Genomic DNA, 55,588 nt, shown 5'->3' with positions numbered 1-55,588 from the left:
CCGCTGCGCCGCCTCGACGACGCGCTGCCGGTAGGCCTCGTTGACCTTGCGCGCACTGCCGTTCAGGGACCTCGACGCCGTGGCGAGCGAGACGCCCGCCTCCCGTGCCACGTCATGCAGTGTCGCGGGACTTTTGCTCACCGGTGCCGACATCGCTTCAACTCCTGAAGATACGGGCGGTCAACCGCTGCGGTTACGCGTCCTGACGATCCTTGAAAGGGCCATTGTTGCATGGCCTCCAGTCCGCAGCCACGGGCCGGTAAACGCTTTCTCTGATACTGTTTCCGGGACCGCATTCCTGTCCAGCGTTGGAGGAACCGTGCCCCTGTCCAATCCGGCTGCCGGACCTCCTGCAGAACTGCGCGTGCCGCTGCGGGCGGCCATCCTGGGGACGGGCGGCGTCGCGCACCTCCATGCCGCCGCGTTGACGGACCTTCCCGGCGTCGAGCTCGTCGCGGCCGCGGATCCCTCGGAGCAGCACCTCACCGCCTTCGCCGGGACCTATCGAATCCCTTCCGGCTATTCCTCGCTCACGGAGATGCTCGCAGCGGAGCCCATCGACGTCCTGCACATCTGTACACCCCCGGGCGGCCACGCCGAGCAGACGGCGGCCGCCTTCGCCGCGGGTGCGCACGTCGTCGTCGAGAAGCCCGCGGCCCTCAGCCTCGCCCAGCTCGACACCATGATCGACGCCGGCCGCGCAGCGGACCGCGGCCTCGCCGTCGTGTTCCAGCAGCGTTCCGGCTCTGCCGCCGCGCGCATCAAAGCACTGCTCGATTCGGGAGCTCTGGGACGGCCCCTCGCGGCGCTGTGCCAGACACACTGGTACCGGACGGCCGAGTACTTCGCCGTCCCGTGGCGCGGCACCTGGGCAAGCGAGGGTGGCGGCACCACGCTCAGCCATGGGAGTCACCAGATCGACCTGCTGTCCTACCTGCTCGGCGAGTGGTCTTCGGTCCACGCCACCATGTGGCGGCTCGAGCACGACGTCGAGACGGAGGACCTCGCCCACGCATCCCTGGTCCTCGCCTCGGGCGCCGTCGCCTCGGTGGTGTCGACCGTCCTCGCGCCGCGGCAGTCGAGCCTCCTGCGCATCGACACGGAGAACGCCACGATCGAGTTGGAGCACCTGTACGGGCATGGGCATGAGCACTGGACCATCACGCCGGCACCGCACATCGATGCGGGGACATCGGAGTCCTGGGTGCTGCCGGACCAGGAGATCCCGAGCGGCCATGACGCCCTCTTCGCCGAGGTCTATGCCTCGCTCCTCGCCGATCGCGGCATGCCGGACCTGGTGGGGCACCCGGCCCGGGCACTGGAGATCGCGACGGGGATGTACGTCTCGGCGCGTGAGGGTCGCTGGATTTCCAGGGCGGACCTCGAGGACCCCGCGCTGCGCGGGCCGCTCACAGCGCCGATCATCGACGCGCGGCCGCGTGCCCGGTCCGGCGGATCCGCGGCGTGAGCGTAACGGCGGCCCTCATGACCATCGACGACCGGGTGGCGGGCCTCCTCCACGACGGCGGCGGTGAACCCTCCGAGCATTCGCCGCGGCCCTTCCTGCACCCGGTCTCCACGCCGGGTGGACGGACCGTGAGCGATCACCGGCCCGAGGACCACCCCTGGCACTGGGGGCTCGGCATCGCGGTCTCCACCATCGACGTCGTCGGCCAGTCCTATCCGGCGAACCTGTGGGGCGGGCCCACCTACCGTGAGGGAGCGGGCTACGTGCAGCTGCCGAATAACGGTTCGCAGGAGGTGCGCGCCGAGGAGGGCCGGGACGGCGCGAGGATTCAGCAACTCGACTGGCGTACTGCCGACGGCAGCACCTTCCTCCTCGAGACGCGGAGCTGGCACGCGGAGTCCGTGCGGGCAGGCGGCGTGGAATGGCTCGCCACCACCGTGCGGAGCAGATGGGCCAATGCCAGCGGTGGTCCGTTGGCATTCGGGAGCCCGACGACGTCGGGGCGTCCCCATGCCGGTTACGGTGGGTTCTTCCTCCGCCTAGCACCATCCTTCGACGGAGCCGACATCATCTCGGCGTCGACAGGACCTGCTTCGTCCGGTGAGCCGGGCACGTGCGTGAGCGAGGCCGACGCCATGGGCAGCACGCGGTCCTGGCTGGGATTGAGATCACCGGGCGCCTCGGTGCTCATGGTGCCGGCGGCGGACAACCCGGGCGGGAGCTCGCCCTGGTTCGTCCGGAGCACAGGCACACCGATGCTGTGCGCCGCCCCCTTCTTCCACCGCAAGCTGCACCTCGATATCGACGGCGTCCTCGACTGGACGTGGTCCCTGCTCACGGCGGACGGGCCCGTGCAGGAGGCCGGATTCATCGCGGCCGCGAACCGGGTGACGCGGTAGCGGAGGTAGACGCTCGCAGGCCGGACCGGGACGTGCCGGAACGACCAGGAGCCGGAGACCCCGGCCCTGTCGTGCTCCCTGGAAGTCCTTCGCGGCCAGGTGGGCCCGTGTCCTAGAGCCCGAGCGACTCCAGGACGGGCAGTTCGGCCCGCGCACGGGCCTTGGCCTCGGCTGCCGTCGGAGCAGCAACAGCGATCCCGGCGATGCGCTGCGCTTCCGCGAGGGTCACACTGTTGAGGACGGCGCCGACGCCCGCGAGGGCGCGGGGCGTCATCGACAGCGTCGAGACGCCGAGTCCCACCAGTACGACGGCGAGGGCGGGATCGGCCGCCGCCTCACCGCACACGCCCACGGGCTTGGCATGACCCTCGGCCGCCGATCCCTCGACGGTCAGCCTGACCATCCGGAGGACCGCCGGCTGCCAAGAGTTGTTCAGGGCTGCGAGGGAACCGAGCTGGCGGTCCGCCGCCATCGTGTATTGCGTGAGGTCGTTCGTGCCGAGGCTCGCGAAGGACACGGCACCGAGGATCGCTTCGGCCATCAGTGCCGCCGACGGCACCTCCACCATGACGCCGGGGGTCTGCAGGCCCGCGTTGCTGCAGAGTTTCGCGAAGTCCGCGGCCTCCTCGGCGGTCGAGATCATCGGCGCCATGACCCACACGTCCGCCGTGGCCTGCGAGGCGGCGTCCGCGATGGCCTCGAGCTGGCGTTCGAGGACGCCGGGGGAGGAAAGATCGGTGCGGTAGCCGCGCACTCCGAGGGCAGGGTTGGGCTCGGTCGTGTCGGTGAGGAAGGGCAGCGGCTTGTCGGCGCCGGCGTCGAGCGTGCGCACCACCACCTTCTTGCCGGGGAAGGCGTCGAAGACGCCCTTGTAGGCCTCGACCTGCTCCTCCGCCGTGGGCTCGGTGTCACGGCCCAGGAAGCAGAACTCCGTCCGGAGCAGGCCCACACCCTGTGCGCCGGCCGCGGCGGCCTTGACGGCGTCCTTCGCTCCGCCCACGTTGGCCAGCAGGGGGACCTCGTGCCCGTCCGAGGTCACACCGGCGCCGTCGAACACCGTGAGCGCCGCCGCGGCCGCGCGGTACGCCTCGGCCGCTGCCGCCTCGTCGTCCCCCGGATCGAGGGTGACGGTGCCGGCGGCGCCGTCGACGAAGACGAGCGCACCGCTGTCGATGGCCTCCACGCCCGTGGCGGCCACGACGGCGGGCAGGCCCAGGGAGCGGGCGATGATCGCGGTGTGGGACTGCGGGCCGCCGCCGGAGGTGACGAGGGCGAGCACCATCGCGGGGTCCAGGGTGGCGGTATCGGCGGGCGCGAGGTCCTCGGCCACCAGGATGAAGGGTGTGTCCGACGACGGGATGCCGGGCGCGGGGAGCCCGCGCAGTTCCGCCACGATGCGCGAGCGGACATCGAGTACGTCCGCCGTCCGCTCGGCCATGTAGCCGCCGAGGTTGTGCAGCATCTCGGCCACGGAGGCGCCGGCCTCCCAGACCGCACGCGCGGGGGAGGTGCCGTTGTTGATGAGCTTCGTCGCGGACTTCAGCAGCATGGGGTCGGCGGCCATGAGGGAGGTCGCCTGCAGGACGGCCTGTGCATCACCCCTGGCGATCCCGGCCCTCCGCTTGAGCTCCTCCTGGACGGCCTTCGATGCCGCCTTGAGCGCCGCGACGGCCTGCTCCGGCGCGTCGGGGGTCTCATGGCGCTCGCCGGCAGGCGGTTCGCCGACCGCTGCGGGCATGTGGTGCACCGGACCGATCACGCGGCCGGGGCTGACTCCGACTCCTGCGAAATTCACCATTGAACGTCCTCGTTTCCTTGCCGGTGGTCGTCTCCGTCTTCCTCCATTGTGACGCCTCCGGAAGAAAGAGCCTGTGACCCAGTTCATATAACAGCGCTATAGGTGCTACGGTAGCAGCCATGAAGAAAGTAGGCGAACCCACGCCTAAGACCAGGCTTCTCAGGGCCGCCGCGGCACTGCTCGCGGAATCCAACGGCGAGCCCGTCTCGACGCGGCAGATCACCCAGGCTGCGCACGTCACCGCACCCACCCTCTACCACCATTTCGGTGACAAGGAGGGCCTCTTCGACGCCGTCGTTGCGGAAGGCTTCTCGGAGTACCTCGACGCCGAGAGGAGCCTCCCGACGTCGGGACAACCGGTCGAGGACCTCCGGATGCACTGGGACAACCATGTGCAGTTCGGCCTCGATCACCCGCACCTCTACCTCGTGATGTTCGGCAACATCCGGCCCGAGCACAGGCCGTCCATGGTGGCCAGTGCGGAGGCCTTCCTCGAGGAGGTCCTCGCCAGGGCGGCCGCGGCAGCCCGCCTCGTGGTGTCCCCGCACGAAGCCGCGCGCAGCATGCTCGCCGCCAACATCGGCGTCACGCTCATGCTGATCGCGGAGCCCGCGGCGAAGCGCAACCTCGAACTCTCCGCGATGACGAGGGAAGCGGTCATCTCCGCCGTCGCCACGGATTCCGAGGGGGACCCCACCACGGACACGGAGGGGACACCCTCGGTGGTCGTGGCGGCGATCGCGCTGAACGCCGCGCTGCAGTCCTCCCATCCCGACCAGCTCTCCAGCTCCGAACTGAAGCTCTTCCTCGAATGGCTCCAGCGCATCTCCACCAGGTCGGGAAGCTGACGCTTCCTGCCTATCCATCCCTCTCCGCAGAGTTGCGGGGACAACGGTAAGGAAAGAATGTGGCAACACAACTAGAAGCGAGGTCCGGGACCAGTGCCCGGGTCCGCGTCCAGAAGTTCGGGTCGTTCCTCTCGGCGATGATCATGCCCAACATCGGTGCGTTCATCGCCTGGGGTCTGATCACGGCGCTGTTCATCCCGGCTGGATACTTCCCGAACGAGACGATCGGCGCCCTTGTCGGCCCGATGATCACGTTCCTCCTGCCCCTCCTGATCGGTTACACCGGCGGCAAGATGGTGTACGACGTCCGTGGCGGCGTCGTCGGCGCCACGGCGACCATGGGTGTGATCGTCGGAACGGACATCCCGATGTTCATCGGCGCCATGCTCATGGGCCCGCTGACCGCCTACCTGATGAAGAAGATCGACTCGATCTGGGACGGCAAGATCCGCCCCGGCTTCGAGATGCTCGTCAACAACTTCTCCGCGGGCATCTTCGCCGGCATCATGGCAATCTTCGGCCTGCTCGCCGTCGGCCCGCTGGTCACGGTCTTCAGTGACGCCGCGGGCAGGGGAGTCGACTTCCTCGTCACCAACGGTCTGCTGCCGTTCACCAGCATCCTGATCGAGCCCGCCAAGATCCTGTTCCTGAACAACGCGATCAACTACGGCGTCCTCACCCCGCTCGCCACGCAGGAGGCCACCGAGACCGGCAAGTCGATGCTGTTCCTGCTCGAGGCGAACCCCGGCCCGGGCCTCGGGCTCCTCCTCGCCTATGCGATCTTCGGGCGCGGCATGGCCAAGGCCTCAGCTCCCGGTGCGATCATCATCCAGTTCCTCGGTGGTATCCACGAGATCTACTTCCCGTACGTCCTGATGAAGCCCCTCATGGTCCTCGCCGTCATCGGCGGCGGCATGGCCGGCATCTTCACCCTCGTGCTCACGGGAGCCGGCCTTCGTTCGCCCGCGGCTCCCGGCAGCATCATCGCCGTCTACGCCGCCACGGCGTCGGACAGCTTCGTCGGTGTGACACTGTCCGTCCTCATGGCCGCGGCGGTCTCCTTCCTCATCGGCTCGGTCATCCTGAAGACGACCAAGTCCACGGACGACGACATCGCCGGTGCCGCCAGCAAGATGGAAGGGCTCAAGGGCAAGAAGAGCTCCGTCGCCGGTACGTTCCGCTCCACGTCCGCGACCGACGGCCCCATCCGCAACATCGCGTTCGCCTGCGACGCCGGTATGGGCTCCTCCGCCATGGGCGCCTCGGTACTCCGCAACAAGATCAAGGCGGCCGGCTTCCCGGACGTCAAGGTCACCAACCTCGCCATCGCCAATCTGAAGGACGACTACGACGTCGTCGTGACGCACCAGGACCTCGCCGCCCGCGCCGAGCCCCTGACGCAGAGCGCCACGCACGTCTCCGTCGACAACTTCATGAACAGTCCACGCTATGACGAGATCGTCGAGCTGGTGCGCGCCAGTGCTGCAGCCGAGGGTGGAGTCGACCCGAAGAACCCGACGCCGGCCGCCGTCGCGGCCGACGCCGACGGTGCAGGCACCGGCACCGGTGCCAATGACGTCCTCGCGGAGCAGAGCGTCGTGCTCGACGGCAGGGCCACCACGCAGAAGGACGCCATCGACGAGGCCGGCCGACTGCTGGTCGACCGCGGAGCCGTGGACGCGAGCTACGTGGCGGCGATGCACGAGCGGGAGAAGTCCGTGCCCACCTACATGGGCAACTTCCTCGCCATCCCGCACGGCACCAACGCGGCGAAGGACCTGATCAGGCGCTCGGCGGTGTCGATCGTCCGCTACCCGGAGGGCATCGACTGGAACGGCAAGCAGGTGAAGTTCGTGGTCGGCGTCGCAGGCGTGAACAACGAGCACCTGTCCATCCTCTCCGCTATCGCCCGCGTATTCTCCGACAAGGCGCAGGTCGCACGGCTGGACGAGGCGACCACCGTGGACGAGGTCCTCGCCCTCTTCGGAAAGGTCAATGCCTAGTGAAGGCAGTACATTTCGGTGCAGGCAACATCGGGCGCGGCTTCGTGGGGCTCCTGCTCCACGAAGCCGGGTACGAGGTGGTCTTCGCCGACGTCGCGGACGCCCTGATCGACCAGCTGGTCTCGACACCCAGCTACGACGTCCACGAGGTCGGCGAGGAGCCCGCAGTCAAGACCGTGGACAACTACCGTGCCCTGAACTCGAGGTCACAGGAGGACGACGTCGTCGCGGAGATCGCCACCGCGGACATCGTCACCACGGCCGTCGGACCGAACGTCCTGAAGTTCCTCGCACCCGTGATCGCCCGAGCCATCGCCCGGCGCGACGGTGACCTGCCTCCGCTGCAGGTCATGGCCTGCGAGAACGCCATCAACGCGACCGACATCCTGCGCCGGGAAATCGAGCAGACCTACGACGGGGCTGCCCTGGACCTCGCCTCCCGCGCGGTGTTCGCCAACACCGCCGTCGACCGCATCGTCCCCGACCAGGCGGCCGGCCAGGGGCTGGACGTCACCGTGGAGACCTTCTTCGAGTGGGTCATCGATCGCACCCCCTTCAAGGGCGACGCGCCGAAGATCCCGGGGGCCACCTACGTGGACGACCTCGCGCCGTACATCGAGCGGAAGCTCTTCACGGTGAACACGGGCCACGCGTCGGCGGCCTACTTCGGTTACGCCGCCGGCGTGGAGAAGATCGCGGATGCCATGACCGATGGCGGCATCGCCGCGAAGGTCCGCGCCGTGCTCGAGGAGACCAAGCAGCTGCTCGTCACCAAGCACGGGTTCGACGAGGCGGAGCAGGAAGCCTATGTGCAGAAGATCCTGCGTCGCTTCACCAACCAGCACCTCCCCGACACCGTGGTGCGCGTCGGCAGGGCACCGCTGCGGAAACTCGGCCGTCACGAGCGGTTCATCGGCCCGGCCGCCGAGCTGGCCGAAGCGGGAGTGGATCCCGTGGCGCTGCTCGAGGCGATGAGGGCCGCGCTGTCCTTCTCGGCATCGGGTGATCCCGACGTGACGGCCCTCGCCGAGATCCTGGCGGAACAGGAACCGGGGGAGGCGACGACGTCGATCACCGGGCTCGAGCCGGAGCACCCGCTGTACGGACGGGTGCGGGACCTGATCGCCCAGCACGGGCCGGGCCACCACCGGGCGTAGGTCCCGACGACGGACACGACACGAAGGGAGCAGCTCCGGCTGCTCCCTTCTTCGTTGCGGGACCTTGACGAAAGCGGCCCCTGAACCTAGCGTGAGGTGGAAAGCGTTTTCCAACTTAAGGATTCAATGATGAGTTCGGTCCAGAGAACAGCGGTCTCGGCATGTGTGGCACTCGCCACCGGCACTCTTCTCACGTTCAGCAGCCTGGCGGTGCCGGCCGTCGCGGGGCAGGATCAGGGTGGAGGACCAGGCCAAAGCCAGGGCCAGGGTCGGGGGAACGGGGCGCCCATCGGGGGAGTTCAACTCGAGTACCTCGACCGCGGCCTCGTCGGCGCAGTGACCCCGGAGGGCGTGTTCCTCAGCTGGCGGCTGAAGGCTCCCGAGGCGACGGGAGCCACGCCCGGTGGCCTGACGGGGACGGATTTCGCCGTCTACAGGAACGGCGAGGCCATCGCCACCGTCACCGACAGCACCAACTTCCTCGATCAGGGCGTGACGGGTGATGCAGCCGCTGATGCGCGGTACAGCGTAGGCGCCGTCGTCGACGGCGTGGAGGTCGAGGTGAGCGCCGAGGTGACCCCGTGGACGCAGGGGTACACCGACCTGCCGCTGACCAAGCCGGCCGACGGCGTGACTCCGGCGGGGGAGGCGTACACCTACTCGGCGAACGACATGAGTGTCGGGGATGTCGACGGGGACGGCTCCTACGAATACTTCGTCAAGTGGGACCCCTCGAACTCGAAGGACGTCTCCCAGGTCGGGTACACGGGCAACACCTACATCGACACCTACACGGCGGAAGGGCGCCTGCTGAGCCGGATCGACCTCGGTGTCAACATCCGTGCGGGCGCCCACTACACGCAGTTCATGGTCTCGGACTTCGATGGTGACGGCCGCTCCGAGATGATGCTCAAGACGGCTCCCGGAACGAAGACGACCACGTACGGACCCGATGGCGCCGTCACTTCCGAGAGCTACGTGACGCTGCCGAAGGAGGACGTCGAGGCCGGTCGCACCCACGGGGACGACTACCGGCTGAGCGCAGCCGGCTACTACGAGCACGTCGTCGCCATGTTCAAGGGCTGGCAGGACCACCCCGAAGTGACCGACGGCTCCTGGCCGGCGACCCTCGAGGAGGCTTTCGGCATCCCGCAGCGTCACGACTATCCGCTGTCCGACGTCGATGCCCGTGCCATGGCGGACTACTTCATGGATGTCTATGCTCCGTCACGCAGTGCGAGGAACAACCTGCGCGCGTTCGAGGGCTTCATCCTCGACGGTCCCGAATACCTGAGTGTCTTCGAGGGCGCCACGGGCACGGCACTCGAGACGGTTCCGTACGAGCCGGGCTGCGGTGACGACGGCCTGCTGTGGGGCGACTATGCCATGGCGCGGATCGAGCCGGGCAACCGTGTGGACCGCTTCCTGGCGGGTGTCGCATACCTCGACGGCGAGAACCCATCGGCCGTGTTCGCCCGCGGCTACTACACCCGCGCGAACGTCGTCGCCTACAGCTGGGACGGCGAGCAGCTGACGCAGGAGTGGCACGCCGACTCCGGCCACGTGCCCATGACCAACCCCTTCAACGACGGTCCGCACGGCGGACGGGGCAGCAGCGAGGAGTTCGGCCCGCTGGCCGGTCAAGGCTTCCACTCGCTGAGCGCGGCCGACGTCGACGGCGACGGCCGGCAGGAGATCGTGTTCGGCAGCGCCACCATCGACGACGACGGCTCACTGCTGTACAGCTCGTTCGACACGCTTCCCGCGGGGAGCGCTGCTCCCGGAACGGAGGCGAAGCTGGGGCACGGCGACGCCATCCATGTGACCGACATCGACCCGGACCGGCCCGGCCAGGAGATCTTCTCCGTTCACGAAGGTGGAGCAGGGGCTCCCTACGGCTGGGCCATGCGGGACGCGTCGAACGGCGAGGTGCTGTTCGGCGGTTACACGGGGAGGGATACCGGGCGCGGGATGATCGGCGACGTCGACCCGGCCGTCCGCGGCATCGAGAACTGGGCCGTAGGGCTCCGCTCGGCGTCGGGCGGGCTCCTGCCGGGAACCGGCTACGGAACGAACATGAGCATCCGATGGGCGGCGGACGGCACCACGCAGCTCGTCAACGGCACAGGAAACCAGACACCCACCATCGACGACGCGCGCCGCGGCCGGTTGCTGACAGCGACGGGCACCCGGACGAACAACGGCACCAAGGGCAATCCGTCGCTCGTCGCCGACGTGTTCGGCGACTGGCGCGAGGAGCTCCTGGTCCGCACGGCGGACAGCTCGGCCATCCGGATCTTCATCAGCACCGAGGTGACGGACCGCAAGCTGTACACCCTCATGAACGATCCGCAGTACCGTGCCGAGGTCGCCCGCCAGAACACGGCCTACAACCAGCCTGCCTACACCAGCTTCTACCTGGCGTCGGACACGGACTTCACGAGCGTTCCCGTGCCGGACGCCTTCCTGCCGGGGGCACTCCCCGCCCTGCAGCGGCAGCTGGAGCAGGCCATCACCGCGGGCGGCGTGTCCGGACCGGCCGCGCAGCAGCTGCGCGCCTCCCTGGACCAGGCCCAGCGGGCCGTGGAGCGGGACCAGGCCGGGAACGCGGCCCGGGCTCTCGAGAAGTTCCTCGACCGGCTGGAGCAGAAGGCGCCCGGTATGGTGTCCGATGACGCGCGTGCACGGCTCGGGTACTCCGGATCGGAGATCCTCCCGATGCTGCGGTAGCGGCCGGAGCCAGAACCTCCGGCAGGATCTCGTGCGGACGGGCACGCGGTCCTGCCGGAGTCGCCTCCGGGGCTGCTCACGGTGCTGGGCGGCGCCAAGGGTGTCAGCGGCCGCCCGGCGCTCCGCGTCGCGACGGCACGTCACCCGGAGGACTCCGAGTGGCGTGGACCCCCAGGCATCCATCGCGGCCCTGCGCGAACTGATGCGCTGGTTCCAGGACCGCGCTTCTCAGCCGGGGTGAGCCGGCACTCTCCTTCCGTCGGATCGCGGAGGAGTAGCGCGATCCGCCCGTCGTCGTGCCCCGACGTGCTCGGTTCAGGTGCCGGTGATCTCCCGGACGAAGGCCAGGTGCTCGACGTCCTGGAACGCCCCGCCCTGCTCATGCCCGTTGTACGGGTACACCTTCATGCGCTTCGGCCCGGCGTAGTGGTTGTGCGCCGCGAACACGCAGGACGGCGGGCAGACGTCGTCGAGCAGCCCCACCGAGAACATCGCGGGCATGGTGCTGCGGGTCGCGAAATTGAGCCCGTCGAAGTAGCTGAGGGTCCGGAAGACGCCATCGACGTCGTTCCGGCGAGTACCGAGGTACTTCACGATCTCCGAGTACGGGGCGGTGCCGACGATCTCCGTCGCATGGCGCATATGGGCCAGGAAGGGCACATCGACGATGGCGCCGATGGGCGGGCTCGGGTTGACCCGCTGCGTGAGCGCCGCAGCGGCGAGGGTGATGCCGCCACCCTGGCTTCCGCCCGAGATCACCACGCGGGCGGGATCGACGGCGGGATGCGACTGCGCGGCCTCGACGGCGTGCACGGCATCGACGAAGAGCCGCCGGTAGTAATAGGTCTCGGGATCCCCGATGCCGAGGGTCATGAAACCACCGAGGTGCGGTCCCGCGAGTGGCCCGTCGGCGGTGTCGCCGGGCCGGTGCCCCGAGCCCTGCCCGCGGAGGTCCATGACGAAATGGGCGAAGCCGGCACTGGGCAGCGCCGTCCATTCGCCGAGCAGTCCGCGCCCGCCTCCGTAGCCGATGAAGGTGACGACCGTCGGAAGGGGGCCGCTGAGATGCCTCGGCCTCAGCAGCCAGGCCCTGATCGGCTGGCCGTCGTAGCCGGCGAAGGTGACGTCCTCGGTGACGAGCTGGTTGTAGCCCGCATCCACCTCCTCGAAGGAAGGAGCGCTGAGGTACGAGCGCTGTTCCGCGAGCGTCCTGTCCCAGAAGGCGTCATAGTCGGCAGGCTCCTCGCGCTCCGGCAGATAGGTCCGCAGCTCGGACAGGGGAAGGTCGAAGTGGGGCATGTGCTGCATCCTTTCAGGGCGCGGATGGGCGAAGATAGAGCGCGGACAACCTCATGGAGCCGGGCTGTTGACCATTGATACGATTCAATCTACGCTGTGGGATAACGCTTTCCCAAGGGCGTCCCACGATGGCTGACGAAGAAGTTTTCCAGGAGGACAACGATGTTCCGAACACTCTCACGGCGCACGCTCGCAGGCGTAGCAGCCCTGGCCGCCACCGGGCTGGTCCTGACCGGGTGCGGGGGAGGCGGGAGTGAACCCGCAGCCCTCGACACCGAGGAGCAGATCACGCTCAACTACACGTTCTGGGGCAACGACGACCGTGCCGCCCGCTACGACAAGGCCATCACGGCGTTCGAGGAGGAGTTCCCGAACATCACGATCAACGACACCTTCACCGACTACCCCTCCTACTGGGAGAAGCGCCAGACCGAGGCCGCGGGTGGCGGGTTGCCGGACGTCATGCAGTTCGACTACACCTACCTCCGCCAGTACGGCGACAACGGTCTGCTCCTGAACCTCGAGGACTACTTCGGCAACGGCATCACCACCGACGCGATCGACGAGACACTCCTGTCCACGGGCAAGCTCGAGGACGGCACCTTCGCCATCCCCACCGGCTACAGCGCGTGGTCGGTGTTCCAGAACCCGGGCCTGCTGGCCGAGGCCGGCGTCGAGCCCTACGAGGGCGGCACGAGCTGGGAGGACTACAACACCTACATGGCCTCGGTCACCGATGCCACGGGCGGAACGGTGTACGGAGGAACCGACACCACGCAGCGCATCCAGGACCTCGAGCTGAAGCTGCGCCAGCAGGGCCGTGAACTGTTCACCGAGGAAGGTGAGCTGAACTTCACGCAGGAGGAGCTCGCCGACCACTGGAAGGAAGGCCAGGCGAACCGGGACAAGGTGACGGTCCCGCAGAGCAAGCTCGAGGAGATCAACCCGGTGTCCGGCTTCGGTGGCAACCTCACCACCAGCGAGATGAGCTGGAGCAACTTCCTCGGCGGCTACCTCGGTGACTCGGGTGCCGAGGAGATCACCATCGTGGCACCTCCCACGAGCAACCCCGACGAGAAGGACCTGTACCGCAAGGTCGGCCTCATGCAGGCCGCGTCCTCCTCCACCGAGCATCCCGAGGCAGCCGCGGCCTTCGTGGACTTCCTCATCAACAGCCCCGAGGTCGGCGAGATCTTCGGTGCGACGCTCGGCATCCCCGCCTCGGAGACACAGCTCGAGGGAGCGAACCTCGAAGGCCCCGACAAGGCCGTGAAGGACTACCTCGACTCGATCGAGGACCGCATCGGTGACGCTCCGGCAGCACCCGTCAACGGCTTCGGTGCCGTCGAGGCGACCTTCTGGGACCTCGGCAAGTCGATCGGCCTGGGCGCCGTCACGCCGGAGGACGCCGCGAAGCAGTTCTTCGACGAAGCCGCCGTCACGCTCGGCAGCTAGTCAGACAAAGGAGTCAGCCCGTGACCACGGATTCGGCGCACGCGCCGGCAACACCCCGCACCGCCGCATCCGGTGCCCGTCCGGCGGACCATCGCCGGACGGGCACGCCCCGGCCCCGCCGCAGGAACCGGGACACCGTCGCCGGCTACGTGTTCCTCTCGCCCTGGCTGCTCGGGTTCGTCGGGCTCACCCTCGGTCCCATGCTGGCCTCGCTGTACCTGGCCTTCACGGACTACAACCTCTTCACCGCCCCGGAGTGGACCGGCCTCGAGAACCTGACCCGGATGGCCGGTGACGAGCGCTTCTGGGATTCGGTGAGGATCACGCTGATCTACGTGCTCGTCGGGACGCCGATCAAGCTCGCGGCGGCGCTCGCCGTGGCCATGCTGCTGAACTACAAGGCCCGGGGCACCGGGTTCTTCAGGTCGGCCTTCTACGCGCCGAGCCTCATCGGCGCGAGCGTGAGCATCGCCCTCGTGTGGCGTGCCATGTTCTCCACCGAGGGACCGGTGGACAGCACGCTGAACCTGTTCGGCATCAACATGGGCGGCTGGATCGGTAACCCGTCCCTGATCATGCCGATGATGATCCTGCTGGCCGTCTGGCAGTTCGGCGCCCCCATGGTCATCTTCCTCGCCGGACTGAAGGGCGTTCCCGCGGAACTGTACGAGGCGGCGTCGGTCGACGGGGCGAAGTCCTGGCGCAAGTTCATCAGCGTCACGGTGCCGATGCTCTCGCCGGTGATCTTCTTCAACCTGCTGCTGGAGATGATCAACGCCTTCCAGATCTTCGCCTCGGCCTACATCATCGGCTCCGGGACCGGCGGACCCGGGGGAGCCACGAACTTCTACACGGTGTACCTCTACACCAGGGCCTTCGCGAACAACCAGATGGGCTACGCCTCGGCCATGGCCTGGGTCCTCCTGCTCGCCGTCGGGGTCCTGGCCCTCATCCTCTTCCGCACCTCCAAGAGCTGGGTCCACTACGCAGGAGACTCCAAGTGACCACGATCGAATCGAATCCTGCCGTCCCGGTGCCGGTGGGCCCGGACCGCAGGCAGTCCAGCCCGCGCCGACGGCCCATGCGCCGGCACCTCCCGACCGCCCTCTGGATCGTGGGGATCCTGGCACTGACGGCGGTCGTCCTCTACCCGCTCCTGTGGATGTTCTCGGCGTCGTTCAAGCCCAACGCGGAGTTCGGCAGCAACCAGGGTCTCCTCCCGGAGAACCCCACCTTCGACAACTTCGTGAAGGTCATGCAGGGCATCGCCGGCATCCCCACGTGGAAGTTCTTCCTGAACTCGCTGATCCTGGCCGTCGGCGCCGTGATCGGTACCGTGATCTCCTCGTCGATGGCCGCCTATGCGTTCTCGCGCATCACCTTCCGGGGCAGCAAGATCCTGTTCGCCGCCATGATCGGAACACTGCTCCTGCCGTTCCACGTGCTGATCATCCCGCAGTACATCATCTTCCGGAACCTCGGCCTGATCGACACCTTCTGGCCGCTGCTCGCCGGCAAGTTCCTGGCCACCGAGGCGTTCTTCGTCTTCCTGATGGTGCAGTTCATCCGCAACCTGCCCCGCGAGCTCGACGAGGCCGCGCGCATCGACGGCTGCGGCCACGGGCGGATCTTCCTGTCCATCACGCTGCCGCTCATCAAGCCCGCCCTGATCACATCGTCGATCTTCGCGTTCATCTGGAGCTGGAACGACTTCCTCGGCCCACTCCTGTACCTGAACTCCCCGGACAAGTACCCTCTGCCGCTGGCACTGAACATCTTCAACGACCAGACGAGCACGTCGGACTACGGCGCCACGATCGCCATCTCCGTCCTCGCCCTGCTGCCGGTGATGCTGTTCTTCATCATCTTCCAGCGGTTCCTCGTGGACGGCGTCGCCACCCAGGGCCTCAAGGGATGAGCCGCCAGCGCGACGCCGTCCGAGGGCGCGATGCCGCCGTACGTGATGGAAGCGGCGTGCGCTGGCCCGGGGCAACCGCGAAATTCGCCCTGTTCGGCGAAGTCCTGTGGGTCGGAGCGCTGTGCTGCGTCGCGGGCCTCGCGCTCATCACGGTCCCCGCAGCCTTCGCCGCGGGGTCGGCGCACCTCCACCGCTTCCTGAAGGCCGAGGATTCGACACGCCGGTTGTTCGCCGCGGACTTCGCGGCAGCACTCCGGACCGGATGGCTCGTGGGACTGGGCGTCGCCGTGGCCGTGGGGTTGCTGCTGCTGGACATCGTCGTCGCCGGCTCGCGGGTGCTGCCCGGCTGGCAGGTGGTCCTCGCCGCCGGCATCGTCCTGCTGGTCGTCCTGCTGGCGGGCCTCGCCGGCACCACGGTGCGCTGGTGGTCGTCGGGCTCGTGGCGTACCGCGGCGCTCGTGTGGCTCCGGGACGTCCGTGACGACCCGGCGGGCCTGCTGTGGCTCGTGGCGGCGGTCGTCCTCACCGGGGTGGTCGCCTGGCAGCTGCCGCCGCTCGTGATCCCGGGCGTCGGGTGCCTCGTCTTCGCCGCGCTTGCGACCTCGGTCCGCGAGCGCCGTCCGCGTTCCTGACGTCATGTCCTGCACGACCCGACTACCCCTGGAGTTCCCTTGCACTACGGCGGCGACTACAACCCGGAACAGTGGCCCGAGGAGATCTGGCCGGAGGACGTAGCACGCATGCGGGAGGCCGGGGTCACGATGGTGAGCCTCGGGATCTTCTCCTGGGCGCGCATCCAGCCCTCCGAACACGAGTTCGACTTCGAGTGGCTGGACCGGATCATCGGTCTCCTGCACGACGGCGGGATCGCGGTGGACCTGGCGACAGCGACGGCGTCACCGCCACCGTGGGCCACTGTCGCCTACCCGGAGATGCTGGCCGCGGACGAGCACGGCTCCGCCTACTGGCACGGGAGCCGCCAGCACTACGCGCCGTCGTCGCCCGACTACCGCAGGCTGGCCGCGGAACTCGTCACCAGGATCGCCGGACGTTACGCCCGGCACCCCGCCGTCGTCCTCTGGCATGTGAACAACGAATACGGCTGCCACCTCAACGTGGACTACTCGGACGCCGCCCGGGACGCCTTCCGGCTCTGGCTGGAGCGGCGTTACGGCAGCGTGGATGCGCTGAACGAGGCGTGGGGGACCATGTTCTGGTCGCAGCGCTACGGCACGTTCGCCGAGGTCTTCCCGCCCCGGCATGCGCCGTACAGCCATAACCCCGGGCAGCTGCTCGACTACCGCAGGTTCACCTCGGACATGCTCCTGGAGTGCTACCGCATGGAGCGGGACATCATCCGGGCAGCGGGGGCAACCCAGCCCGTGACCACGAACTTCATGGGTGCCTTCAAACCGGCGAACTACGCGCAGTGGGCGGCGGAGCTCGACGTCATCTGCGACGACCTCTACCCGGACCCCAACGATCCGGAGGGCTTCCGCGAGGGTGCGTTCCACGGCGACCTCATGCGCTCGCTCAAGCCCGGAACGCCGTGGCTGCTGATGGAGCAGGCGTCCAGTGCGGTCAACTGGCGGCACTCCAACGCGCCGAAGGCGCCGGGGCAGCTCGCCGCGCAGAGCATGCAGGCCGTGGCACGTGGCGCGGACGGCATCCTCTTCTTCCAGTGGCGGCAGTCGCGGGCGGGGTCGGAGAAGTTCCACTCGGGGATGCTGCCGCACGCCGGGACGCAGACCCGTACCTGGCGTGAGGTGGTGGCGCTCGGCGGCGAACTCGGACGACTCCCGGACCTCCCGGCCGATGACGGCTCCGCCAGGGTGGCGATCCTGCTCGACTGGGAGAACTGGTGGGCCATCGAGAACCCGGACCACCCCACGTCGCTGGACTACCTCTCCCTCGTGCAGGGCTGGTACGACGCCGCACACCGCCTCCACACCCAGGTGGACATCCTCCCGCCGACGGCCGACCTCGCACGGTACGACGTCGTCGTAGCGCCGCATCTCTACCTCCTGACGGAACGGGCGGCCGAGAACCTCACCGCGTTCGTCGCGCAGGGAGGTCATCTGCTCGTCACGGCCTTCAGCGACGTGGTCGACGAGAACGACCGCTTCCGTCCGGGCGGCTTCGGAACGCAGCTGCGGGACCTGCTGGGGGTCGTCATCGAGGACTTCGGCGCGCTGGTGGCACCCGGTTCGCCCGGTCCCGGCCAGCAGGAGGCCAGGGTGAGCGGTGGCGGGTTCGGCTTCGCGGGGTCCCTCCTCGCCGAAGAGGCCCACTCAGTCGACGCAGACGTGCTCGCGGTGTTCGACGGCGGACGCCGGGATGGCTCGCCGGCGCTGACCGTCCGCAGCGAGGGGTCGGGGAAGGCCTACTACCTCGCCACCGTGCCCGACGACGACGGCGCGCGGCAGGTGCTCGCGCACCTCTTCACAGCGGCGAGTGTGGCCCCGGTGCTCCCGGGACTCCCGCCGATGGTCGAGGCGATCCGCCGGGGCCGCCTGATCACGGTCATCAACCACGGCCAGGACACGATCACGGTCGAGGTGCAGGGCCGGGAGGCGCTCGGTGGTGGTCCCCTCCACGACGTGACGCTGGAGCCCTACGCCTATGCCCTGGTGCTGACCGACGGCTGATCCCGTCACGGGCACCTGCCGCCCGCCCGGTACACCGCACCCGCGGCAGGTGCAAGACGGCTCCGCAGGTACTCGCGTACTGCGGGGGAGCGATGGGCGGGCCTACGCTCGGGTGCATGGACCAGCCAACCGAAGAACACCACCTGAAGGATCTCGGCAGCACAGAGGGGATCGACCCGACCGACGTGGGCCAAGTCCAGGACGGCCCGCTGACCGCCGCGGACGAGGTGGACCTCATCTCCAACCAGGTCGTGCCCGAAGCCGACCCGTCGCCCGAGACCCTCGCCGGCAACCTCGGCCTCGAGGGCTCCGCGGACAACCCGACGAGGGACGACCGCTTCACCGGCGGCTCACACTGAGCCCAGAACGCCTCGGCACGGGCCCCGCCCGGGTCGCAGGCACCGTCCACGGCGCGATGCGCCGTCCCCGACACCTGAGCGTCTAGGCGCGGAGCTGCTGCACCATGTCGAGCACGACGGCGCGAAGATCGCCGTCGTTCTCCTGTGCGACCCGCCTCTGGCGCTGGTACCCGGCGCCGCGCTCCAGGATCCCCTCCACGTCCGAGAGCTCGCTGCTGCAGCCGAGCTTCGCGGCGATCGGCTCGAGCCGGTTCAGGACCTCGACGAGGTGCTCCGTGACGAGCTGCTCGTTGCCGTCCGCGTCGAGGATGATGATCGCATCGAGGCCGTAGCGGGCCGCCCTCCACTTGTTCTCCTGGATGTGCCACGGCTGCATGGTGGGGATGCTGCCGCCCGCGTCGAGCGTGGACGAGAACTCGTGGACGAGGCACTGCGTCAGGGCCGCCACGGCACCGACGTCCTGCAGCGTGGAGAGCCCGTCGCACACGCGCATCTCCACCGTGCCGAGGTTGCCGACCGGGCGGATGTCCCAGCGGATCTCGTTCACGGCGTCGATCACCCCGGTGGTGAACATGTCCTGGACGTAGGACTCGTACGCGGTCCAGTCGTCGAAGTGGAACGGCAGGCCGGCCGTGGGCAGCTGCTGGAACATGAGGGCCCGCTGCGAGGCGTAGCCGGTGTCCTCACCACCCCAGAACGGTGACGACGCCGAGAGCGCCTGGAAGTGCGGGAAGTAGTTGGTCAGGCCGTCCACCACGGGCAGGGCCTTGTCCCGGTGGTCGAGTCCCACGTGCACGTGCACGCCGTAGATCACCATCTGCCGGCCCCACCACTGCGTGCGGTCGATCAGTTTCGCGTAGCGGTCCTTGTCCGTGACCTGCTGGGCGCGCGGCGCGCTGAAGGGGTGCGAACCGGCGCAGAACAGCTCCACGCCCATGGGATCCGTGACCTCGCGGACGGCCGCGAGGGAGCGGGACAGGTCCGCCTTCGCCTCCTCCACGGTGGTGCAGACGCCCGTGACGAGTTCCACGGTGTTGAGCAGGAGCTCCTGCTTGATGTGCGGGTGCTCGTCGTCGTCCTGCAGCTCGGGGTGGTTCGCACTGACGCCTCGCAGCACCTGGTCGGCGACGGAGACGAGTTCGCCGTTGTAGCGGTCCACGATCGCGAGTTCCCACTCGACGCCGAGCGTGGACTGGGCCGATTGCGCAAAGTCGATCTTCAAGGGCTGGCTCCTGGAGCGGTGCGGGATGGTGGTGCCTCGGCAACGCGCCGTCGCGGGAGAGACTCGTCCCAATGCTAGTACGTGGCACGCACACGCCGCATGGGGAGTCCCCTGTCGGCGGCTCTGCTGGGATGATGGTCCGGTGCCCATCCTGAACAAAGACATGACCCTCTGCATCTCCCTGGCCGCGCGGCCCAGCAACATCGGCACGCGCTTCCACAACTACCTGTACGACGAGCTGGGGCTCAACTACATCTACAAGGCGTTCACCACCACGGACCTGCCCTCGGCCATCGCAGGACTGCGCGGCCTCGGCATCAGGGGCTGCGCCGTCTCGATGCCGTTCAAGGAGGAGGTCATCGCGCTCGTGGACCATCTGGACCCCTCCGCGCAGGCCATCGACTCCGTCAACACCATCGTGAACGACGACGGCGTCCTTACCGCGTACAACACCGACTACCTCGCGGTGGAGCGGCTGCTGCGGGAGCACTCCGTCCCGACCACGCACTCGGTGCTGGTCCAGGGGTCCGGCGGGATGGCCAAGGCCGTCGTCGCCGCCCTGCGCGACTCGGGCTTCACGCGCGTGACTGTCGTGGCCCGCAACGAGCGCACGGGCCGGGCACTCGCCGACCTGTACGGCTTCGCCTGGCAGCAGGAGGTGGGGGAGTCGACGGCGGACCTGATCCTCAACGTCACGCCGCTCGGCATGACCGGTGCCGACGCCGATGCGGTGGCCTTCCCGCAGGCCGCGATCGACGCCGCGCAGGTGGTGTTCGACGTCGTGGCCTCCCCGTCGGAGACGCCGCTGATCCTCGCGGCCCGGCGGGCCGGCACGCCCGTCATCACGGGCGCCGAGGTGGTCGCCCTGCAGGCGGAGGAACAGTTCGTGCTCTACACCGGGGTGCGGCCCACCCCCGAGCAGGTACGCGCGGCGGGAGAGTTCTCGCGGCAGCAGATCTGACGGCTGAGCGGGCGGTCACGACGGTCGGCCGGCACCGGCCCGCACCGGCCGGTCGGCCGGCGCCGGCCGGCGCCGGCCCGCACCGGCGTTCGAGGCTACAGCCGGTACCAGCGCACCCCGTGCGGTTCGATCGTGACGCCCGCACGCAGGAGGGCCCGCTCACCGCCGATGAGGTCGAGGGCGGTCTCGGGCAGCCCGGACAGCGTGAGGGCGGTGATGTCCTGCGGGGTATCGGCGAAATTCGCGAGCACGACGACGGTCGACTCATCGCCGTCGAGCAGGCCCGGGCGCTGGTAGCCGAGCACGTGCGGGTTGTTGGTACCGAAGGGCACCAGGCGCCCGCCGGCGAACTCCGGGGTCTGCTTGCGGACCTGGATCAAACGCGTGAGACCCGCGAAGACCGCTCCGGCGTCCGTCGTCGGGTCCTGCCTGGCCGCATAGCGCCCGGCCGGGTAGGCGGGGCGGCCCACCCACCGGCTGTCGCCGGCCTTCGCGGGGTCGTCCAGGTAGCCGTAGTCGTTGAGCTGCCCCACCTCGTCACCGAGGTACAGCAGCGGGATGCCGCCCGTGCTGAGGACGATCGCGTGCGCGAGGAGGATCCGCGCCACCCCGCCCTCGTCGGCCGCCTCCAGACCGGCGAGTGACGCCGTCGTGCCGGAGATCCTGCAGTCGCCGGTGCGCGGGTTGTCCTGGAAGGGGACGCCGCGCGCGAAGCTGCCGGGGAAGCGATCGACGAAGAACGCATTGAGGAACCGGCGGTGCTCGTACCCGTCGATGCCGAACTCGGCGGCGTCCTCGTCGGAGAACGTCCAGCCGATGTCGTCGTGGCTCCGCACGTAGTTGACCCACGCCGTACCCTGGGGGATGTCGTGACGCCGTTCGAGGGCCTGCGCGAGCAGCGAGACGTCCCGCGTCGCGAGCGAGTTCCAGATGAGCGCCATCTGCAACGGGTTGTAGCTCAGCTGGCACTCGCCGCGGTCGATGTACTGCACCACCTCGTCCGGGTGCACGATCGCCTCGGACTTGAAGAGCAGCGAGGGCGCCGCGAGCCGGCACACCGCATTGAACGCCTGCAGCAGGAGATGGGCCTCGGGCAGGCTCTCGCACGAGGTGCCCAGCTGCTTCCAGATGAAGGCGACGGCGTCCATGCGGACGATGTCCACGCCCTGGTTCGCGAGGTACAGCATCTCCCCGGCCATCGCCCGGAACACGCGGGGGTTCCGGTAGTTGAGGTCCCACTGGAACGAGTGGAACGTGGCCCAGATCCACCGTCCGTCGTCGAGCTGCACGAACGAGCCGGGGTGGTCGTCGGGGAAGATCTCCCGGACGGTCCGCTCGTAGGCGTCGGGCATCCCGCGGTCGGGGTAGATCCAGTAGAAGTCCTGGTAGTCGGGATCGCCCGCAACGGCCCTGCGGGCCCACGCGTGCTCGTTCGACGTGTGGTTGAAGATGAAGTCGACCACCAGGGCTATGCCGCTCCCGCGCAGCTCGCGGGCCAGGTCGGCGAGCTCGTCCATGGTGCCGAGCGACGGGTCCACCTCCCGGTAGCTGGAGACCGCGTAGCCGCCGTCCGAGTTGTCCTCGGGTGCCAGGAACAGCGGCATCAGGTGCAGGTAGGTCAGCCCGAGCTCGCGGAAGTAGGGGATGCGCTCGCGGAGACCCGCGAGGTCGCCGGCGTACAGGTCGGTGTAGCAGACACCCCCCAGCATCCTGTGGGAGGAGAACCAGTCGGGAGCCATGGCCCGGGATGCGTCGATGGCCTTGAGGTCCGCAGGGCGGTCCTGCCACGAGGCCGCCGCGTCGAGGACCACCTGCACCAGTTCGCCGTCGGAGCCGGGCCCGTAGATGCGGTGGAAGAGCGACTGCAGGCGGGGGAACTCGCTGTCGAAGCGGGCTTCGAAGGATTCCCAGTCGGTGTCGGTGGTGCTCTCCCGGCGCGCGGACCGGAGCTCCGCCCGGATGCGGTCTGCCGGCCGAGTAGGCGAGGAACTCATTCCGCAAGCCTATTGCAGCCGGTCGCGGCCGCCCGGAGGCACGAAGCGCCGCGCCCCTTCCGGGACGCGGCGCTTCGGTTCGGCTGTGGCGGGATCCGCCGGGGTATTACTCGGCGACCGGGATGGACTGCGACTTCAGGGAGTCGATCGTCTTCTGCTGACCGTTCTGGAGGGCATCCATGAGGGTGCCGGAGCCGCCGATGGCAGCACCGAATCCGTCCGAGACGTCCGTGTAGGTCTGCGTCATCGTGGGCCCCCAGGTGAAGTTCGGGTCCACGTTCGCGGACGCGTCGGCGAAGACCTCGTAGATCTTCTGGCCGCCGTAGTAGTCGACGCCGCCGGCGAAGGCCTCGAGCTCGGTCGCGGACTTCGCGGCCGGGTAGATGCCGCCGAGCTCGTTGGCGAGCGCGAGTGCTTCCGGGTCGGTGTTGAGCCAGAGCGCGAACTTCGCGGCCTCGGCCGGGTGGTCGGAACCCTTAAGCACGGCGGTGGACGAACCGCCCCAGTTGCCGGCGGTCTCGCCGCCGTCCTCCCACTGCGGCATGGGGGCCACGGCCCACTTGCCGGCGGTGTCGGGGGCTCCGTCCGAGAGGGTGGTCGCGCCCCACACGGCGGAGACCCAGGTCCACTGCTGGCCCTCGTTGAAGGATGCGTTCCACTCGTCCGAGAAGGACGGCAGGGTGGAGACGAGGTCCTTGGACAGGAGGTCCTGCCAGTAGGTGGCGACCTCCTCGGACTCAGGGCTCGTCAGGTTGACGTCCCAGTTCTCGCCGTCGTTCGCGAACCACTGGCCGCCGTTCTGCCACACCATGCCGGCGAACCAGTTGACGTCCTGCTTCGGGAAGTTGGTGATGTAGGAGCCCTGGGCCTTGATCTGCTCGGCCGCCGCGGCGTATTCCTCCCACGTGGTGGGGAGCTCGATACCGGCCGCCTCGAAGAGGTCGGCGCGGTAGTACATGGCCATGGGTCCGCTGTCCTGCGGGACGGCGTAGACGGAGCCCTCCTCGCCGAAGGTCACCTGGCCCCAGGTCCAGTCCACGAACTGGTCCTGCGCGTCGGCGACACCCTCGCAGGCGGCGATGTTCTCGAGGCCGTCCTGCACGCGGAAGTTCGGCAGCGCGTCGTACTCGACCTGACCGAGGTCGGGTGCGTTGCCCGCCTGGATCTGGTTGAAGAAGTTCTGGTAGGTGCCGGAGTTGCCGTTGGGCCCGGTCTGCACCTGGACCTGGATGTCGGGGTTCTCGGCGTTCCACAGCTCGACGACCTTGTCCATGCCGGGGACCCAGGTGGTGAAGTTCAGGGTGACGGGGCCCTCGGAAGCCTCGCAGGGGGCCGCTTCGGCCCCGGCTTCCGTGCTGTCTCCGCCGGCTGAACAGCCGGAGAGAGCCAGCGCAGAGATCATGGCAAAGGCCGCGGTGACTTTTCCGTAATGCGCGCGCATTGTCTTTCCTATCGGTGGTAGTGCGGTGCGGGGGCGGACGCCGGCGCACCAGGAGTGCTGGTCGGGGTGTGCTGGTCAGGGAACGGGGGGCTACTTGACGCTGCCTGCGCCGAGGCCGCTGCTCCAGAAGCGCTGGAGTGCGAGGAAGGCGATGATCAGCGGAAGGATCGACACGAGGGCACCGACGATCACGAGTGAACGCAGCTCGGGGATCTGGCTGATCTGGCTGTTCCAGGCGTAGAGACCCAGCGTCACGGGGAAGAGCGCCTGGTCGCGGAGCATGATCAGGGGCAGGAAGAAGTTGTTCCAGATCGCGACGAACTGGAACAGGAAGATCGTCACGAGGGCCGGCGCCATGAGCCGCGTGGACACCGTGAAGAACGTACGGATTTCGCCGGAGCCGTCCAGGCGGGCGGCTTCGAGCAGCTCGCCGGGAACACTGGCCGCCGCATAGATGCGGGCCAGGTACACCCCGAACGGGCTGACGAGGCTCGGCAGGAACACGGCCCACATGGTGTTGGTCAGGTCCACGCGGCTGAAGATCAGGAACAGCGGGAGCGCCAGCGCCGTCGCGGGCACCAGGACGCCGCTGAGCACGATGTTGAAGATCGCCTCCCGCCCCCTGAACTCGTACTTGGCGAGGGCGTACCCGCACATCGCCGCGATGACCGTGCCGATCAGGGCGCCGACCCCCGCGTACAGGGCGGAGTTCAGCAGCCAGCGACCGAACAGGCCGTCGCCGTAGCTGAACAGACGTCCGAGGTTCGTGAGGAACGTGCCTGCCGAGTCCGCCGTGAACCACAGCGGAGCGGTGGACGTGATCTCGCCGCCCGTCTTCGTGGACGTGGTGAGCAGCCACCAGATGGGGGTCAGGAAGTACAGGGTGAAGACACCCATGATGAGCATCGCCGCGCTGCGGGACATGATGCTCTGGCGGGGGCCGCGGACACGGTTGCCGGCGCTGTGCGCCGTCGAACTCCCGTCGCGCCGGCGCCTGGGAGCGGTGGCTGGGGCGGCCGTCACTGGGTTACCTTCCGCTGGGTGGACTTCAGGAAGACGAAGGAGAGGATGAACGTGGCGAGCGCCAGGACCACCGAGAACGCTGCGGCGAGGTTGTAGTTCGGCACCGACGCCGTCGTGTAGACCGCGAGGTTCGGCGTGAACGTGCTGTTGATCGCCGAGCTGAAGCTGCGCAGGGTCTGCGGTTCGGCCAGGAGCTGAAGGGTGCCGATGATGGAGAACACCGCCGTCAGGATGATGGCCGGGACCACCAGGGGGATCTTGATGCGCCAGGCGATCTGGAGGTTGCTGGCGCCGTCGAGCCGTGCCGCCTCGTAGATCTCCGTGGGGATCGCGAGCAGCGACGAGTAGATGATGAGCATGTTGTAGCCGACGTACACCCAGGTCACGATGTTGGCGATCGCCCAGAGCACGAGGTTGCTGCCCAGCAGGTCGACGTTCGAGGTGACGGCACCGAACGGTGAGAGCGACGGCGAGTACAGGAAGCCCCACATGATCGCCGCGATCACACCGGGGACGGCGTAGGGGGCGAAGAACGCGAGCCGGAAGAACTTCTTGCCCTTCAGCAGCGGCGAGTCCAGCAGCAGCGCGAACAGGAGGGCGAGGCCCAGCATGATCGGCACCTGCACCACGCCGAAGAGCAGTACGCGCCCCACGGACTCCCAGAACGCCGTGTTCTGGAAGACCTGCTCGTACTGGACGAGGCCACCGAAGACCTGGCGGGGCCTGCCGAACGTGCCCTCACGCTCCACGGTGAGCAGCGACTGCATCACGGCGTAGATGATCGGGACGGCGTAGAACGCGAGGAAGAGGATCCCGAACGGGGCGATGAACAGTGCCACGGCGCGACGCTGCGCTCCCGACGACCTGTTCCTCCTCGTGACCGGGGCCCCCTGGGGGACCTCGGCCGGGGTGCTAAGAACTGACATTGCCTGCATCCTTTCGGCCCTGGTCCGAGCCGTCGGTGTCGGGGGTTCCTGGGATGGTGCGGACGACGCGGACCGCGCCCGCGGGAACGGTGACGACGTCGGCGAGGGCCTCGTCGGTCAGCAGTTCCAGGCCGCCGACCCGGTGCTTGCGGTCCTCGGCGGAGTGGTTGATCAGGAAGACGTACTCGTGCCCGTTGCCGCGGCGTGTGACGACCTCGAGGCCGGACTGCGCCTCGGGGATCTGCACGCCTGCGGTGACGGCCGCCCGCAGCAGCAGGTCCGTGAGGACCTCGCCGTCGAGGACCGTCCCGGCGTACCACGCCTCGCCCGCTCCCACGCGGTTGCGGGTCACGGCGGGCATCCCGGTGTGATGGCCGGTCGCGTAGTTGAGGACGGGCTCCGCCGTGGTGAGGTGCACCGCCTCGGACCAGAGCGAGGCGGGGGAGCCGTTGTCGAGCGCCAGCGGGTGCGCGGGGTCGAGGGGGAAGAACTCCTCCGAGCGGATGCCCAGGAGGTCCCGGAAGGCTCCGGGGTAGCCGCCGGGCCGTACCCTCTCGTTCTCGTCGACGATCCCGCTGAAGAACGTGATGAATGCGGAGCCGCCGTTGGTCACGAAGTCGCTGATCACGGCGGCGTGCTCGTCGCGGACCAGGTAGAGGTTCGGCACCACCGCGAGCTTGTAGGCGGAGAGATCCGCGCCCGGCGCCACGATGTCGACCGTGACGCCGGCATCCCACAGTGCCTTGTAGGCGGCGTGGACCTGCTCGATGTAGCGGACGTCTCCGGACGGGTGCGATTCCTGGTCGTGCGCCCACCACGCCTCCCAGCTGAAGACGAGCGCGACGTCGGCCTGCACCGTGGTGCCCGCGACTTCGCGGAGCCTGCCCAGCGCGGAGCCGAGGGCGACGACGTCGCGCCAGATCTGCGAGTCGGTGCCGGCATGGGGCAGCATCGCCGAGTGGAACTTCTCGCTGCCCTGCAGCGAGGCCCGCCACTGGAAGAAGCACAGGCCGTCGGCACCCCGTGCGAGGTGGGTGAGCGAGTTGCGGAGCATCTCGCCGGGGCCCTTGGCGATGTTGCGCGGCTGCCAGTTCACCGCGCCCGTGGAGTGCTCCATCAGCAGCCAGGGCCGGCCCTGGGCGAGCCCGCGGGTGGTGTCGGCGGCGAAGGCCAGTTCGGCGTGCGGTGTGTCGAGTCGGTGGTCGAGGTAGTGGTCGTTCGCGATGACGTCCATCTCCGGCGCCCAGGCCCAGTAGTCCTGGTTCCTGATGTGGGCCGCGACCATGAAGTTGGTGGTCACCGGGACGTCGCTGTTGCGGCGGAGGACCGCCTCCTCGGCGGAGTAGTGCGCCAGCAGTTCGTCGGAGCTGAAGCGGTGGAAATCGAGCGTCTGCGTCGGATTGGTGGCCGAGAGCGTGAGCCGCGGGGGCAGCACCTGGTCCCAGGCGGAGTAGCGCTGGCTCCAGAAGGCTGTGCCCCAGGCCGTATTGAGGGCGTCGAGCGTCCCGTAGCGGGCGCGGAGCCAGCCGCGGAAGGCCTCGGCGGAGACGTCGCAGTAGCACAGGGAGTTGTGGCAGCCGAGCTCGTTGGACACGTGCCACAGGCGCAGGGCCGGGTGGCTGCCGTAGCGGGCGGACACCTGCTCCACGAGGGCGATCGCGTGCTCGCGGTACACGGGGGAGCTGGGGCAGAACGCCTGGCGGCCGCCCGGCCAGCGGGTCGTGCCGTCGGCGGAGCGGGGGAGCATCTCGGGGTGCGCGGTGGTGAGCCAGGCGGGGGTCGACGAGGTGCCGGTGCCGAGGTTGACGCCGATGCCGTGCTCGCCCAGCAGGTCCATCACGGCGTCGAGGTCCTCGAACCGGAACACCCCCTGTTCGGGCTCGAGCTCGGCCCACCCGAAGATGTTGACGGCCACGAGGTTGACGCCGGCCTCCCTCATGAGGCGGATGTCCTCCCGCCAGACGGACGCATCCCACTGCTCGGGGTTGTAGTCACACCCGTAGACGAGCTGCCCGTTGCCGGATAGTCCTGCGACGGTGGTCGTTCTTGCCAAGCCTGCTCCTCATGGTGCGGTACCGATTCTCGGAAGATGCCGGAGAACGGCCGCGGCCTTGCCTCTGTGAACGCTCCCAGAAGCGGGCGGCTGAGCTCTCCATCGAGATTGTGTGAACGCTCCCAGAGTAACGGGGGCCACAAAGGGTGTCAACGCCGAACGCGGGTGGCGGTCACGGCCGCCACCCCGGCGTCGAGGGCCGCAGGGGAGGCCGATCGGGTGATTCACTCGCTTCGCCCGTGCACCGGTCTGGCGTTCGGTGGGGGTTCTCCGACCTCGTGGATGGTATGGCTGCCGCACGCCGTCCTGGTCACGCTGGCCCGTTCGATGCGCGACACGGTGAACCATCGCATGGCATTGCGCAGTCGACACCACCCGACGAGGTGCCACCGGCCGCTCGTGGAGGCGAACAGCACCGGCTCGACGTCCCGGGTGGTCGTGGTCCCGTCCCCCGACGTGTACCGGATGCGAATCACCCGCTGGTCGGCCATCGCCTCCTCCAGTGCGGACCTGATGGCGCGCGGCGAGGAGGGCGGCGCGTCGACCCAGACGCGGTCGGCCAGCTCGTCGGCTCGTACCCGGGTCCCGGGATCGAGGACGTCCAGGATCTTCTGCACCCCGGCCTGTGCCAGATCGGCGTAGGGGGCATCCGGTGCAGCGGACACGGCCGCCAGGAGCGCCACGGCCTGCGCCGGGGACAGGCTGACGGGCGGCAGGGACGCACCTGCGGCCAATCCGTAACCACCACCCGGACCCGGGCGCGACCATACGGGCGCGCCGCTGTTCCCGAGCGCGGTGAGGTCCCTCTTGACCGTGCGCACCGACACGCCGAACTCCCTGGCCAGCCGTTCGGCGGAGCACCCTCGGGACCCGCTGCGGTGCAGCATCTCGGACAGCGCATGGAGGCGTTCTGCCCGCTTCACCGTCCAGCCCGTCTCGAATTCATGACATAGATAGTGACACACAGCTGCCCGTGGCACGCGCGAAGGTACTGGCATGACAACTACTACCGGCAGTCCGACCATCATCCTCATCGCCGGCCACTGGCTCGGCGCCTGGGCGTGGGACGAGGTCCTCGAAAACCTGGGGGCCGACCACTCCCGTGCAGTCGCGATGACACTTCCCGGTCTCGACGGGGACGATCCCGGGCGTACGGCGAGGACTCTCGACGATCAGGCCGCGGCGATCCTGGACGTCGTCACGCGACTCGGGGTCTCCGTGGATCAGCCCGTGACTCTCGTCGCCCACAGCGGGGCGAACGGCCCCGTCAGCCTCGTCCTCGACCGGCACCCTGAGCTCGTCCATCGGGTGGTGTGGGTCGACTCCGGCCCTGCGGCGACGGGAAGCGCTTTTGCCCCGGACTTCCCTGCGGAGGTGGAGGAGCTTCCGCTGCCGGCCCTCGACGTCCTTGCACAGCAGGCGAGTCTCGAAGGCCTGAGCGCCGAGGTGCTCGAGCGTTTCCGGGCCCGTGCCGTCCCCGAGCCCGGCCCCGTGCTCCGCCAGCCCGTCGAGCTCACGAACGATGCCCGCCGCAGGGTCCGGACCACCCTGGTGTGCTGCTCGATCCCGAGCGCGCAGGTGCTGGAGCTGGCCCGCGGAGGCCACGCCATGTTCGCCGAGGTCGCGGCCATCGAGCACCTCGACGTCATCGATATCCCGACCGGGCACTGGCCCATGTGGAGCCGTCCCCGCGACCTCGCCGAGGCCATCCGGTCAGCGGCTTCCCGCACCGACTGAACTGCACGTACACCCCGGCGTCAGCCGAATCCGGCCGGCCCCCGACCGCCACGGCGGTGCTCGTCGGCGTGGTCCTGCCCGTCACGCCGTCGCCTGCGCACAACACGTGGACGACGGCGGACAGGACTCGCCGGACTCCTCAGCCGGTGGGCAGGATCCGTCCCGCCAGCACCGGTACGCCCGGCCCGTCGAGGTCGACGAGGTACGCTGCCCGGCCGGCGAGGCACATCACGAGGGCGACCAGCGGCCCGCGCACCTCCGGGCCCTCACCCGCCTCGAAGGGGGCGTCGGTCGCGACGAGCCGGAGACCTGCGGCGGTGCGGCGGCTGGGGACGGTGAAGTCACGGGCCACGAAGAACGCGGCGACGGGCAGCAGCGCGTCGGTGCCCGGGCTGGTGGTGATGCCGAGGGGTCGCCGGATGTCCTGCGCATGCACCACGACCTCCCCGAGGTAGGCGGGGAGGTCGGACGACGGCGCGACGGACAGGCCGACGACGTCGCTGAAGCGGGCGAGGGTCCCGGCGGTCGACGCACCGAGGTGCTCCGCCAGCCGGCGCTGGTTGTGCACGTGGGGCCGGAACCCGGCGGACAGCATGCTCCTGATCCACCGCCACCGGCCCACCGACGCGGCGGCCGAGAGGTGCGCCGTCACGTGCTCGACGTCCCACTCGCCGCACAGGGTGGCGCTGCGCCACTGCTCAGGGGTGAGGGTCGCGAGATCCCGTGCGAGGGCCGCGCGTTCGGCGTGCACCACCTGCCACAGGGCATCGGTCGGAGTGGTCATGCGTGTCCTTCCCATGGAGCCCGGAGCGTGATCACGAGGGGTCCGGGTCAGACCGGCTGCTGGTCGCCGTACTTGGCCTGGACGGCCTCCCAATCACCGGTCTGGGCGATGGGGTCCATCCACATCACTTCCCAGGCGTGCCCGTCGGGGTCGGAGAAGGAGCGCGAGCGCATGAAGCCGAGGTCCTGGGACTTGCCCTCCGCCGCGCCGGCCGTGACGGCCCGGTCCACGAGGGAGTCGATGTCCTCCGGCGCGTCGACGCTGATCGCGTTGATGACGGCGGAGGTGGTGTGGGCGTCCGCCACCGGCTTGTCCGTGAACTGCGCCCAGTGCTGGTGGGTGAGGATCATGAGGAAGATGGTGTCGCTGATGGACACCGCGCCGGCGTCGTCGTTGGAGAAGTTGGGATCCAGCGTCCAGCCGAAGCTGGTGTAGAACTCCTTGGACCTCGCGAGGTCGCTGACGGGGAGGTTGATGAAGACGTTCGTGGCCATGGCCGTTCTCCTGTTCCTGAGCGGTATGTGATCCGGCCCTTGCGAGCCTTGTACCCGTTGGACGCAGGGTCGCCCCGTAAATCATCGGCGGCCGACGTATTCCTGTCCACCCCTTGCGAAGCCGGCTGAACAGGTCGACAGTAAGGTGGAAAACCCCAGGGGAGGCCGACCATGAGTACTTCTGCACAGCATGCGTCCGATGCATCGACCTCGACCGGAGAACCGGAGCTCAAACGGGTCCTCGGGCCGAAACTGCTCCTCCTGTTCATCGTCGGCGACATCCTGGGGGCCGGCGTATACGCCGTCACGGGGACCATGGCCGGGACGGTCGGCGGGCTGGTGTGGCTGCCGTTCCTGCTGGCCTTCATCGTCGCGACGATGACCGCGTTCTCCTACCTCGAACTCGTCACTCAATATCCTCAGGCTGCGGGGGCCGCCCTCTACGCCCACAAGGCCTTCGGCATCCACTTCGTCACCTTCCTGGTGGCGTTCGCTGTCGTCTGCTCGGGCATCACGAGCGCGGCCACATCGGCCAACGTGCTCGCCCAGAACTTCTTCGGGGGACTAGAGGTCAACGGTTGGCTGGACATGCCCGGCCAGGGCGTGATCACCGCCGTCGCGCTCGGGTTCATGCTGCTGCTGGCCGTCATCAATCTGCGCGGTGTCGGTGAGAGCGTGAAGTTCAACGTGGTGCTGACGCTCGTCGAGGTCGCGGCGCTGTGCATCGTGATCGGCGTCGGCTTCCTCGTGATGGCGCAGGGCAGCGGCAACATCGGCCAGGTCTTCGTGTTCACGGACTACCAGGACAAGGGCGTGTTCCTCGCCGTGACGGCCGCGACCTCGATCGCGTTCTTCGCCATGGTGGGCTTCGAGGACTCCGTGAACATGGTCGAGGAGACCCAGAACCCCGAGCGCATCTTCCCGCGCACCATGCTCACCGGCCTCGGGATCGCCGTCATCTTCTACATGCTGGTCGCGATCTCGGTGGTCACGGTGCTGAGCCCCACGGAACTGGAGGGTATCCGGGAGGCCGAGGGGGCAGCCCTGCTCGAAGTGGTGCACAAGGGATCACCGGACTTCCCGATCGACAGGGTCTTCCCGTTCCTCGCCGTCTTCGCCGTCGCGAACACCGCGCTGATCAACATGCTCATGGCGAGCCGCCTGATCTACGGCATGGCGCGGCAGGGCGTCCTGCCCCGTCCGCTCGGCAAGGTCCTCCCGGTCCGCTGCACCCCCTGGGCCGGCATCGCCTTCTCCACGATCCTCGCCCTCGGCCTGATCCTCTATGTGACCAGCGATCCGGACAGCAACATCGTGGCCAACCTCTCGGGGACCACGGCCTTCCTGCTCCTGTGCGTCTTCACCGTGGTGAATGTCGCCTGCGTGGTGCTGCGCCGCAAGCGGGACGTCAACCGGAAGGTGTTCTTCACATCCCCCGGTCCGCTGCCCATCGTGGCCGCCCTGCTGTGCGCGTTCCTGGCCGGGCCCTGGGTGGGGCGCGACGTCGTCCAGTACCAGATCGCCGGCGGCCTCATGGCGATCGGCGTGGTCCTGTGGCTCATCACGTGGCTCATCAACCGCAGGACCAACACCCGGGCAGGGGACCTGACGGCGATCGACGGCTGACCCGTCCCCGCGGGGGACGCTAGCATCGCGTCATGGAGATCCTCCGCTACGCGGCGTTCACGGACCGGCCGGACGGCGGCAACCCCGCCGGCGTGGTGCTCGACGCCGACGGCCTGACGGCCGCGCAGATGCAGGCCATCGCCGCCGACCTCGGCTACGCGGAGAGCGCCTTCGTGTCGGCCAGGAGCCCGGGCGGCGCGACGATCCGGTACTTCGCGCCCGAGGTGGAGATCCCGTTCTGCGGACACGCGACGATCGCCACCGGCGTCGCGCTCGCGGAGCGGGAGGGGCCGGTGACGCTGGTGCTGGCCACGCCGGTGGGCCCGCTCGAGCTCAGTACGCGCAGGGTGGCCGACCGTCTCGTCGCGTCCCTCGTGACCGTCGAGCCATGGGTCGATGCGATAGACCCCGCGGTCCGGGCACAGCTCCTGCAGCACCTCCGTCTCCCCGAGGAGGACCTCGACGAGGATCTGCCCGTGATGCTGTCCTTCGCCGGCAACATCCACCCGATCGTGCCCGTCCGCGACGCCGTGGCCCTCACGGGCCTCGACTACGACTATGACGGCCTCCGGGCACTCATGGCGACGCAGGGCTGGGGTGCGACGGTCGCCGTGGTGCACCGGCTGTCCCGGCGTGTCTTCGAGGCCCGCAACCCCTTCCCGCCCGGCGGTGTCCGCGAGGATCCCGCCACGGGATCCGCCGCGGCGTCGCTCGGGGCGTACCTCCGTGCGCGGGGCGAGCTCGTGCCGCCGGCCACGGTCACGGTGCACCAGGGCGCCCAGGTGGGCCGACCGTCCGTCATCACCGTGGACGTCCCGCCGTCCGGCGGTCTGACGGTCTCGGGCGGAGCCGTGCGGATCGACGGGTAGCAGCGGGGTAGCAGTGGGTCGGCGGCCGGTGCCGGTGTGCCCGAGGCGTCCGGCTCAGGGCCGGTAGCCGAAGGCGGCGAGCCCGAGGGCGCCGTGCGGGCGGAAGCCCAGGGAGCGGTAGAACGGGTGCGACTGCTCCGCATCGGGGGTGTCCTCGGCGTCGGTGCTCAGCGCCACGAACATGCAGTGGCTGTAGCGCTGCTGGAGTTCCCGCACGAGCGAGCGGCCCACGCCGCGGCGCTGGGCGTCCGGGCGCACCAGGATGTCCTGGATGTAGCAGATCGACTCGCCGTCCGAGACCGTGCGCGCCAGTCCGAGCAGCCCGCCGTCGTCGTCCCGGGCCGCGAGGACCAGGTGCGAGCCGGCGAGGCTGCGCCCGAGCCGGTCGGGTTCACGCGTGTACGCCGTCCATCCGACGGCTTCGTAGAGGGCGAGCGCCTCGGCGAGGGGGACGTCTGCGGTGGTGATTCTCACGGTGTGCACCCCGGCAGCCTAACGGCCCGTCACGCGCCCGCGATGGGAGCGGTGAGTGCATGCGTCGCGCGGACCAGGTCCTCCGGCGCCAGTTCGATGTCCAGGCCGCGCTGGCCGCCCGACACGAAGACCGTCGGGTGCTGCAGGGCGGACCGGTCGACGACCACGGGGGAGGGGTGGCGCTGCCCCAGCGGGGAGATCCCGCCGAGGACGTACCCGGTGCGCCGCTGCGCGACCGCGGGGTCCGCCATCGCCGCCTTCCGCCCGCCGAGGGCGGAGGCCAGCGCCTTCAGGTCCAGTGATCCGGTGACGGGCACCACGGCGGCCACGAGGGAGCCGTCGATGCTGGCCATCAGGGTCTTGAACACCTGCGCGGGGGGTACGCCGAGGGCGGTGGCGGCCTCCAGCCCGTACGAGGACGTACCCTGCTCGTGCTCGTAGGGGCGGGCGGTGAAGGCGATGCCGGCCGCCGAGAGGGCGAGGAGCGCGGGGGTGCTGCGGGAGCCCGCAGGCTTCCTGCCCACGGCACCTCCCTTCCGTTCCGCCGACCGGCCGGGTCCTACGAGACGGTCGCGACGTCCCGGATCAGGGCGAGTTCCCGGGGATCCGGCTGGCCCCAGGCCCCCGCGAAGTCGCAGGACAGGATGAAGTCTGCCATGACCGGTCCCGTCAGGACGAGGCCCTCGAGGTACTCGACGCCGTCGTTCTGCACCATCCCGACCCCGTCGCTGCGGAGGGCGTCGAGGAGCGGGCTACCGTCGTCGGCCTGGGGATCACCGGGCTCCTGAAGATCCTCGGAGGTGATGGAAGGGGGAGTGGTGTGCAGGGAGAGCCAGTGCAGGTACAGGCCCTCGACCTCGTCGGCGGATACGAGTGAGCCGTCGGCGGTGACGGTGATGCATTGCCGGATGAAATCTTCGATGTGCTGCGGCATGGTGGTCCTTTGCGGTGTCTGGGACGCGGGGCCGGGGAGGGGTGGGACCGGCCGGGGACGACTCGCTCGAGGCGGTCGGTGCGGAGCGGATGCGCTGGTGGGCATTGCTGCGTCGGGGCGCGGAAGCGCCACAGGGACTGCGGGGATGGTCAGGACGGCGGATGCGGGCCGGTGCGCGGACACGTGGCGGGAGCAGGGGTCGGCGGACCGCCTGCGGGCGGCTGGGGGGAAGAAGCTTCCTGGTTGTTCATGATGCACGCCCCTTTCGGGGATGGTGCTCTGCTGTTGCGCACCCGGCGAGAGGCGAGGCGGCGAAGAGAAGAACCGAAGACAGCCGCCTTCTTCTAGACAACTACCCCCACAGTACGCCCTCCCGGCATTCCCCGCGCGGAGGCCCCGCGGGGGCTCGGCTACAGTACAGATATGCCCCCGACGCGCACCCGGAACCGCCGGGCGACCATCAACGACGTCGCGACCGCGGCCGGGCTCTCGCGGGGAACGGTGTCGCGGGTCGTCAACGGTGAGCGCTACGTCTCGGACGAGGCGCGCATCGCCGTGGAGGACGCCATCGCCCGGGTCGGGTACGTGCGCAACTCGGCGGCCAGGAACCTGGTCACGCAGGAATCACGCGCGATCGCCCTGATCATCCACGAACCCCATTCGCTCCTGTTCGAGGACCCGAACATCGGCTCAATCCTTCTCGGAGCCAACGCCGTCCTGTCCAAGGCCGACTACCAGCTGGTCTCCCTCATCATCGACTCGGACCGGGACAGCCGCCGGGTGGCGGACTACCTCCGCGGCGGGCTGGTCGACGGCGCGGTGATCGTCTCCGCCCGCGCGTCCGACCCCATCGCCTCCGCGGTCCGCGATATCGGCGTACCAGCGGCCTTCGTCGGCCATCCGCCCGGCACCCCCGACCTGCCCTACGTGGCCATCGACAATGCGGCGGCGGCGTTCGCCATCACCCAGCGGCTCGTCGCCACCGGCCGACGGCGGATCGGCATGATCGCGAGCGCCCTGGACCGCGACTCCGGCCACGACCGGTTCACGGGGTTCCGGGACGCCATGGGCGGGCGGTTCGACGCCTCGCTGGTGGTCGAGTACCCGCTCTACACCTACGCCGCCGGTCTGGAGGGCATGCAGGAGCTGCTGCGGCGCTGCCCGGAGATCGACGGGGTCTTCGCCGCGTCCGACGCCGTCGCCGCAGGTGCGATGACCGCCCTCCAGGAGTCGGGGCGGAAGGTGCCCGACGACGTCGGGATCGTGGGGTTCGACGACAGCAGTTGGGCCCTGAGGACCCGGCCGCAACTCTCCACCGTCAGGCAGCCCGCGGATCTGCTGGGCAGCACTGCGGCCGAGCTGGTCCTGGCGCAGATCCGGGGCCTGCCGAGCCCGGTCCAGGTGCTCGACACCACGGTCGTCTGGCGCGACTCGGCCTGATCTACTCCCCTTGACGCACTCCCCCTGACGGGTGCAGCTAGACGTAGGCTCTTCGTGCGGGCTCGACCGGCACCACCAGCACGACAGGCACGACAGGACAGGCGGGACGGCCATGTGGATCGGGTTCATCGAGTTCGACGTCCTGCTCGGCGACGTGCACTCACTGAAGGGCAAGCGGTCGGTGGTGCGCCCCCTCGTGTCGGATCTCCGGCGGAAGTTCGAGCTGTCGGTGGCCGAGGTGGGGCACCAGGATCTGCACCGCCGGGCGGTCGTCGGGGCCGGTGTCGTGGGCGGGGATATCCAGCACGTCGTGGACGTGCTGGACCGCGTGGAGCGCTACGTCGCCGCGCGGCCGGAGATGGAACTCCTCAGCGCCCGACGGCGGCTCCTCAACAGCGAGGACCAGGACTAGGCGGGCGACCCTCAGGGGTTGGCGGCCGAGGAGGACGGCTGCGCGAGAGCGTGCAGGGGGCCTTCGTCGAACGCGTCCAGCAGTGCCCGGATGTCCTTGTACACCTGCACGGCGCCGGCGTCCCACAGCTCGGCCTCGCTCGTGCCGCCCGAGGCGAGGCCGATCGTCGGGATCTTCAGCTCCTTGGCCGCGATGACGTCCCACACCGAGTCTCCGACGAACACGGCATCTGCCGCATCCAGTCCGCCGGCGTCCAGCGCGGCCTGGAGGATGTCCGGCGAGGGCTTGCTGTTCTCGGCGTCGGACGAGCTCGTGGCCGCGCTGATGGACGCGTCGGCGTCGATGATGCCGCGCATGACGCCGAGTTCCTGCTGCGAGGCGGAGGAGGCGAGTACCACGGTCAGGCCGCTGTCGGCGCACCGGCGTACGAGGTCGCCGGCGCCCTCGAAGGCGCGCAGGCCCGGCCAGAAGGTGGAGAAGACCGCGCCGTGCGTCGCGTCGAGCTCGGTGTCCTGGTCGGGGTCGCGATCGTCGCCGAGGAGGTGCGCCACGAGCTTGTCCCCGCCCATGCCGATGGCCCGGTGGATCTCCGCCGCCGGGACGTCGTGGCCGAACCGCCGGAACGCCTGCCACCAGGCGAGGGTGTGCTGGTAGTTCGAGTCGACGAGCGTGCCGTCGACGTCGAACAGCACTCCGCGCCGTCCGCCTGCCGCCTCCGTGGTGTCGTCCGTCATCCTGTCCGCCTTCCGTGGGTGCTGATCGCCGTGGCCTGCTGGGGCCTGATTCCTCCGTCGAGTCTAGGAACGGACGGGGCCGCACGGGGCGGTGTTCGTGCGGTTGCAGCCGCCGGCGAAATATGGCCCGCCGGAGGCAGGAGGGCTAGGAGGCGGGCACGGGCTCGACGACGACCGCCACCCGCTCGTCGCCGATGCGCGTCAGCACGAGCGTGGCCTTCTTCCGGCCCTTGCCCGATCCGGTCAGCAGTTGCCGGCGCACCTCCTCGGGGGTCACCGACAGGCCGCGCTTCTTGATGTCGAGGACGCCGATGCCCTCCCTGCGCACCCAGGTCTTCAGCGCCTTCACGTTGTAGGGGCGCACCTCGAGCACCTTGAAGGCGCGGGCGAACGGGGTGTCCGTGAGCGACGGCGCGCAGATGTAGGCGATCATCGGGTCCAGCAGATGCCCGCCGAGCTGCGCGGCGAGGTCCGCCACCAGCTCGGCCCGGATGACGGCGCCGTCGGGTTCGTAGAGGTAGCCGCCCGGTGCGCCGACGGCCGCCGTGGGTCCCTCTCCGAACTCCGCCGCCGACACCATCTCCGCGGCGCCCTGCGGGCCGATGACGAGCGCGGCGCGGCGGACGCCGTCGCGCCGCAGGGCGTTGAACCAGAGCGCCACCTCCGTGACGTCGCCGTCCACGGAGACCCACTGCGCCTCGCACGTGGCCGGGATGGACGCGTGGGGCATGCCCGGGCCCATCTTCACGCCCACGGGCTTCCCGCCGTCGGCGAGGTCCTGGACGAAGGACAGCGGCGGCGAGAACGCCTCGGGGTCGAACAGGCGGGACGTGCCCGACGTCGTCGTGGTCCTGCGCGCCGGATCGAGCCACACGCCGTCGTACGCCGCGGTGTCCACGGAGGAGGCGTCGGCATTGACGACGCGCGCGTTCGGGAAGGGCAGCAGGTTCATGGTGGCGGCCGCGGCGGTGGTCTCGTCGAGCTCGACGGCGGTGACGTCGCGGTCGAGCGTGGCCAGAGCCATGCTGTCCGCACCGAGCCCGCAGCCGAGGTCGGCGATCTTCACGAGCCCGGCGTCGACGAAGCGCTGCGCGTGGCGCGCCGCGACGGTCAGGCGCGTGGCCTGCTCGAGGCCGGTCGCAGTGAAGACCATGTGCTCGGCGAACGGCCCGAACTTCGCGGACGCCTTCGCCCGGAGCCGTGACTGCGTGAGGGCTGCCGCGACCGCTTCGGGGGAGTGCCCGGCCTTCCGCAACTGCCCGGTGAGCCGCAGGCTGTCGGCTTCGGTGTAGGGCCCGAGCGAGTTCAGCAGCTCCCAGCCCTCGGGGGTCAGGATATCCGCGATGTTCTCCGAAGCCATGCTGCCAGCCTAGGCGAAGTACACGCCGATCCTGTTGCCGCGGATCTGCTCCACCTGGATCTCGACGTCGTACACGCGGTGGAGCACCTCCGGGGTCATGATCTGCTCCGGGGTGCCCTGGTGGATCAGGGCGCCGTCGCGCATCGCGAGGATCGTGTCCGAGTAGCAGGACGCGAAGTTGATGTCGTGGATCACGAGCACCACGGTCTTCCCGAGGTCGTCGGCGAGGCGGCGGAGCAGGCGCATCATGTCCACGGAGTGCTTCATGTCCAGGTTGTTGAGCGGCTCGTCGAGCAGGATGTGGTCGGTGTCCTGCGCGAGGACCATGGCGATGAACGCGCGCTGGCGTTGCCCGCCGGAGAGCTCGTCGACGAACCGGTCCGCCAGGTCGGTCAGGTCGAGGTAGTCGAGGGCGCGCTCTATGTGCTCCCGGTCCGCTGCCGTGGGTCGGCCGTTGGAGTGGGGGAACCGGCCGAACCCGACGAGGTCGCGCACGGAGAGCCGGACCGTCAACTGGTTCTCCTGCCGGAGGATCGACAGGGTGCGGGCGAGGTCCCGTCCCGGTGTCGTGCCGACGTCCAGCCCGTCCACCTCCACGCGGCCGGCATCGAGCGGGAGGAGCCTGCTCATCATGGACAGCAGGGTGGACTTACCTGCGCCGTTGGGGCCGATGATCGAGGTGACGCCGCCCGGGATGGTGCAGCTGACGTCGTCCACCACGGTGGCGGTCCCGTAGCGCTTGGTGGCGTGGCTGACGGTGATCACCGGATACGGCCTTTCAGGAGGAGGGCGAGGAAGACGAGGCCGCCGGTGAACTCGATGACGATACTGAGGGCGGTGTCGAACGCGAAGACCTGCTCGAGGACGAGTTGACCGCCCACGAGGGCGATCACGCCGAGCAGGACGGCGACGGGCAGCACGACGGCATGCCGGAAGGAGGCGCACAGCTGGTAGGCGAGGGCCGAGACGAGCAGGCCGAAGAAGGTCGCGGGTCCCACGAGGGCGGTGGACACGGCGACGAGCACCGAGCAGATCACGAGGACCAGCGTCACGGTGCGCCGGTGGTCCACGCCGAGCCCGATCGCTGTGTCGCGTCCGAGGGCCAGGACGTCGAGGCGGTGGCGCAGCCGCCAGGCCGGCACGCACAGTCCGGCGACGGTGACGGCGGAGATCAGCAGCAGCGTCGGATCCACCCGGTTGAAGCTCGCGAAGAACAGGTCCTGCAGGATGATGTACTCGCTCGGGTCCATGAGGCGCTGGAGCAGCGAGGAGACGCCGCGGAAGAAGACGCCGAACACGATGCCGACCAGCAGCAGCAGGTGCAGGCTCCGACCGCCGCCGGTGAAGAGCCACCGGTACAGCAGCCAGGAGAAGCCGACCATGAGGGTGACCTCGACCCCGAAGCGGATCGGCGCCCCGAGGGTGAGGAGGGTCGAGGCGCCGAGGGCGAACGCCAGGACGGTCTGGATGAGCACGTAGAGCGCGTCCAGCCCCATGATGGACGGCGTCAGGATCCGGTTGCCGGTGACGGTCTGGAACAGCACGGTGGACACCCCGACGGCGACGGCGACCAGCACCATCGCCCCGACGCGGTTCAGCCGCCGCGGCAGCACGTAGTCGAGGTTGCCCTGGACGTCGACGAGCAGGAACGCCGCGACGAGCACGACGGCGGCGGCGCCGAGCACCGCGAGCCATACGCCGGCCGGCAGTGCGGTGAGCGGTTTCCGGCCGGACTGCACGACGGCGGTGGGCAGAGGGCTGGTCCTAGCGCGCACCGGCGGTCCTCCGTACGAGCAGGGTGATGAACAGGGCGCTGCCGACCACGGAGACGATCACACCGACGGGCACCTCGTAGGGGAAGCGGATGACCCTGCCCAGGATGTCGCACGCCAGGAGGAACCCGGCTCCGAACAGGGCGATCCACGGCACGGCGCGGCGCACGTTGTCGCCGATGAACAGGGACACGAGGTTGGGCACGATCAGCCCGAGGAAGGGGACGGCGCCCACGACCACGACGACGACGGCGCTGATGAGGCTCACCAGGACGAGGCCGAGGTTCATGGTGCGCCGGTAGCCCAGGCCGAGGTTGGTGGTGAACTCCTCGCCCATGCCGGCCACGGTGAACCGGTCGGCGGACACGTAGCCCACGACGGCGAGGACGGCCACGAGCCAGAGCAGTTCGTAGCGCCCGCGGACGAGCCCGGAGAAATCGCCGATCATCCACGTGTTGAGCGTCTGCAGCAGGTCGAAGCGGTAGGCGAAGAACGTCGTCACGGCCGCGATGACGCCGCCGAGCATGATGCCCACGAGCGGGACGATCAGTGTGTTGCGCAGGGGGATCCGGCGCAGGACCGAGAGGAAGAGCGCCGTCCCGGCCACGGCGAAGAGCGCGGCGATCCCCATCTTCGCCACGACCGGCGCGGCGGGCAGCAGCAGCGTCGCCACGAGGATGCCGGCGGTGGCCGACTCCACGGTGCCGACCGTGGAGGGCTCCACGAACCTGTTGCGGGCCATGAGCTGCAGGATGAAGCCGGCGACGCCGAGCGCCACGCCCGCCAGGAGGACCGCCAGGGTGCGCGGCACCCGGCTCACGAGGAACGTCTGCCACACGCTGGCGTCACCCGCGAGCAGATCGCCGGGGGAGACGGCCGAGACGCCCACGAACAGGCTGACGAGGGCAAGCAGCAGCACGGCTCCGCCGGCTGCCACGAGGGACAGGGAACGGGCGGAACCGCGCTGCTGTGCCGGCCGCTGCGGCCGGAGGGAGAGTGCTGCCATGGGGCGCCCGCCGCGGGAGCGGCGGAGCGGGTCAGGCCGCGACGGCCTCGTTGACGGCGGAGACCATGGCGTCGAGGTTGTTCAACCCGTACCCGATGAGGTACCAGCTCGCGGAGTCGAGGTAGGTGACGTCGTCGTTCTTCGCCGCCTCCGTGCCGTTCACGAGCTCGTTGTCGAGGACCGCGGAGCCCGCGGCCCCGGCCTCGCCGACGGCGGCGTCACGGTCGATCACGAAGAGGTGGGCCGGGTCGACCTCGGCGATGTACTCGAAGGAGACGGCCTCGCCGTGCGTGCCCTCGCTCTTCACCTCGGCGGCAGGCTTCACGCCCAGCACGTCGTGGATCAGGCCGAACCGCGATCCGGCGCCGTAGGCGGTGACCTCGCCCGCGCTGGTCATCAGGACCAGGCCGTTCCCCGCGGACGCCGCGGCGTCCCTCGTCTCGGAGATCCTGGCGTCGAGTGCCGCCAGCCGGTCGGCGACCTCGTCCTCCGTGCCGAAGATGCGGCCGAGCGATTCGGTGTGCTCCGTGAAGCTCGCGATCGGGTCCGACGCGTCGACGCTGAGGTCGATGGTCGGCGCGATCTCCGCGAGCTCGTCGTAGGAGTCGGCGACGCGGCCCGAGATGATGATGAGGTCCGGGGCGGCGGCGGCGATCGCTTCGAAGTCCGGCTCCTTCATGGACCCGATGTTCGTGGTGTCGCCCCCCTCGTAGGCCGAGAGCTGGGCCGGCAGGGTCCCCTGCGGAACGCCGGCGACGTCGACCCCGAGGGCGTCCAGGGTGTCGAGGGCGCCCAGGTCGAAGGTGAACACCGTCTCAGGGTCCACCGGCACCTCGGTGGTGCCCTGCGCGTGCTCGACGGAGACGGTCGAGGCGGCCGAGGGCTCGCCGGCAGCCTCGGAGGAACCACCGCACGCCGTGAGGGCGAGGGTGGCCGCAGCGGCTGCGGAAAGGACGGCGAGGCGCACGTGTGCCATGGGTGGACTCCGTAGGGGGAAGGGCCGGACGAACCGGACGTCGTGAAGATGTCGTCGAAGTAAGGGGTGCCTTACTCCTTCTGAATGTAGAGGTCCGGAGGGGAATTACGCAACCGGAGTATGTCCTAATGCGTCGTGGTCCGTCCGCCCGCCCGTCCCGTGCTCGTCAACGCTGGCACTCGCCTTGACCGAGTGCCAGCCCTTGCATACAGTCGGACTTGGCACTCGCTCACCGCGGGTGCTAATCCCGAGGGAAGCGTTCGCCGGCACCGCGACGACGGTTCACGCCCAACCCGACGGCCCCCAATCCATTGGTATCGAACGCAAAGGAGAGCCCGAGTGTCGGTCTCTATTAAGCCCCTTGAGGATCGCATCGTTGTCCGCCCCCTCGAAGCCGAGCAGACCACTGCTTCCGGCCTCGTCATCCCGGACACGGCCAAGGAGAAGCCCCAGGAGGGCGAAGTCGTGGCAGTCGGACCGGGTCGCGTCGACGACAACGGCAACCGCGTGCCCGTCGATGTCGCCGAGGGCGACATCGTCATCTACTCGAAGTACGGCGGAACCGAAGTGAAGCACGGCGGCACCGAGTACCTGGTGCTCTCCGCCCGCGACGTCCTCGCTGTCGTCGTCAAGTAGTACCCCTTGAGGAGAAGCCCCGGCCCGTAGCGGCCGGGGCTTTTCCTCGCCAAGCCTGAAAGGAACCACCAGTGGCAAAGCAGTTGGAATTCAACGACGCCGCCCGCCGTGCCCTCGAAGCCGGCGTGGACAAGCTCGCGAACACCGTCAAGGTGACGCTCGGCCCCCGCGGACGCAATGTGGTGCTCGACAAGAAGTGGGGCGCCCCCACCATCACGAACGACGGCGTCACGATCGCCCGCGAGATCGAGCTCGACGACCCGTACGAGAACCTCGGCGCCCAGCTGGCCAAGGAGGTCGCCACCAAGACCAACGACGTCGCCGGTGACGGAACCACCACCGCCACGGTCCTGGCCCAGGCACTCGTCAAGGAAGGCCTCCGCAACGTGGCCGCCGGTGCAGCCCCGGGACAGCTCAAGCACGGCATCGAGGTGGCGGTCGAGGCCGTCGCCAAGCGCCTGCTCGAGAACGCCCGCGAGGTCGTCGGCCAGCAGACCGCCAACGTGGCCTCCATCTCCGCGCAGAGCACCGAGGTCGGGGACCTCCTCGCCGAGGCGTTCGACAAGGTCGGCAAGGATGGTGTGATCACCATCGAGGAGTCCTCCACCACGCAGACCGAGCTCGTCCTCACCGAGGGCATGCAGTTCGACAAGGGCTACCTCTCGCCGTACTTCGTGACCGACGCCGAGCGCCAGGAAGCCGTCCTCGAGGACGCGCTCATCCTCATCAACTCCGGCAAGATCTCCTCGCTGCAGGAATTCCTGCCGCTGCTCGAGAAGGCCCTCCAGGCCGGCAAGCCGCTGTTCATCATCGCCGAGGACATCGAGGGCGAAGCGCTCTCCACGCTGGTGGTCAACAAGATCCGCGGCACCCTGAACGTCGTCGCCGTCAAGGCCCCGGGCTTCGGTGACCGCCGCAAGGCCATGATGCAGGACATCGCCACCCTCACGGGTGCGCAGGTCGTCTCGCCGGACCTCGGCCTCAAGCTGGACCAGGTGGGCCTCGAGGTGCTCGGTTCCGCGCGCCGCATCACCGTGACCAAGGACGCCACCACGATCGTCGACGGCACCGGCAGCGAGTCCGACGTCGCCGACCGCGTGGCGCAGATCCGCGCCGAGGTGGAGCGCACCGACTCCGACTGGGATCGTGAGAAGCTCCAGGAGCGGCTCGCGAAGCTCGCCGGCGGTATCGGCGTCATCAAGGTCGGCGCTGCCACCGAGGTGGAGCTCAAGGAGAAGAAGCACCGCATCGAGGATGCAGTCTCCTCCACGCGTGCCGCTCTCGAAGAGGGCATCGTGGCCGGCGGCGGTTCCGCGCTGGTCCACGCCGGCAAGGCGCTCGACACCGACCCCGACGTCCTGGCACTCGAGGGCGACGCGGCCACCGCCGTCGGTCTCGTACGTCGCGCGCTCGCCCAGCCGCTGCGCTGGATCGCCGAGAACGCCGGGCACGAGGGCTATGTCGTCGTCGCGAAGGTCTCCGACCTCGAGGACGGCCACGGCTTCAACGCCGCGACCGGTGAGTACGAGAACCTCGTGGACGCCGGCATCATCGACCCCGTGAAGGTGACGCGCTCGGCCCTGCGGAACGCTGCGTCGATCGCGGCGCTGGTGCTGACCACCGAGACCCTCGTGGTCGAGAAGCCCGAGGAGTCCGACGGCGAAGAGGGCCACGGCCACTCGCACTAGGACCTCCCGGCCGAGGATCCCTCGGCCCAGGGCCACTGAGCACTGAGACAGAAGCACCCCGGTTCCTCGAGGAGCCGGGGTGCTTCTGTGTTCCTCCCCGGTGCACCCAAGGCCGCCCCCGACCACGTAGCATTTCCTCGTACGGCTAGGACCTGGGGAATGACATGGCACGACGACTCTTCGGCGAGATCTCGCCGCTCACCTACCGCATCGCGATGGAGCGGATGATCCTCCTGCGCCATCTTCGGAACCTGCGGCGGAGGGACCGCTTCGCCAGGACCAGGACGCAGGAGAACCTGCCGGTGACCGTGTACCGGCACAACTCCCTGATCCGGCGTCGGCTCGGGAACGTCGAGACGGAACTGCAGGACAACAAGGCGGTCAGCCTCGGACTGACGGCGCCGAAGATCGACGGCATCGTGATCGCGCCCGGCGAATGCTTCTCCTTCTGGAGCCTCGCGGGCCGCTGCTCAGCGAACGAGGGCTACCGTGAGGGGCTCACCATCAGCAACGGGAAGCCGACGCGGGGCATGGGAGGCGGGATGTGCCAGTTCACCAACCTGCTTCACTGGATGGTGCTGCACAGTCCCCTGACCGTCGTCGAGCACCACCACCACAACGGGCTGGATCTGTTCCCGGACTTCAACCGGCAGATCCCGTGGGGCACGGGTACATCGATCGCCTTCAACTACCTCGACTACCGCGTCGAGAACCGCACGCCGTACACGTTCCAGTTCCGCACCTGGACCACGGAGGACCATCTGCGGGGCGAACTGCGTGCGGACCGCGAACTCCCGACCAAGTTCCACATCCGGGAGCGGGACGCCTACTTCTACGAGCAGGACGGCGAGGTGTACCGGCACAACAGGGTGTACCGGGCCGAGCGCGACAAGCGCACGGGCCTCGAGCTCTCGGAGGATCTGATCCTCGAGAACGAGGGCAGGATCGCCTACGACCGTTCGCTCGTGCGGGCGGAGATCCTTCCCGCACGTCCCGTCCGGAGGGACGCCTCGCACTGAGCCCGGACACGCCGGCGCGGCCCGGCGCCGATCCCGGGAGCAGGCCCTCGACAGGAGCGCCGTACCCGTCCACCTGGCGAGCACGAGTGTGGGAGCGACTGTCTCCCGGGCGCGACGACGAAGCCCCGGCCACTCCTTCGAGTGCCGGGGCTTCGTCGTGCTGCCGGGCGTGGAGCCCGTCAGGATGGGATCAGGCGTCGACGACGATCGCCGTGACGACCGGCTGGCGGTTGTAGAACCGGCGCATCCAGTTCGCCGTGGCCCGCTCGATGATGTCCTCCGGGTCCTGGCGGCGACCGCCCTGGCGGTTGGACGCGGCGTCGCGGAGTGCCTTCTCGACGGCGGCACCCGCCTTGTCGAGGTCCTCGTCGGAGCAGGAGAAGCCCTTGGTGAAGAACTCCGGCGCCTCGACGATGTCCCCGTTGTCCGGGTCGATGATGGCGAGGACCGTGACCACGCCCTCCTCGGCGAGGCGGCGGCGCTCCACGAGGTCCTCCTCGGTGATCCCGCCGACGCTGTCGCCGTCGACGAACACCAGGCCGGCCTCGACCTTGCCCGAGATGGTGGCCCGTCCGCGGGCGAGGTCCACGGTCACGCCGTCCTGCGCGATGACGACGTTGCGGGGATCGACACCGGTGGCGACGGCGATCTCCGAGTTGGCGCGCAGGTGGCGCCATTCGCCGTGCACCGGCATGACGTTGCGGGGCTTGACGATGTTGTAGCAGTAGGCGAGCTCACCGGCGCTCGCGTGGCCGGAGACATGCACCTTGGCGTTGCCCTTGTGGACCACGTTGGCGCCGATCTCGGTCAGGGCGTTGATGATGCCGTAGATGGCATTCTCGTTGCCCGGGATGAGCGAGCTGGCCAGCAGGACCGTGTCGCCCTCGCTGATACGGATGGCGTGGTCCTTGTTGGCCATGCGCGAGAGCGCCGCCATGGGCTCGCCCTGTGACCCCGTGCAGATGAGGACCACCTTGTGGTCGTCGCTGCGCTCGAGCTTCTTGAAGTCGACGAGCAGGCCCTGCGGGATGTTGAGGTACCCGAGATCCGCGGCGATGGTCATGTTGCGCACCATCGAGCGGCCCACGAACGCCACCTTGCGGCGGTGCTGGTGCGCGGTGTCGATGATCTGCTGGATGCGGTGGATGTGGCTCGCGAAGCTCGACACGATGATGCGGCGCGGCGCGGTGCGGAACACGGCGTCGATGGCCGGCGCGAGGTCCTTCTCGGAGGTGGTGAAGCCTGGGACGTCCGCGTTCGTGGAGTCGGTGAGGAACAGGTCCACGCCCTCCTCGCCGAGCCGCGCGAAGGCGCTGAGGTCCGTGATGCGGCGGTCCAGGGGGAACTGGTCCATCTTGAAATCGCCCGTGTGCAGCACCATGCCGGCCGCGGTGCGGATGGCGACGGCGAGGCTGTCGGGGATGGAGTGGTTCACGGCGACGAACTCGAGGTCGAAGCCACCCATGGTCCGGCGGTCGCCCTCCTTGACCTGCACGGTCTTCGGGGTGATGCGGTGTTCCTTGAGCTTGGCCTCGATGAAGGCGAGCGTGAGCCGCGAGCCGACCAGGGGGATGTCCGCGCGCTCCTTGAGGAGGTACGGGACACCGCCGATGTGGTCTTCGTGGCCGTGCGTGAGGACGACGGCGACGACGTCGTCGAGGCGGTCGCGGATGTAGGAGAAGTCGGGGAGGATGACGTTGATGCCGGGCTGGTGTTCCTCGGGGAACAGGACACCGCAGTCCACGATCAGCAGTTTGCCGTCGAACTCGAAGACGGTCATGTTTCTGCCGATCTCACCGATGCCTCCGAGCGCGACGATGCGCATGGCTCCGTTCGCCAGTTCGCGGGGTGCTTTCAGTGCGGCAGGTCTCTTATTCACAGATCAGTTATCTCTCGTTCATGCGGGGGCGGGTCGTGCCCGTCCGACAGTCGTCGTCGAGGCCGGTGGATCCGGCGATTCCGGTCCGTGGTCCCCGGTATCCCCGGGAACATGCTTCTCCAAGAGTACGTGGTCCGCGGGTACCCCGGCGGATCGGTGGCTCTCCCCGGTTCCCGTCCCGACGCCCGGGCGGAGCCGACAGGACACTAGACTGGAGGTTTTGGCCCGCGACGACCCGCCTCCCGAGGAGGATCAGCCTGATGCCCGTCCTGCACCCAGCCCCTCCGGCCACCGGCGGAGCAGCGGCGCCGAACCCCGGCGGGGGAGCGACGCCGGGCCCCGGCGAGCGCCGGTTCCGGCCCGAGGTGCAGGGCCTGCGTGCACTGGCCGTGGGCATGGTGGTGCTCTACCACGTGTGGCTCGGGCGGGTCTCGGGCGGCGTGGACGTGTTCCTGCTGATCTCCGCGTTCCTGCTCACCGTCACCTTCACCCGGCACCTCGAGACCGGGCAGCCGCTCGCGCTCACCGCCTACTGGCTGGGACTGCTCCGGCGGCTGCTGCCGGCCGCCGTCGTCGTGCTGCTGGCGGTCCTCGCGGCGACCGCCGTCCTGGTGCCGAGCTCGCGCTGGCGGTCCGTCCTGGACCAGACGTGGGCGTCGCTGACGTACCGGCAGAACTGGGTGCTGGCCGGCAACGCCGTGGACTACTACGCCCTGGACTCCAGCGCCGCGAGTCCTCTCCAGCACTTCTGGTCGCTGTCCATCCAGGGACAGGTGTTCCTGCTCTGGCCGCTGCTGTTCGCGCTGGCCGGCGTGGTCGTCGCCGTCACCCGCCTGCGGGTGCGGCCCGTGCTCCTCGTCCTGTTCGGCGCCGTCCTCGCCGTCTCGCTCGCGTTCTCGATCTGGCAGACCGGCACGGACCAGGCGGCCGCCTACTTCGACACGCGCGCCCGGCTGTGGGAGTTCGCGCTCGGCTCGCTCGTGGCGCTGGTGCTGCCGTACCTCGCGCTGCCGGCCCGTGTGCGCGTGGTCCTCGGCTGGGCCGGCGTGGCGATGATGCTCGCGTGCGGCGTCCTCCTGCAGGTGCAGCAGCAGTTCCCCGGCTACGTCGCCCTGTGGCCGACGCTCGCCGCGGCCGCCGTGATCGTCGCCGGTCGCACCGACAGCCGGGCCGGCGTCGACCGGTGGCTGTCGGCCGCACCCCTGCTGCGCCTCGGTGAGGCGTCCTACGCGCTGTACCTGTGGCACTGGCCCGTCCTCGTCCTCTGGCTCATCGTCGCGGACAAGCCCTCGGCCGGCCTGCCCGACGGCGCCGTCGTCATCGCCGTGTCCCTCCTGCTCGCCGTGCTCACCACGCGCCTCGTCGAGGACCCGCTGCGCTCGTGGAGGTGGCCGTCGGTGAGGCGGCGCCGCACAGGGCTGGTGGCGGCGGCAGCCCTCTCCCTGGTCGTGGTGCCCCTCTCGGGCTGGGAGTACCGGGTGCAGGCGCAGGAGGCGGCGGTGGAGCGGCAGACGCGCGAGGACAATCCCGGCGCCGCCGCCATGGACCCCGGCTTCCGGTTCCACGGCGCCGACGACGCCCTGGTCAAGCCGCTCGCCAGCAGCCTCGGTGACGAATGGGCGGCGGTCGACGGCCCCTGCCCGGCGACGCTGATGCCGGCCGACCCGCAGCTGTCCTCGTGCGTCCGCACGGGGGACGAGGCGATCGCGGAGCGGACCGTCCTGGTGCTCGGTGACTCCCACTCCCAGATGTGGATGACCGCCCTCGGAGCCGTGGCGACCGAGAACGACTGGCTCGCAGTGTCGGTGCACAGGCCCGACTGCCGGTTCGTCGACGCGCCCGGCACGGTTGCCCCGGAGTGCCAGGCCTTCAACGAGGCCGTCGCGGACTACGCCCTGCGGCTCTCTCCCGACGCCGTACTCACGGTCGGCTCGCGGACGGCCTGGAGCTCGCCCGAGGAGGAGGTGCCCGCGGGCTTCGAGGCCGCGATCGCGCCCCTGCTCGACGCGGGCATCCCCGTCGTGGCCCTCCGTGACACCCCGCGGTTCGAGGAGGACATGGCCGAGTGCACGGCCCGCAACGCTGCGGAACCATCGGCATGCGACGTCCCCGTGGCGCAGGTGCTGCCGCCCTCGTCGCCCCTCGCCGCCGTCGCTGCGCGCGTACCCGGGCTGGAGTACCTGGATCTCACCGATCTCGTGTGCGCGGAGGCCACGTGCCACGGGATCGTGGGGAACGTCCGCGTCTTCATGGACCGGGACCACCTGACCAAGTCCTACGTCGAGACCACCGTCCCGGTCTTCTCCGAGCGACTGAGGGCCGCGCTCGGCTGGTGAGGTTGAGGTGAGGACGGTCACGGAATAGGGGTCCCCCACGAATGGTTCTAGACTGACAGGGCCCGCGGGTTCCGCCCGCGCCGAGGCCCCTACCCCCACCCGGTCATCCCGAAAGAGGCGCAGCAGTGAGCCAGCAGTCCGGCCAGAACGAGACCCACGACCCCTTCGGATTCATCGGCCTGACGTACGACGACGTCCTCCTGCTCCCCGGCCACACCGACGTCATCCCCTCCGAGGCGGACACGTCGTCGCGCATCTCGAAGCGCATCACCGTCAGGACCCCGCTGCTCTCCTCCGCCATGGACACCGTGACGGAGGCCCGCATGGCCGTGGCCATGGCCCGCCAGGGCGGACTCGGCGTCATCCACCGCAACCTGTCCATCCAGGACCAGGCGGACCAGGTGGACCGCGTGAAGCGCAGCGAGTCCGGCATGATCACGAACCCCCTGACCATCGGTCCCGACGCCACGCTGCAGGAACTCGACGAGCTGTGCGGCCACTACCGCGTCTCCGGCCTGCCCGTCGTCGACGGGGCAGGACGTCTCCTCGGCATCGTCACGAACCGCGACACGCGTTTCGTGCTCGAGCGCGAGTTCCCGCGCACCCTGGTCCGCGACGTCATGACGAAGATGCCGCTCGTCACCGGGCAGGTGGGCATCAGCGGCGACGACGCCATCAACCTCCTCGCGGCCAACAAGATCGAGAAGCTCCCGCTCGTCGACGACGAGGACGTGCTCCGCGGCCTCATCACCGTCAAGGACTTCACCAAGGCCGAGCAGTACCCGCTCTCCACGAAGGACGACGACGGCCGCCTGCGGGTCGGCGCGGCCATCGGCTTCTTCGGGGACGGCTGGGAGCGCGCCATGACCCTCGTCGAGGCCGGCGTCGACGCCCTCTTCGTGGACACCGCCAACGGGCACAGCGCCGGCGTCCTCGAGATGATCGCGCGCCTGAAGGCGGAGAAGTCCGCGGCGCACGTCGACATCATCGGCGGTCAGGCGGCCACGCGCGAGGGCGCACAGGCCCTGATCGACGCCGGCGCGGACGGCATCAAGGTGGGTGTGGGCCCCGGCTCCATCTGCACCACGCGCGTCGTCGCCGGCGTGGGCGTCCCCCAGGTCACAGCCATCTACGAATCCGCGAAGGCCGCGATCCCCGCGGGCGTCCCCGTGATCGCCGACGGCGGCCTGCAGTACTCCGGCGACATCGGCAAGGCCCTCGTCGCCGGCGCCGACACCGTCATGCTCGGTTCGCTCCTCGCCGGTTCCGCGGAGGCGCCGGGAGAGCTCATCTTCGTCAACGGCAAGCAGTTCAAGACCTACCGGGGCATGGGGTCCCTGGGCGCCATGCAGACCCGCGGCAAGAACACCTCCTACTCCAAGGACCGCTACTTCCAGGCGGACGTCTCGGGTGACGACAAGCTGATCCCCGAGGGCATCGAGGGCCGGGTGGCCTACCGCGGCCCCCTCGCCTCCGTGGCGTACCAGCTCGTCGGCGGGCTGCGGCAGACCATGTTCTACACCGGGGCACGCACCATCCCCGAGCTCAAGGCCAAGGGCAAGTTCGTCCGCATCACGGCGGCCGGCCTGAAGGAATCCCACCCGCACGACATCCAGATGACGGTCGAGGCACCCAACTACGGCTCCAAGTAGCACCCGCGCAGCGTATCGGCCCCCGCCCCTGACCCAGTGTGCGGGGGCTGATGCCGTATGAGCGGACTCCCGCAGCCCGAAGCCGCAGCACGCCGCACGCTCCGCCTCCGCCCCTACGCCCGCGCCGTCGGCCAGGTGCTCGTGGTGAGCGCGAAGGCGTCGCCCGGCGCCGTCGCCATGAAGATCACCGGCTCGCTGATCTCCGCGACCCTGCCGCTCGTCACCACCTACTTCGCGTCGCTGACGACGACGGCGCTCGCCGCGGCCTACGCGGGCGACCCGGACGCGGGGCGGTCCGCGATCGTCTATGTGCTCGTCACGGCCGTCCTCGGGTTGCTGTGGGGCGCCTTCACCAGCGTGGACCGCTACATCCAGCAGGTCCTGAGCTTCCGCGTGGGCGCGATCGTGGGGGACCGCATGTACGAGCGGTTCCTGGCGCTGGAATTCTGGCGGTACGACGACAAGGAGACGGTGGATCTCTACGACAGGGCCCGCCGTTTCTCCGACTCCTACGCACGGGTCCTCGACCGGATCGCGGCGATCTTCACGCAGCTGGTCTCCGTGGTCCTCGCCATCGGCGCGCTGCTGCTGGTCAGCTGGTGGATCGCCCTGATCGTCCTCCTCGCGATCATCCCCAGCGTCTACCTGCAGTTCCGGTTGTCCCGGGAGCAGATGGCGCACTGGAACACGCAGGTGGACTCGCGGCGGCAGCGGCGCATGATCGAGACGAACCTGATGAAGCCGCAGAACATCGCCGAGATGCGCCTGTACGGGATCGTCCGGTACCTCATGGACCTGCGCTCCACCCTGCGCGACGCCGACGAGAAGCGGCGCCTCGACTTCCAGAAGCGCTACATCCCCAAGCAGCTCCTCGCGGACGCCCTGCAGTACGGCGCCGAGCTGCTGGCACTGGTGTGGATCGTGGGGCAGATCATCGCCCGGGCCCAGCCAGTGGGCCAGTTCCTCTACGTGCAGCAGATCGTCAGCCGGGCGCTCAGTACCGCCAACAGCCTCGTGTCCTCGCTGAGCTCCATCGACGAAGACCTGGCGAACCTCAAGGACTACGAGCAGTTCATGGAGTTCCCACTGTCCACCGGTGCCCCCGGGCGCCTGGCCGAGGCCCCCGCCGTCGTCGAGCTCCGCGACATCCACTTCACGTACGCCGGCAGCGAGGAGGAGGTGCTGAAGGGCATCTCGATGTCCTTCGAACGCGGCACGCACGTGGCCGTGGTCGGCGAGAACGGTGCCGGGAAGTCGACGCTCGTGCGGGTCCTAGCCGGTCTGTACCAGCCGAGCAGGGGAGCGGTGCTGCTCGACGGCCGCGACCTGCGCGGGATCGGGATCGACGACTGGCACCAGCACCTCGCCGTGATGAGCCAGGACTTCCTGCGCTACGAGTTCGCGACGGCCGCCAACAACATCTACTTCGGCGATGTCCATCGCGCGCGCGACGACGAGCGGGTGCGGCGGGCCGCCGAGGACGCCGACGCGGCGGACTTCATCGCCAGGATGCCGAACGGCTACGAGAACTACGTGAGCAACTGGATGGAGGACCCGCGCGGCCGGAAGGGCAGCGGACTGTCGGGCGGGCAGTGGCAACGGCTCGCGATGGCCCGCAACTTCTACCGGGACGCGCCCTTCATCGTGATGGACGAGCCGACATCGGCCATCGACGCGCTCGCCGAGCACCGCATCTTCACGCGGCTCTTCGGCGACCGCTCGCGGACCATCATCGCGATCAGCCACCGGCTCGCCACCATCGAGAAGGCCGACGTCGTGTACATGCTCGAGGACGGGCGCGTGGTCGAATCGGGGACTCACCGGGAGCTGGTGGCGCTCCGGGGCCGCTACTTCAGGATGTTCGAGAGCCAGCTGCCGGACGCCTGACCCCTGCAGAGGCGGGCCGCCGCGGCGTGTGCCGATGCCGAGGGTCCGCGCGTTCCGGCGGGAGTCCGGCGGCTGTCCGGCGGGGTTTCAGTCGTCCCAGTCCCCGTCCGGGTCCTCCTCGTAGCCCACCGACTTCTCCTGGAGGAACTGGCAGAGGGATGCAGCGGCCAGGAGCTCCGCGGCGAGGCCGTGCAGCTCTGCCGGTGTCAGTTCGAACTCGTCCGCGCGGGCACCGAACGAGACGGACCACCGCGCATCGCCGATGGAGACCGGTTGCATGTAGATCCCGGTGCTGCCGATCCTGAGCGGGACGGTCACCAGACCGGTATCGGCTCCGCCCTCGCCGTCCTGGACGAGGACGGTGATGAGCGCGCCCCCTTCCCGGGTGGTCCGGAACTCGTCGACCCAGGCCTCCAGCGTCTTCTTGCTACGGAACGGCATTCCGTCGTCCTTCCTCGATGTCCCTCTATCCGGAGTTCACCCTAGGGTGTCCCACCGACGCCGCCCGACCTCCCAACGCACGGGAGGACGGCCCGCCGCATCACCACCCTCGGCCATGCCTCGAGTCCTGCCTCCGCCTCGTGGCGCCGCACCGCGGCCAGCCCGGGCCCCAGATCGGCCTCCGCGAGGTCCACGAAGCCGAGGCGCCGGTAGTACGGCGCGTTCCAGGGCACGTCCCTGAACGTCGTCAGGGTCAGGGACGGCATCGAACGGAGGCGGGCCCAGGCCTCCGCCTCGTCGATCAGCCTGCGCCCGACACCCTGCCGCGCGTGCCCGGGGTGCACGGACACCTGCTCGATGTGCGCGGCGCCGTCGACGACGGCGAGCAGCAGGTAGGCGACGGGTCCGACGCCGTCGGAGGCGACCCAGCCCCGACCCGCTGCGCAGGACGCTGCCAGCACGGACTGCGGCGGCGGCTCATCCTCCGCGATCGCCGCCATCCCCAGTTCGCGGAAGGCGAGGCCCGCGGCACGCTCCACGGCCGGGAGGAAGGGCACGTCCGAGGCGATCATCGGCCGGACGGCGACCGCGCCCGGCGCGGCACGAGGGCGTTCGGACACGATGCGCTCCTTCCGGGGTCGGTCCGCACGAACGGGATCCCATGGCGTGGCGGACAGTGCGGCACAGAGCACGACGCTTTGCAGGGGGCGGCTCTTCCTGCGAGGATAGCCCCGCACGAAGCACGAAGCACGAAGCACGAGGATCAGGAATCAGGGACGGATGAGCATGCAGCGGAGCCTCAGGGCCCGGTCTGCCGCGGAGAGCGGGGTGGCCGTCATGGCCTGCTGCGCGCCCGCGCCCTCGCCGGCACCCCCGACCATGGCAGGCAGCCTCCCGGCCTGACGCACCGCCGAACCCCGTTCGGCGTGCCAGTCCGTCGTACCCGCGAGGCGCCGCGTCCCCATGGCCCGGCCGGCAGAGCCGATTCCCCTCGACCCTCCAGCTGCTAAGGCGCTTCTCCATGCAACCCCTCTCCATCAAGGACATCCGCTCCTCCTTCATCAACGCCACCCGGTCCGAGACCGCGAAGCTCACCCCGCCGAAGAACCTCGACACCCTGGACTGGGAGAACCTCGACTTCCTCGGCTGGCGTGACGAGAAGATGCCGCTCCGCGGCTACCTCGTGGTCCCGGGCCCCCAGCGTCCGACCGGCATCCTCCTCCGGGCCCC

49 protein-coding genes (1 of these 49 only partly in view) are annotated in these 55,588 nt (G+C 69.3%); 25 read left to right on the top strand and 24 right to left on the bottom strand.

Annotated features, from left to right (window positions below; translation table 11 throughout):
* Positions 1-153 (bottom strand): LacI family DNA-binding transcriptional regulator (locus AC4D2O_RS13375; protein WP_490907852.1); only part of this gene is annotated, 153 nt, incomplete at its 3' end.
* Positions 154-319: 166 nt separating this feature from the next.
* Here AC4D2O_RS13375 and AC4D2O_RS13370 point away from each other — a divergent pair.
* Both AC4D2O_RS13370 and AC4D2O_RS13365 read left to right on the top strand, forming a co-directional pair.
* Positions 320-1,468 carry a Gfo/Idh/MocA family protein gene (locus AC4D2O_RS13370; protein WP_490907835.1) on the top strand — a complete coding sequence of 383 codons (1,149 nt, stop codon included), beginning with the start codon at positions 320-322 and terminating at the stop codon, positions 1,466-1,468.
* Positions 1,465-2,367, top strand: coding sequence for a DUF6807 family protein (locus AC4D2O_RS13365; RefSeq protein ID WP_490907834.1), 903 nt, complete (start codon positions 1,465-1,467; stop codon positions 2,365-2,367). Before AC4D2O_RS13370 ends, AC4D2O_RS13365 begins: the two co-directional genes overlap by 4 nt.
* Before the next feature lie 112 nt (positions 2,368-2,479).
* On the opposite strand, the gene ptsP is transcribed toward AC4D2O_RS13365, so the two are convergent.
* A complete protein-coding gene (ptsP, locus tag AC4D2O_RS13360; protein WP_490907833.1) occupies positions 2,480-4,165 on the bottom strand; it encodes a phosphoenolpyruvate--protein phosphotransferase in 1,686 nt (561 codons plus the stop codon).
* 119 nt (positions 4,166-4,284) lie between these two features.
* Here ptsP and AC4D2O_RS13355 point away from each other — a divergent pair, with 119 nt between their 5' ends.
* The 4 genes from AC4D2O_RS13355 to AC4D2O_RS13340 all read left to right on the top strand — a co-directional run bounded on the left by AC4D2O_RS13355 (position 4,285) and on the right by AC4D2O_RS13340 (position 10,903).
* Positions 4,285-5,013: a TetR/AcrR family transcriptional regulator gene (locus AC4D2O_RS13355; protein ID WP_490907832.1), complete on the top strand. Its 729-nt coding sequence runs from the start codon at positions 4,285-4,287 to the stop codon at positions 5,011-5,013.
* Positions 5,014-5,072: 59 nt separating this feature from the next.
* The gene (locus AC4D2O_RS13350; RefSeq protein ID WP_490907831.1) at positions 5,073-7,016 is read left to right on the top strand and encodes a PTS mannitol transporter subunit IICBA; all 1,944 of its coding nucleotides are present in this window, start codon (positions 5,073-5,075) and stop codon (positions 7,014-7,016) included.
* The gene (locus tag AC4D2O_RS13345) at positions 7,016-8,173 is read left to right on the top strand and encodes a mannitol-1-phosphate 5-dehydrogenase (RefSeq protein WP_490907830.1); all 1,158 of its coding nucleotides are present in this window, start codon (positions 7,016-7,018) and stop codon (positions 8,171-8,173) included. The genes AC4D2O_RS13350 and AC4D2O_RS13345 overlap by 1 nt, the downstream gene beginning before the upstream one ends.
* Positions 8,174-8,302: 129 nt before the next feature.
* Complete coding sequence (locus AC4D2O_RS13340) at positions 8,303-10,903, top strand: rhamnogalacturonan lyase (RefSeq protein ID WP_490907829.1); 2,601 nt, start codon at positions 8,303-8,305, stop codon at positions 10,901-10,903.
* A 315-nt stretch (positions 10,904-11,218) separates the two neighbouring features.
* Here AC4D2O_RS13340 and AC4D2O_RS13335 read toward each other — a convergent pair whose 3' ends face one another.
* A complete protein-coding gene (locus AC4D2O_RS13335) occupies positions 11,219-12,202 on the bottom strand; it encodes an acetylxylan esterase (RefSeq protein ID WP_490907828.1) in 984 nt (327 codons plus the stop codon).
* Positions 12,203-12,364: 162 nt separating this feature from the next.
* On the opposite strand from AC4D2O_RS13335, the gene AC4D2O_RS13330 reads away from it, so the two are divergent.
* From AC4D2O_RS13330 to AC4D2O_RS13305, 6 genes are all read left to right on the top strand, one after another.
* Complete coding sequence (locus AC4D2O_RS13330) at positions 12,365-13,657, top strand: ABC transporter substrate-binding protein (protein WP_490907827.1); 1,293 nt, start codon at positions 12,365-12,367, stop codon at positions 13,655-13,657.
* Between the two features lie 20 nt (positions 13,658-13,677).
* Entirely contained in the window at positions 13,678-14,661 is a 984-nt protein-coding gene (locus AC4D2O_RS13325) for a carbohydrate ABC transporter permease (RefSeq protein WP_490907826.1), read from the top strand.
* Between the two features lie 5 nt (positions 14,662-14,666).
* On the top strand, positions 14,667-15,575 hold the full coding sequence (locus AC4D2O_RS13320) for a carbohydrate ABC transporter permease (RefSeq protein WP_490907851.1): 909 nt from the start codon (positions 14,667-14,669) through the stop codon (positions 15,573-15,575).
* Positions 15,572-16,207 carry a hypothetical protein gene (locus AC4D2O_RS13315; RefSeq protein WP_490907825.1) on the top strand — a complete coding sequence of 212 codons (636 nt, stop codon included), beginning with the start codon at positions 15,572-15,574 and terminating at the stop codon, positions 16,205-16,207. The genes AC4D2O_RS13320 and AC4D2O_RS13315 overlap by 4 nt, the downstream gene beginning before the upstream one ends.
* Before the next feature lie 39 nt (positions 16,208-16,246).
* Positions 16,247-18,223 (top strand): beta-galactosidase, encoded by a 1,977-nt coding sequence (locus AC4D2O_RS13310; protein ID WP_490907824.1) that lies wholly within the window; start codon positions 16,247-16,249, stop codon positions 18,221-18,223.
* Positions 18,224-18,339: 116 nt separating this feature from the next.
* Positions 18,340-18,582, top strand: coding sequence for a hypothetical protein (locus AC4D2O_RS13305; protein ID WP_490907823.1), 243 nt, complete (start codon positions 18,340-18,342; stop codon positions 18,580-18,582).
* Between the two features lie 82 nt (positions 18,583-18,664).
* On the opposite strand, the gene AC4D2O_RS13300 is transcribed toward AC4D2O_RS13305, so the two are convergent.
* Positions 18,665-19,804 carry a glutamate--cysteine ligase gene (locus AC4D2O_RS13300; protein ID WP_490907822.1) on the bottom strand — a complete coding sequence of 380 codons (1,140 nt, stop codon included), beginning with the start codon at positions 19,802-19,804 and terminating at the stop codon, positions 18,665-18,667.
* A gap of 142 nt (positions 19,805-19,946) precedes the next feature.
* Between AC4D2O_RS13300 and AC4D2O_RS13295 the strand changes: the two genes are divergently transcribed.
* Entirely contained in the window at positions 19,947-20,765 is an 819-nt protein-coding gene (locus tag AC4D2O_RS13295; protein WP_490907821.1) for a shikimate 5-dehydrogenase, read from the top strand.
* Between the two features lie 95 nt (positions 20,766-20,860).
* Here the strand turns inward: AC4D2O_RS13295 and AC4D2O_RS13290 are convergent, their stop codons facing one another.
* The 6 genes from AC4D2O_RS13290 to AC4D2O_RS13265 form a co-directional block, all read right to left on the bottom strand.
* Positions 20,861-22,759: an alpha-amylase family protein gene (locus AC4D2O_RS13290; RefSeq protein ID WP_490907820.1), complete on the bottom strand. Its 1,899-nt coding sequence runs from the start codon at positions 22,757-22,759 to the stop codon at positions 20,861-20,863.
* Between the two features lie 106 nt (positions 22,760-22,865).
* Positions 22,866-24,200, bottom strand: a complete 1,335-nt coding sequence (locus tag AC4D2O_RS13285) for an ABC transporter substrate-binding protein (RefSeq protein WP_490907819.1) — start codon at positions 24,198-24,200, stop codon at positions 22,866-22,868.
* 90 nt (positions 24,201-24,290) lie between these two features.
* A complete protein-coding gene (locus tag AC4D2O_RS13280; protein ID WP_490907850.1) occupies positions 24,291-25,124 on the bottom strand; it encodes a carbohydrate ABC transporter permease in 834 nt (277 codons plus the stop codon).
* 95 nt (positions 25,125-25,219) lie between these two features.
* Entirely contained in the window at positions 25,220-26,149 is a 930-nt protein-coding gene (locus AC4D2O_RS13275; RefSeq protein ID WP_490907818.1) for a carbohydrate ABC transporter permease, read from the bottom strand.
* Positions 26,136-28,202 (bottom strand): beta-galactosidase, encoded by a 2,067-nt coding sequence (locus tag AC4D2O_RS13270; protein WP_490907817.1) that lies wholly within the window; start codon positions 28,200-28,202, stop codon positions 26,136-26,138. Before AC4D2O_RS13270 ends, AC4D2O_RS13275 begins: the two co-directional genes overlap by 14 nt.
* Positions 28,203-28,426: 224 nt before the next feature.
* On the bottom strand, positions 28,427-29,125 hold the full coding sequence (locus AC4D2O_RS13265) for a helix-turn-helix transcriptional regulator (RefSeq protein WP_490907816.1): 699 nt from the start codon (positions 29,123-29,125) through the stop codon (positions 28,427-28,429).
* 73 nt (positions 29,126-29,198) lie between these two features.
* Here AC4D2O_RS13265 and AC4D2O_RS13260 point away from each other — a divergent pair, with 73 nt between their 5' ends.
* Positions 29,199-29,939, top strand: coding sequence for an alpha/beta fold hydrolase (locus AC4D2O_RS13260; RefSeq protein ID WP_490907815.1), 741 nt, complete (start codon positions 29,199-29,201; stop codon positions 29,937-29,939).
* A 139-nt stretch (positions 29,940-30,078) separates the two neighbouring features.
* Here the strand turns inward: AC4D2O_RS13260 and AC4D2O_RS13255 are convergent, their stop codons facing one another.
* Positions 30,079-30,723 (bottom strand): maleylpyruvate isomerase family mycothiol-dependent enzyme, encoded by a 645-nt coding sequence (locus AC4D2O_RS13255; RefSeq protein WP_490907814.1) that lies wholly within the window; start codon positions 30,721-30,723, stop codon positions 30,079-30,081.
* 47 nt (positions 30,724-30,770) lie between these two features.
* Positions 30,771-31,217, bottom strand: coding sequence for a VOC family protein (locus AC4D2O_RS13250; protein WP_490907813.1), 447 nt, complete (start codon positions 31,215-31,217; stop codon positions 30,771-30,773).
* Between the two features lie 171 nt (positions 31,218-31,388).
* On the opposite strand from AC4D2O_RS13250, the gene AC4D2O_RS13245 reads away from it, so the two are divergent.
* On the top strand, positions 31,389-32,843 hold the full coding sequence (locus AC4D2O_RS13245; protein WP_490907812.1) for an APC family permease: 1,455 nt from the start codon (positions 31,389-31,391) through the stop codon (positions 32,841-32,843).
* A 32-nt stretch (positions 32,844-32,875) separates the two neighbouring features.
* Positions 32,876-33,712 (top strand): PhzF family phenazine biosynthesis protein, encoded by an 837-nt coding sequence (locus tag AC4D2O_RS13240; protein WP_490907811.1) that lies wholly within the window; start codon positions 32,876-32,878, stop codon positions 33,710-33,712.
* Positions 33,713-33,766: 54 nt separating this feature from the next.
* On the opposite strand, the gene AC4D2O_RS13235 is transcribed toward AC4D2O_RS13240, so the two are convergent.
* The 3 genes from AC4D2O_RS13235 to AC4D2O_RS13225 are packed head-to-tail and all read right to left on the bottom strand — an operon-like array spanning position 33,767 to position 35,120.
* On the bottom strand, positions 33,767-34,195 hold the full coding sequence (locus AC4D2O_RS13235) for a GNAT family N-acetyltransferase (protein ID WP_490907810.1): 429 nt from the start codon (positions 34,193-34,195) through the stop codon (positions 33,767-33,769).
* Positions 34,196-34,215: 20 nt separating this feature from the next.
* Positions 34,216-34,710: a Cys-tRNA(Pro) deacylase gene (gene ybaK / locus AC4D2O_RS13230; RefSeq protein WP_490907809.1), complete on the bottom strand. Its 495-nt coding sequence runs from the start codon at positions 34,708-34,710 to the stop codon at positions 34,216-34,218.
* Between the two features lie 35 nt (positions 34,711-34,745).
* A complete protein-coding gene (locus AC4D2O_RS13225) occupies positions 34,746-35,120 on the bottom strand; it encodes a hypothetical protein (RefSeq protein WP_490907808.1) in 375 nt (124 codons plus the stop codon).
* 423 nt (positions 35,121-35,543) lie between these two features.
* Here AC4D2O_RS13225 and AC4D2O_RS13220 point away from each other — a divergent pair, with 423 nt between their 5' ends.
* Both AC4D2O_RS13220 and AC4D2O_RS13215 read left to right on the top strand, forming a co-directional pair.
* Positions 35,544-36,560, top strand: a complete 1,017-nt coding sequence (locus AC4D2O_RS13220) for a LacI family DNA-binding transcriptional regulator (RefSeq protein ID WP_490907807.1) — start codon at positions 35,544-35,546, stop codon at positions 36,558-36,560.
* Positions 36,561-36,672: 112 nt separating this feature from the next.
* Positions 36,673-36,972: a DUF503 domain-containing protein gene (locus AC4D2O_RS13215; RefSeq protein ID WP_490907849.1), complete on the top strand. Its 300-nt coding sequence runs from the start codon at positions 36,673-36,675 to the stop codon at positions 36,970-36,972.
* Between the two features lie 11 nt (positions 36,973-36,983).
* On the opposite strand, the gene AC4D2O_RS13210 is transcribed toward AC4D2O_RS13215, so the two are convergent.
* From AC4D2O_RS13210 to AC4D2O_RS13185, 6 genes are all read right to left on the bottom strand, one after another.
* On the bottom strand, positions 36,984-37,706 hold the full coding sequence (locus AC4D2O_RS13210; protein WP_490907806.1) for an HAD family hydrolase: 723 nt from the start codon (positions 37,704-37,706) through the stop codon (positions 36,984-36,986).
* A 145-nt stretch (positions 37,707-37,851) separates the two neighbouring features.
* Complete coding sequence (locus tag AC4D2O_RS13205; protein WP_490907805.1) at positions 37,852-39,066, bottom strand: class I SAM-dependent methyltransferase; 1,215 nt, start codon at positions 39,064-39,066, stop codon at positions 37,852-37,854.
* 9 nt (positions 39,067-39,075) lie between these two features.
* A complete protein-coding gene (locus AC4D2O_RS13200; protein WP_490907804.1) occupies positions 39,076-39,831 on the bottom strand; it encodes an iron ABC transporter ATP-binding protein in 756 nt (251 codons plus the stop codon).
* Entirely contained in the window at positions 39,828-40,841 is a 1,014-nt protein-coding gene (locus AC4D2O_RS13195; RefSeq protein ID WP_490907803.1) for an iron chelate uptake ABC transporter family permease subunit, read from the bottom strand. Before AC4D2O_RS13195 ends, AC4D2O_RS13200 begins: the two co-directional genes overlap by 4 nt.
* A complete protein-coding gene (locus AC4D2O_RS13190; protein ID WP_490907802.1) occupies positions 40,831-41,844 on the bottom strand; it encodes an ABC transporter permease in 1,014 nt (337 codons plus the stop codon). Before AC4D2O_RS13190 ends, AC4D2O_RS13195 begins: the two co-directional genes overlap by 11 nt.
* Positions 41,845-41,875: 31 nt before the next feature.
* The gene (locus tag AC4D2O_RS13185; RefSeq protein WP_490907801.1) at positions 41,876-42,820 is read right to left on the bottom strand and encodes a siderophore ABC transporter substrate-binding protein; all 945 of its coding nucleotides are present in this window, start codon (positions 42,818-42,820) and stop codon (positions 41,876-41,878) included.
* A gap of 339 nt (positions 42,821-43,159) precedes the next feature.
* On the opposite strand from AC4D2O_RS13185, the gene groES reads away from it, so the two are divergent.
* The 3 genes from groES (at position 43,160) to AC4D2O_RS13170 (ending at position 46,163) form a co-directional block, all read left to right on the top strand.
* Positions 43,160-43,456, top strand: a complete 297-nt coding sequence (gene groES / locus AC4D2O_RS13180; protein WP_334210604.1) for a co-chaperone GroES — start codon at positions 43,160-43,162, stop codon at positions 43,454-43,456.
* Between the two features lie 71 nt (positions 43,457-43,527).
* Positions 43,528-45,144: a chaperonin GroEL gene (gene groL / locus AC4D2O_RS13175; protein ID WP_490907800.1), complete on the top strand. Its 1,617-nt coding sequence runs from the start codon at positions 43,528-43,530 to the stop codon at positions 45,142-45,144.
* A gap of 164 nt (positions 45,145-45,308) precedes the next feature.
* Entirely contained in the window at positions 45,309-46,163 is an 855-nt protein-coding gene (locus AC4D2O_RS13170) for a VanW family protein (RefSeq protein WP_490907799.1), read from the top strand.
* 190 nt (positions 46,164-46,353) lie between these two features.
* Here the strand turns inward: AC4D2O_RS13170 and AC4D2O_RS13165 are convergent, their stop codons facing one another.
* The gene (locus tag AC4D2O_RS13165) at positions 46,354-47,988 is read right to left on the bottom strand and encodes a ribonuclease J (protein WP_490907848.1); all 1,635 of its coding nucleotides are present in this window, start codon (positions 47,986-47,988) and stop codon (positions 46,354-46,356) included.
* A gap of 314 nt (positions 47,989-48,302) precedes the next feature.
* On the opposite strand from AC4D2O_RS13165, the gene AC4D2O_RS13160 reads away from it, so the two are divergent.
* The 3 genes from AC4D2O_RS13160 to AC4D2O_RS13150 all read left to right on the top strand — a co-directional run bounded on the left by AC4D2O_RS13160 (position 48,303) and on the right by AC4D2O_RS13150 (position 53,917).
* On the top strand, positions 48,303-50,378 hold the full coding sequence (locus AC4D2O_RS13160; protein WP_490907798.1) for an acyltransferase family protein: 2,076 nt from the start codon (positions 48,303-48,305) through the stop codon (positions 50,376-50,378).
* Between the two features lie 125 nt (positions 50,379-50,503).
* Complete coding sequence (guaB, locus tag AC4D2O_RS13155; protein ID WP_490907797.1) at positions 50,504-52,030, top strand: IMP dehydrogenase; 1,527 nt, start codon at positions 50,504-50,506, stop codon at positions 52,028-52,030.
* Positions 52,031-52,087: 57 nt separating this feature from the next.
* The gene (locus tag AC4D2O_RS13150) at positions 52,088-53,917 is read left to right on the top strand and encodes an ABC transporter ATP-binding protein (RefSeq protein ID WP_490907796.1); all 1,830 of its coding nucleotides are present in this window, start codon (positions 52,088-52,090) and stop codon (positions 53,915-53,917) included.
* A gap of 87 nt (positions 53,918-54,004) precedes the next feature.
* Here the strand turns inward: AC4D2O_RS13150 and AC4D2O_RS13145 are convergent, their stop codons facing one another.
* Together AC4D2O_RS13145 and AC4D2O_RS13140 are read right to left on the bottom strand one after the other, a co-directional pair.
* On the bottom strand, positions 54,005-54,358 hold the full coding sequence (locus AC4D2O_RS13145; RefSeq protein WP_490907795.1) for a hypothetical protein: 354 nt from the start codon (positions 54,356-54,358) through the stop codon (positions 54,005-54,007).
* A gap of 41 nt (positions 54,359-54,399) precedes the next feature.
* The gene (locus AC4D2O_RS13140) at positions 54,400-54,978 is read right to left on the bottom strand and encodes a GNAT family N-acetyltransferase (protein ID WP_490907794.1); all 579 of its coding nucleotides are present in this window, start codon (positions 54,976-54,978) and stop codon (positions 54,400-54,402) included.
* 401 nt (positions 54,979-55,379) lie between these two features.
* Here AC4D2O_RS13140 and AC4D2O_RS13135 point away from each other — a divergent pair, with 401 nt between their 5' ends.
* Positions 55,380-55,588, top strand: the 5' portion of a protein-coding gene (locus AC4D2O_RS13135; RefSeq protein ID WP_490907793.1) for an FBP domain-containing protein. 286 nt of this gene lie beyond the right edge of the window; only the first 209 of its 495 coding nucleotides appear in the window; it begins with the start codon at positions 55,380-55,382; its stop codon lies beyond the right edge, outside the window.

Source organism: Arthrobacter sp. TJ-238, assembly GCF_058269215.1.
Note: the sequence above shows the minus strand (reverse complement) of the source record. Positions and strands in the feature narration are given on the sequence as shown.

Bases quoted from the DNA above. Each gene is read 5' to 3' on its own strand.
- AC4D2O_RS13145 (WP_490907795.1), bottom strand. From the start codon at position 54,358: ATGCCGTTCCGTAGCAAGAAGACGCTGGAGGCCTGGGTCGACGAGTTC.
- AC4D2O_RS13280 (WP_490907850.1), bottom strand. From the start codon at position 25,124: ATGTCCCGCAGCGCGGCGATGCTCATCATGGGTGTCTTCACCCTGTAC.
- AC4D2O_RS13340 (WP_490907829.1), top strand. From the start codon at position 8,303: ATGAGTTCGGTCCAGAGAACAGCGGTCTCGGCATGTGTGGCACTCGCC.
- AC4D2O_RS13170 (WP_490907799.1), top strand. From the start codon at position 45,309: ATGGCACGACGACTCTTCGGCGAGATCTCGCCGCTCACCTACCGCATC.
- AC4D2O_RS13190 (WP_490907802.1), bottom strand. From the start codon at position 41,844: ATGGCAGCACTCTCCCTCCGGCCGCAGCGGCCGGCACAGCAGCGCGGT.
- AC4D2O_RS13330 (WP_490907827.1), top strand. From the start codon at position 12,365: ATGTTCCGAACACTCTCACGGCGCACGCTCGCAGGCGTAGCAGCCCTG.
- AC4D2O_RS13355 (WP_490907832.1), top strand. From the start codon at position 4,285: ATGAAGAAAGTAGGCGAACCCACGCCTAAGACCAGGCTTCTCAGGGCC.
- AC4D2O_RS13255 (WP_490907814.1), bottom strand. From the start codon at position 30,723: ATGACCACTCCGACCGATGCCCTGTGGCAGGTGGTGCACGCCGAACGC.
- AC4D2O_RS13245 (WP_490907812.1), top strand. From the start codon at position 31,389: ATGAGTACTTCTGCACAGCATGCGTCCGATGCATCGACCTCGACCGGA.
- AC4D2O_RS13250 (WP_490907813.1), bottom strand. From the start codon at position 31,217: ATGGCCACGAACGTCTTCATCAACCTCCCCGTCAGCGACCTCGCGAGG.
- AC4D2O_RS13305 (WP_490907823.1), top strand. From the start codon at position 18,340: ATGGACCAGCCAACCGAAGAACACCACCTGAAGGATCTCGGCAGCACA.
- AC4D2O_RS13260 (WP_490907815.1), top strand. From the start codon at position 29,199: ATGACAACTACTACCGGCAGTCCGACCATCATCCTCATCGCCGGCCAC.
- AC4D2O_RS13210 (WP_490907806.1), bottom strand. From the start codon at position 37,706: ATGACGGACGACACCACGGAGGCGGCAGGCGGACGGCGCGGAGTGCTG.
- AC4D2O_RS13150 (WP_490907796.1), top strand. From the start codon at position 52,088: ATGAGCGGACTCCCGCAGCCCGAAGCCGCAGCACGCCGCACGCTCCGC.
- ptsP (WP_490907833.1), bottom strand. From the start codon at position 4,165: ATGGTGAATTTCGCAGGAGTCGGAGTCAGCCCCGGCCGCGTGATCGGT.
- AC4D2O_RS13215 (WP_490907849.1), top strand. From the start codon at position 36,673: ATGTGGATCGGGTTCATCGAGTTCGACGTCCTGCTCGGCGACGTGCAC.
- AC4D2O_RS13290 (WP_490907820.1), bottom strand. From the start codon at position 22,759: ATGAGTTCCTCGCCTACTCGGCCGGCAGACCGCATCCGGGCGGAGCTC.
- AC4D2O_RS13275 (WP_490907818.1), bottom strand. From the start codon at position 26,149: ATGTCAGTTCTTAGCACCCCGGCCGAGGTCCCCCAGGGGGCCCCGGTC.
- AC4D2O_RS13185 (WP_490907801.1), bottom strand. From the start codon at position 42,820: ATGGCACACGTGCGCCTCGCCGTCCTTTCCGCAGCCGCTGCGGCCACC.
- AC4D2O_RS13335 (WP_490907828.1), bottom strand. From the start codon at position 12,202: ATGCCCCACTTCGACCTTCCCCTGTCCGAGCTGCGGACCTATCTGCCG.
- AC4D2O_RS13165 (WP_490907848.1), bottom strand. From the start codon at position 47,988: ATGCGCATCGTCGCGCTCGGAGGCATCGGTGAGATCGGCAGAAACATG.
- AC4D2O_RS13160 (WP_490907798.1), top strand. From the start codon at position 48,303: ATGCCCGTCCTGCACCCAGCCCCTCCGGCCACCGGCGGAGCAGCGGCG.
- AC4D2O_RS13285 (WP_490907819.1), bottom strand. From the start codon at position 24,200: ATGCGCGCGCATTACGGAAAAGTCACCGCGGCCTTTGCCATGATCTCT.
- AC4D2O_RS13315 (WP_490907825.1), top strand. From the start codon at position 15,572: ATGAGCCGCCAGCGCGACGCCGTCCGAGGGCGCGATGCCGCCGTACGT.
- AC4D2O_RS13220 (WP_490907807.1), top strand. From the start codon at position 35,544: ATGCCCCCGACGCGCACCCGGAACCGCCGGGCGACCATCAACGACGTC.
- AC4D2O_RS13225 (WP_490907808.1), bottom strand. From the start codon at position 35,120: ATGCCGCAGCACATCGAAGATTTCATCCGGCAATGCATCACCGTCACC.
- AC4D2O_RS13205 (WP_490907805.1), bottom strand. From the start codon at position 39,066: ATGGCTTCGGAGAACATCGCGGATATCCTGACCCCCGAGGGCTGGGAG.
- AC4D2O_RS13240 (WP_490907811.1), top strand. From the start codon at position 32,876: ATGGAGATCCTCCGCTACGCGGCGTTCACGGACCGGCCGGACGGCGGC.